The organism is Gilliamella sp. Choc5-1, assembly GCF_001690595.1.
Taxonomy (GTDB): Bacteria; Pseudomonadota; Gammaproteobacteria; order Enterobacterales; family Orbaceae; genus Gilliamella; species Gilliamella apicola_M.
This window is the reverse complement of record NZ_LZHH01000122.1, coordinates 57,672-105,096: the sequence shown is the minus strand read 5'-3', so window position 1 is coordinate 105,096 and position 47,425 is coordinate 57,672. Positions and strand designations below refer to the sequence as shown.

Genomic DNA, 47,425 nt, shown 5'->3' with positions numbered 1-47,425 from the left:
CTGATTGCTGCCGATATGCTCAATGATAAAGTGCTTCCTTTCTTTGACAGCGAACAAGTGCCGCTGTTACGCATTCTTACAGACCGAGGTACGGAATATAATGGCCATAAGGAGAGCCATGCTTATGAGCTTTATCTTAATCTAGAAGATATTGAACACACCAAGACCAAAGCCTACAGCCCACAAACTAACGGTATTTGTGAGCGATTCCATAAGACGATGAAAACAGAATGTTATGATATTTTATTTCGACGTAAGATTTACACGCAATTGAGTGAAATACAAAACGATATTGAGCAATGGCTTGAATTTTACAATCGAGAAAGAGCTCATTCAGGAAAATATTGTTATGGGAGGACACCATGGCAAACATGGAATGATGCAAAGGGGTTGGTTAAGGAAAAGCAATTGGAGAATTTATTTTGCTCATCGGACACGCATTTTGTTAAAATGCAGGCCGATGAGTAATACGTGTCTGTCAGATTAAGTTTGAGTTACTGCAGCAAAACTCAAGATACAGTCCAAAACCCAATTATATTAACTTTGTCCTGTTGCAAAACAGCACGAATAGGCATTTGATTAACATCATTATCTTTTTCGGCTTGTTCTAATACACGCAATTTGCTTTCACCAACTAAATGTAGGTAGATATTTTTGCTATTTAAAATAGCTGGCAATGTTAATGTAATACGATCTAGTGGTGCTGTTAATGGTGTCATACCAACAACTTTCCGCCCTGATTTCATATCTAAACCGTTAGCCAAATTAGCAGCGCCAGGGAATAACGAGGCAGTATGTCCATCTTCTCCCATACCTAAAATCACTACATCAAATGGCATCGGGACTTTATCTAAAAGTTTATCTGTAACTTTTGCACCATCAAATGGATTATTACAACTGTTTTTTAAACCAACAAAATTAGCCAATTTAGCATTATTTTGTAATAAATAAGTGTTCACTAACTTTTCGTTACTAGCATCATCTGTATCATCAACCCATCTATCATCCACCAACGTAATAAAAACTCTGCTCCATTCTATATTTTGTTGACTAAGTGAAACAAACAGTGGAATAGGTGTTTTTCCACCTGAAACAGCAATTGAAGCATGCCCCTTTTGTATAATTGCCTGTTTTAATTCATTGACAATATGTGAAGTTAAATCTTCGATCAATAATTGGCTATTTTGATATTTATTTAGCGTAAACATAGTTACTTTTCCTTTATTCAAATTCGTGCCATGAATGCCCATCTCTAGTGATTAAGGCAACGGATGCGACTGGTCCCCAAGTTCCAGCTTGGTAGGTTTTTGGGGCATCATTTTCTGATTCCCATGCACTAATAATTGAATCAACCCATTTCCATGCAGCCTCAACTTCATCACGATGAACAAATAATGCTTGGCGACCACGCATAACTTCAAGTAATAAACGCTCATAAGCATCAGCACTTTGTTGGTGAAAAGTTTCGCTGAAACTTAAGTCAAGTTTAGTGGTTTGTAAGTTATGATTACTATCCAATCCTGGTACTTTATTTAGAATTTCAATATCCATACCTTCATCAGGTTGTAAACGAATCGTCAATTTATTTTGAGGTAATTCTGGATAAAATTCACTAAATAAATTAAGTGGTAATGGTTTGAAATAAACTACAACTTCAGAACATTTACTTGGTAAGCGCTTACCTGTACGTAAATAAAAAGGAACACCTGCCCAGCGCCAGTTATCAATATCAACTCGAATTGCAACAAATGTTTCAGTATTACTTTTTTGATTTGCGCCATCTTCTTCTAAATATCCTGGCACATTAACACCATTAACAAAGCCTGCTGTATATTGTCCTCGAACTACTTTTTCTCGAATATTGGTTTTGTTAATTGGTCTAAGCGCATTAAGTACAGCTATCTTTTCACTACGCAAGCTATCATCTTCAAGATTAGCAGGCGGGGACATGGCAATCATTGTTAATATTTGTAATAAATGGTTTTGTACCATATCACGCATTTGACCAGCTTTATCAAAATATCCCCAACGCCCTTCAATACCTACTTGTTCAGCTACCGTAATTTCGACATGATCAATAGAATTACGATCCCAAAATGACGCAAAAACTGTATTAGCAAATCGTAAAGCTAATAGGTTTAATACTGATTCTTTACCTAAGTAATGATCAATACGATAAACTTGCGATTCACTAAAGAATTTAGCCACTGAATCATTGATTTCACGAGATGAATTGAGATCTGTTCCAAGCGGTTTTTCCATCACAATGCGGTTTTGCGATTGATTTAATCCTGCAGCAGCTAAACCTTGACAAATAGTTCCAAAAGCACCTGGGTGCATTGCAAAATAGAAAATAGCTGGATGATTCAAATCAAGTTTATTTTTCAATCTTTCAAAACCAGCACTATCATTAACATCTAATTTATGAAAGTCCAATCGTTGGCTAAATCGTTTCCAAATATTATCATCTAACGGTTCTGGCATAAACGAGATTAGCGCTTCTTTTGCTACCTCACAATAAGCAGCATGATCCCAATCAGCACGCCCTACGCCTAAAATTTTTATTTGTTCAGGTAGCTTTCCGTGCTTTTCTAATTGATATAAAGACGGTAATAATTTACGTCTTGTCAAATCCCCTTTAGCACCAAAAATAACTAAATCGCAAGCTGGGATATCAGACATGGTTTTCTCCTACGATGGTATAATGTAATTATTCTATTATGTTGAATGGTTGCTGTATACCCAATTAATAGGATAAATCATAGTAATAGGCATTATCCTTTATTTACTCTAAAACAAAAAGGCCACCTTTGGGTGACCTTTTGTTTGAAACAAGTTATTGGGTAATTTCCCAATAAGCAAATTATGCTCGTACAAAATCCATATGAACTAATTTTGGTTTAAATGCATGACGTTGTACTGCTTGCACTTTTACTTTAACTGCTTTTCCGTCAACTTCAATAGTTAACACTTCAGAATAAAATTCTGGTTTTTCTTGCATATTAAAAACTTGGTTGTGGTCAAGCACAACAGAGACTGCAGGTTCAGTTCCACCATAAATAATGGCTGGGAATTTACCAGCGTGACGCAGGCGGCGGCTCGCACCCTTACCATGCTCTTTTCTAACTTCAGCTTTAAATGTAAACATATTAATTTCTCTTAATTATTTAAAATAGAAACCAATTACAGGCGACCCAGTAATTGGCTATCAAACTAGTACTTTAAAAAGCGTTAGGGATTATAAAGTGTTATCCCTCTAAACGCAATCAATTAATCATATTACAAATCAGTAAAATATTGATTACGTATATGGAATATTATATGCACACTTAGATCAATTCTATTTTAAAACCATAAGTTGATTTTTTATTCGGTAATAACTTTAATGGTTTTGTGATACAGCCTGCTTCGACACAAACCATAGATTTATACTCATCATCACCAAAATCTCCCATTGATTTAGCTTTATTTATCCATGGATTCCAAGTAACAACATCACTTACATTAGTATTGGTTAATTGAATTGTTCGAGTGCCATCAGTAACAGTGATTTGATTACTTGCATTGGTATAAATACGATCGACTTCTTGATTGAATGTCAATTGCCCCACAGTCGCCGGTTTGTTTTCATCAGCAAGTCGTTCTTGATAAGCTTCACCTAAACCTTTGACTACAACACTACTAATATTATCAACTCCAAAATAGGTATGTAGAGCACTAGTTACATCAAAGTCTGCTAAGCAGCTTAAAGAAACTTCACAAGTTTTACCTAGATGAAGATTTAATGATACCGAGAAAGGTTTGCTACAATAAGATTCTGTCTGCGGATTATTAGTGAGCGATAAAACAAGGGTAACACCTTGCTCGTCCTCTTTACATGAATCTAATGTCCATTCGACAATGCGTGCAAAACCATGAGAAGGATTGCCTAACTGACCAAACCAAGGCCAACAAACAGGCACTCCACCTCGAATGGCTACTCCTTTTTTAAAATTTGTTTTGTTACTCAGCCAAACAACTGGTGTTTGTTCAGTAGATGGTTGCCAAAATAATAGGTGTGAACCTTGTAATGCAACAGCAGCACAACAAGTGCTATGATTAATAACTAAAATTGGTAGTTCACCATAAATTGACTGTTTTACTGATGGGCTTAAGGATGCACCTGATAAGCTACTATCTAAAATCTCTTTATATATACTCATATTTACTCCTAAATAATAAATTTAACAACTTATTGATAATTGTATACTTCTTAAGTGAATAATAAAAACATAATAGATGCAAAAGCATTTTTTAAAGAATTGGAGTAAAATAAAGCACTATAAATAGTGAAACAATGCTCTAATTGTTTTTGTCAAAAAGTTTCAGGTAACACTACGTTTATGTATAAAATCCCATTAAGTTTATATATTCATATGCCATGGTGCGTACAAAAATGTCCCTATTGCGATTTTAATTCACATACCATAAAAAAAACGCCAAATTATGAATCTTATATAGAGCATTTACTTAAAGATTTGCAAAAAGATACTATTTTCTGTTCAAATCGCTCAATTCATTCAATTTTTATCGGTGGAGGTACACCTAGTCTATTTTCAGCCGAGTTGATTGATAAATTATTATCAAATATAAATAAGATCATCCCTATACATAAGGATGCTGAAATCACTATCGAAGCTAACCCAAATTCGGTTGATATAGAAAGGTTTAATGGCTATCAGCAATCGGGTATAAACCGAATATCAATTGGTGTGCAAAGTTTTCAGATCGATAAACTTGTTAAATTAGGACGGGTACACGATCCCAAAGAAGCAATTACAGCCGGAAAAATTGCCAAAACATTAAATTTAAGAAGCTTTAATTTAGATTTAATGCATGGTTTGCCAAATCAAAGTATTGATGATGCTCTATATGACTTAAAACAAGCCATTGCCATTGCACCACCGCATTTATCTTGGTATCAATTAACTATTGAGCCAAATACGCTATTTGGTTCAAAACCACCAGTTTTACCTGATGATGATAAACTTTGGGAAATTTATCAACAAGGTCATCAATTATTAACTGAAAATGGTTACCAACAGTATGAAACCTCTGCTTATGCTAAAGAAGGATTACAATGCCAACATAATTTAAATTATTGGCGATTTGGAGACTATTTAGGCATTGGATGTGGCGCTCATGGTAAATTAACGCAACCTGATGGAAAAATTATTCGCACTATAAAAACTCGTCATCCAAAAGGATATTTAGAGGGGCGTTATTTAGATAAATATTATACAGTTCCAAAAGAGGAATTACCTTTTGAATTTTTTATGAATCGTTTTAGGCTTTTTGAACCAACACCTAAACATGAATTTGAACAACGGACTTATTTACCTTTACACTCAGTTGAAAAACAAATAACAACAGCCATTGAAAAAAATTATATAATTGAGGATAAACAAAACTGGTTGGTAACTGATCATGGCAAGTTATTTTTGAATTCGTTATTAGAGATGTTTTTATAGATAACATTTTGAAATATCTATATTTATCTAAAAACTTATCCTTTACGTTTATTTAACATGATAGATACGAACTATTTAATAAATTATTCACATATCTTTACAGACTTTCTTCAAAAAAAAGTACATACTATGTCTCGACAATGTATTATTTCATTGTTTTCCTATTCCTTATGTTTTCCCAATAACTTTTGTTATTGGGTTTTTTTTGCCTATAATTCCGATAATCACATTAATTTTAATAACTACTCAATTGAAGTATGAAAAAGGAAATGTTTTAGTTCAGCTAATGTAGAAGTTCCTTCCATAGGACCTTTTTTAGATACGGCTAAAGCGCCGCTAGCGTTAGCATATTGCAAGGCTTGTTCAACAGAGTAACCTGCTAACATTAAACTGACAAATGTTGCCCCGAAACAATCTCCCGCACCAGTTGGATCTATTGAGTTGACCTTGTATCCATCAACATGAAGTGTTTGTAAATGACCTTGTTCATCAAGTCCATAATATTTAGCTCCTTTAGCTCCCCCTTTTACCACAATATGTTTAATGCCTTTTTTAAGCAACTTAAACATAGTTTGTTGTTCATTTTCATTATTGTTAATGAAATAGCTAACTTCGCTTTCACTGGGTAAAAATATATCGGTATACTCCATAATATAATCGAAAGATTGTTCCATTTCTGGTATATCAAACATTTCTTTGCGCAGATTAGGATCAAATGAAATTGTACCGCCTTTACTTTTGATGATATCCAATGCTTTTCTCATAGCATCAATCACACGAAATGAATAAAGTGATGATCCCATTACATGCAAATGAGTACAATCTCTTAATAAGTTTTCATTAATATGGTTAAACGAAAGTAAACCACATGCACTATTTGGAATGTTAAAAATAAAATCTCTTTCATTAGAACCTTTATAAGTAACAAACGCACTACCTGTATTGGCCTTATTATGTGGAGTAATACCATCAATAATAACACCATCACTTTTAAGGCGATGGATGCACATTTTCCCAAAAATATCTTTTCCTACACAACTAAAAAAAACAACGGGAAAACCTAATTTTGCAACTTGATCTGCAAATATTGCAGGGGCGCCACTAACAAAAGGGCCGATAAACTCCCCAGCTTGATCGAAACGCTGATTTTGTTCTTTTGCTAAAAACTCAACTAGCAGTTCACCTATCGTGCAGATTTTAAAATGCATATTATGTCTCCAATTTATTTTGATAAGTTACACAATATTTATTTGAAATAAGCTGCTCAAAATTAGCATCTAATAATTGTTGATGATACTCGGTTACAGCAGATCTTGATAACATCACCATATCAATATCAACTAAAGTTCCAATACTATTATCATTATTATGAATAATACGTTGCGGTAATATGCCAATTGTATGTGCTGCTTTTTTCATTATTTGTTGATAAATTCTAACCTGTTCTAAACTTTCAATAATCAATTGATTATCAGTATTGATTGAACTTAATTCGGTAACAAAATGCGATATAGAAAATTGATTCAAAATAAAATTGATCATTTTGTTATCTAACAAAAGATTCCCTTCCAGTATGGCTCCACCAACAAGCACTACCTCAGCATCGGTAAACTCTTTCGCTAATTGTGCACTACTAATGTCATTCATAATAAGTATTAATGATTTTTTGCAATGTAAAAACGGAATCAATTTTCTTATCAAATTTCCATGGCTTAAAAACAATGTATCACCATCATTAATATAGCTTAAACAGGTTTTGACTAATTCAATATCACAACTATTACTTTGTATATAACTTGGTGTATTGACACTTAGCTGATTAAACACACCTTCAGGGGTAACATAAATTGCACCACCAAAAGAACGCTTTAAATATCCTTGCTGCTCTAAATAAGTTAAATCTTGACGAATAGTCACATTTGAGACCTGAAGCAATTCAGATAATTCATCAACTTTAACTTCACCTTGCTTACGAACAATTTCTGCAATTTGTAATCGTCGTTTTAATAAACCTGAAGATGCTCTAACCAATTTTATTTCCTACGCCATAGATAAAAATTAAGGATAGTGATAATAGAATTAATCATATATTAGGTCAACATCAAACTATTATTAGAATTTTATCTTATAAATCATACTATTAATAATTAACATTTTTTATCCCACAGCGTTTCACATACACATGTTAACTATCAAAACGAAAATTTATCAATCTTTTTTATTTCGTTTTAAAAGTAATGTTAATTTTTGTGATCTAACTCACGGTATTATTACTAGCATAACTTTCGTTTTGAAATCATAATTAAGTAAATTAATTTTCAAAACAAAAGTTATTAACATAATACAAAGTGAATTAGATTATTAAGGAGAAGTTATATGACTATTATTTCAAGTAATAACATGCTAAAAAAGGCTCAAACAGAACATTATGCTGTGCCTGCCTTTAATATCCATAACTTAGAAACTATGCAGGTCGTTGTTGAAACAGCAACAGAATTACAATCGCCTGTTATTTTGGCTGGTACACCTGGTACATACAGTTATGCAGAAACAGAAAATATACTTGCTATAGCAAATGCTTTATCAAAAAAGCATAACATTCCATTAGCTGTCCATTTAGATCATCACGAAGAATATAACGACATCGTCAATAAAATTAATGCAGGAGTAAGATCGGTCATGATTGATGGCTCCCATTTTCCATATGAAGAAAATATCGCCATTGTCAAACAAGTAGTTGAATATGCTCACCGTTACGATGTTAGTGTTGAAGCTGAATTAGGTCGCCTTGGTGGCGTTGAAGATGATTTAATCGTTAATGATAAAGATGCTTTATATACTAATCCAAAACAAGCTTTAGATTTTATTGAAAAAACAGGAATTGACTCCCTCGCTATCGCCATTGGTACAGCACATGGTCTTTATAAATCAGAGCCAAAACTGGATTTTGATCGTCTATCTGAAATTCGCTCTATGGTTGATATTCCTCTCGTATTACATGGCGCTTCGGGTGTTCCAGAGAAAGACGTGCGTGAGTGTATTAAGCGTGGAATTTGTAAAGTAAATGTTGCGACAGAATTAAAAATTGCATTTTCAGATGCATTAAAACAATACTTTATTGAACATCCCGATGCCAATGATCCCCGCCATTATATGAAACCTGCAAAAGCAGCAATGAAAGACATTGTCAAAAAAATTATTACAACATGTGGATGTGCAGGAAAATTATAGAGGCCAAGATGATGATCTATACATTAACACTTAACACTGCAATCGATATGAATATTCATTGTCAAGGGCTTACCCCTAATGCCGTTAATCGAACCTCTCATACTGAATATAGCCCGAATGGCAAAGGAGTCAATGTTTCAATCGTATTGCATAGATTTGATAGCCCTACTTGTGCATTAGGATTCTTTGGTGGATTTTCTGGTAAATATATTATTGATGAACTAACGAAAATACAGGTCAAGACAAAACCCTGTTTTATTGATGATATCACGCGTATTAATGTTTTTATCAGTGATAATGAAAACGAATATAAATTAGTCAGTAAAGGTCCGTTTATACCTAATGATAAAAAAACAGAAATGCTAACTATTATTGAATCACTGGTTAACAATAGTTATTTAGTCATCAGTGGTAGCTTGCCAAATAATATTGAATCTGAATATTACGAGGCTATTTTAAATTTATGCAACAAAAAAAATATTCAAGTTATCCTTGATATTAGTCACCCAAAATTAGGTGATTTACTCTCCTATAAACCACTATTAATTAAACCTAATGATGATGAAGTAAAAGAGATTTTTGGCTTTGAAACGAAAACAAAATCACAAGTCATTGCTGCACTAGAAAATATTCATGCACAAGGAGCGAGAAATATTTTATTAACCATGGGCGCTAAAGGGCTTTACTTTTCTAATGGGACTAATATTTGGTTTTGCAATGCTGTAAAAATCAAATTAATTAGCTCGGCTTGTGCTGGTGATGCGTCACTAGCCGCCTTTCTTAGTGAATGGCTACCTGAACAACAACATATTGAAAAAGCTATAAAAAAGGCATCAGCAACAGGTGCTAACGTTGCAGAATCAGACGGATTAGGTTTACTGAATAAAATCAATATCTATATGGATCAACTTGAAGTTACCCTAATCAAGTAAAGGAGATTGTTATGAAAAAAATATTAGCCGTTACAGGCTGCCCAACCGGTATCGCGCATACTTATATGGCTGAAGAGGCCTTAAAATCAGCGGCCCAAAAGGCTGGAGCCGAAATAAAAGTGGAAACCAATGGTGCTGGTGGTATTGATAACGCCATTACTGATGCTGATATTGTCAATGCAATTGGCGTTATTATTGCAGCAGATAAAGATGTCAATCCAGATCGCTTTAATGGTTTACCCGTGCTTGAAGTACCGGTTAAAGACGGTATACATAAGGCTGCAGCACTAATCGAAAAAATTATGTCAGGTACAGTTCCTGTTCGTAAAGGCGCACAAAATAGCACTAATAACACAGTTTCATCAAACCAAGTAAAAGAATCGATTGGACGCCAAATCTATAAACACTTAATGAGTGGTGTGTCAAACATGCTACCATTTGTTGTCGCTGGTGGAGTACTAATTGCTTTATCATTTTTATGGGGAATCTATTCAGCTGACCCTAATAATGCCCAATATAATGAATTTGCTGCATTGTTAATGAAAATAGGTGGGCAAGCATTTGGCATAATGGTACCAATTTTTACTGGGTTTATTGCCTATTCAATAGGTGGAAAACCTGGTATGGTGGCTGGTTTTGTTGGTGGCTTAATTGCCAACATTACCGGTGCAGGATTCTTAGGCGGAATTATAGCTGGCTTTGCAGCAGGCTATTTAATGCTTTATGTCAAAAAAATGTTAGATGGATTACCCCGTTCATTTGAAGGACTTAAATCGATTTTTATTATGCCATTAATTGGTGTATTTGTTATCGGTGCAGGTATGTTTTTACTTGGTGGTCCAATTGCAAGTATTAATAATGGAATGAAATCTTTCCTTGAATCATTACAATCTGCAAATCCTGTTTTACTCGGTATTGTTATTGGAGCAATGTGTTCGTTTGACTTTGGTGGTCCTGTTAATAAAGCAGCGTATGTTACTGGCACTATGTTGTTAGGTGAAGGAAATTTCTATTTCATGGCAGGTGTGTCTGCTGCTTGTATAGTACCACCCTTTGTTATTGCATTCTCTACCACTATTTTCCGCAGCAAAGCTTTCACAGAAGAAGAACGTGCTGCTGGACTTGTTAACTATGTTTTAGGTTCGACACATATTACAGAAGGTGCAATCCCATTTGCGGCTAAGGATCCTTTGCGAGTAATTCCAATTATGATGTTATCTTCTGCAATTGCATCAGTATTGACATTCATATGTCAAATTCAAGTTCCAGCGCCACATGGAGGATTTTTAGTTCTGCCATTGGTTAATAAACCATTTTTATGGGTAGGCTGTATCTTCGTAGGTGCACTAGTTGGCGCTATTTTATTAGGTTTAGTACGTATTCATCAAAATCGACAATTAGTTGCCAAAAAATCAGTTTAATCAATCAAGAAATATACCGATTTATTTCGGTATATTCATTTTAGTAAGGAATAGAAATGAGCACATTAAATTTGACAGTACATGATATTTCAATCGTAACTGGATCCTATTCTAAAAAAGAAGCAATTAAAGATGTATCAGAAAAGATGATCCAAGCTAAGTTAGTCAAAGATGACTATACCCAAGCAATGTTTGATCGTGATAAACAAATTTCGACTTTTTTAGGTAACGGAATCGCCATTCCACACGGTACAACGGAAAAACGTGATAGTGTTATCCAAACTGGAATCAAAATCATATATTATCCTGAAGGAGTCAATTGGGACGAAGATAATAATATAGCTTATGTTGTCATTGGTATTGCTGCAAAAGCCAATGAACATTTAGATATTTTACGTCAACTAACCCGAGCAGTGATTGCTGAAGATACGCTAACACGAATTCACGCAGTTAAAACTCCGGAGGATTTATTAGCAATTCTTCAAGGTAGTTAGTATTAATAATCCCATAAGTAACCTTGTTTATACTCATGGGATTTTACACGATCTCTTGAAAATGACTAACAGTGGCTAGCAACTTTATGTTTTAAGTAAAATTTAAAGACAATGCTAAGATCTAAAAATTTCAAGGCGATTATTGATAATACATTGATTGTTAACCATTTCAAATGAAACCAAAATCCCTTCCAAATTAATACCTAAAGTAATAAAAATGTTATCGAAAACATAATAATAACGCACGTGATCTTCATAGATATGATCTTTAAATCTATAATTATGATTAAACTGATTGGTTAACTTAAACGACTGACCAATTTTAAAGTCAAAACCAAGAAAACCTAAAATTTGATTTGCTTTATCACATAAGAAAGTGTTGTCTATAACTTCATCAATTGATAATGCCTCAACATTATCCGAAATATAAAAAAAGAGAATTTGATAACCACAGACTTTTCCTATTCCTGAAATATCACCATAACCGAAGTCTTCGATAATACGATACTCATCTAAATTAAAAAAAAGATCGATATCAAGTGTGGCGAATCTTGTTATTTGATACATACCGGCTAACTTACTATTAAATTTTTAGTTTTGAATGTTACTGAAAAAAGTTATTAACCCTTTACAAAGTTGCAAGTAATTTTCTTTTTAAAATAAGTCGAAGATCATCGCCCACCATAGCAACCGATTCAAATTGAAATTGTGGTGCTAATGAAAGCTTTTGCAGATTTGGCAATATACACATATCTAACGCATTATGACCAAGTAATTTTGGTGCATAATAAATAATTAATTCATCCACTAAATCTAGTTCTATTAGAGCTCCAGCTAGATGAGCACCAGCTTCAACCCAAACCGAATTGATTTGTTTTTCGGCTAATAATGCAAACAATTTAGATAAATCTATTTGTTTACAACTAGATGATTCTATAATTAATTTGGTATTTTGTTTTGCAATAAGGCTATCTTTTTTTCGTACTACCCATGTTTCACCTGGCTGATTGAAAATATTTTCAGTACCTATTAGCTGATCTTGACTGTCAATAATTACACGAATAGGTTGCCGAATTTTTTCCGGTAGGTAGATTTTTTTTATTTCATCAGGTAATTCGTTATATCTAACTGTTAAACTTGCATTATCAGCTTGCACAGTCGCACGAGTACTTAAAATACAGCTTGCTTGAGCTCGGAACTGTTGCACATCTTCTCTTGCCTTATTTGATGTTATCCATTTGCTTTCACCAGATGCCATGGCAATTTTACCATCTAATGAGGCGGCTAGTTTAAGTTGAATATAAGGCAAACCTGTTCTCATGAGTTTTAAAAAGCCTTTATTAATAGCTTCTGCTTGCTCAGTTAAAACGCCAATGGTGACATCTATTCCTGCTTCTTTTAAGCGTTTAATACCATTACCTGCAACATTAGGGTTAGGATCTTGCATCGCAATTACTACACGAATGATGCCAGCTTTAATAAGCGCATCAGCACAAGGAGGTGTTCGACCAAAATGACTACAAGGCTCTAATGTCACATAAGCTGTTGCGCCGATTGCCTCATCACCAGCCATTTTTAGTGCATGAACTTCGGCATGAGGCTCACCAGCTTTTTGGTGATAACCTTTGCCAATTATTTGATCATCTTTAACAATGACACAGCCAACATTAGGATTTGGTGTTGTTGTAAAACGACCAAGCTTAGCCAAATCAATGGCTTGTTGCATATAGAAGTGATCTTTATTGCAAATTGCAGTCATATTGTTGATTATTTTTGTTGTAACTTAGCAATTTCATTACTAAATTGTTCGATATCGTCAAAACTAAAATAAACCGAAGCAAAACGAATATAAGCAATTTTATCTAGATTTTTAAGTTCTTCAATCACATAGTCACCAATTAATTTTGCTGGGACTTCACGTTCACCTGTTGCTCTTAGTTTAGATTTTATACGTGTAATCGCATCTTCAATGGCATCAAAACTCACTGGGCGTTTTTCAAGAGCCCTTTTCATACCATTACGTAATTTATCTTCATTGAATGGTTCGCGAACTTTATTGCTTTTAATGACATTAGGCATAATTAATTCAGCAACTTCAAATGTAGTAAATCTTTCATTACATTCAACACATTGCCGTCTACGTCGGACTTGAAATCCTTCACCAACAAGACGTGAATCGATCACCTTTGTATCATCTGCATTACAAAACGGACAGTACATAATAATATCCTTATAATGACATAATTAGGGTTACAATAGCTGAAATTTTTAATTTAAACAAGATTGATTCGTATCTTAAATTTTTGCTTTTGATCTTTTGTATTTTGAAATATTTGTTTAAATTCGATACAGCATTTTAGTTTTGGATACCTCGCCTACTTTATTATTGTAGGCGTGATAAACAAAATGATAAATAAAATAGTTATTTTATTGAAAACTGATACATTAATTTTTAAATGAATGAATTGGCGCAGGAATTCGTCCACCACGATTAATAAAATCACATGAACTAAATTTATTTACTGGCATAACTGGCGCATGACCAAGTAGCCCTCCAAATTCAATATTGTCGCCAACGTTTAATCCTATAGCAGGAATTATGCGAACAGCAGTTGTTTTATGATTAATTACACCTATTGCTGCTTCGTCAGCGATGATCGCAGAAATAGTTTCAGCAGGTGTGTCACCTGGAATCGCTATCATATCAAGCCCAACCGAGCAAACACAGGTCATTGCCTCAAGTTTTTCAAGATTAAGTGCGCCATTATTTACTGCATCAATCATTCCTGTATCTTCAGAAACAGGAATAAATGCACCACTTAATCCACCAACATGACCGCAGGCCATTACGCCACCTTTTTTTACGGCATCATTGAGCATCGCTAGTGCAGCTGTAGTGCCATGGGTACCAACGGCTTGTAATCCCATTTCTTCGAGTATATGAGCAACCGAATCACCAATTGCAGGAGTTGGTGCTAATGATAAATCAACGATACCAAATTTAACGCCTAAACGTTCAGAAGCTTCTTTACCAACCAACTGTCCCATACGAGTGATTTTAAACGCTGTTTTTTTGATCGTTTCAGCAACAACATCAAATGGTTCCCCTTTAACTTTTTCAAGCGCACGTTTAACAACGCCAGGACCGCTTACGCCGACATTAATCACACAATCGGCTTCGCCTACTCCATGAAAAGCACCAGCCATAAAAGGATTATCTTCAACTGCGTTGGCAAATACCACTAATTTAGCACACGCCATACTGCTGTTATCTGCCGTTAACTTTGCGGCTTCTTTGATGATTTTTCCCATCTGTTTTACTGCATCCATGTTGATCCCAGTTTGTGTAGAACCAACATTGACCGATGAGCAAACACGTTCTGTTTGTGCAAGTGCTTGTGGAATTGATTTTATTAAAATCTCATCACCTTTATGGTAACCCTTTTGTACTAACGCCGAAAAACCACCAATAAAGTTGACACCAACCGCTTTGGCAGCTTCATCAAGTGTTTTGGCAAACTCAACATAATCTTTGTCATCACTTGCACCAGCGATTAACGAAATAGGGGTAACTGAAATACGTTTGTTAATAATTGGAATGCCAAATTCAGCTGCGATTTCATCACCAATTTTAACAAGGTTTTTGGCAAGATGAGTAATTTTGTTATAAATTTTTTGACGAGCTTTTTTTCCATCACTGTCAATGCAATCAAGCAATGAAATACCCATAGTTATTGTGCGAATATCGAGTTTTTCTTCCTCGATCATTGTAATGGTTTCGAGGATTTGCTTAGTTTCCATTGGTATTATCCTTATTAAAAAGTATAAAAATTAGATTATAAACGATGCATGGCTTCAAAAATTTCTTCTCGCTGTAGATTCACTTTTACTTTAAGGTTATCGCCTGTTTGAATAAGTGCTGTTTTTGCTTCATCAAATGAAATATTAACTTTGGATAAATCAAGTAACATAATCATTGTGAAATATTCATCCATGATAGTTTGGCTGACATCTAAAATATTAATGTCTAATTCATATAATTTCTGGCTAATACCTGCAATAATGCCGGTTTGATCCTTACCGATAACCGTTAGAATGGTTTTCATAACACCCCCTTGAATAAAAACTGGACAATTTAATAAGATTTATTGAGCTAACTATAATAGCATCTTCAAAAATTATCGAGTAAATTTTATCACTGCCAACATTAAAACAATTCTCTCTTTTTTTAAATGATTTTTTAGCTCTAGCCGTTTTACCGATTACACGAATTTTATATAAGCCTATCTTTGGATGTTAAAGCAGATGTAATGCGTGTTTCACCATTTTGCTTTTATTATTTGTTTTTATTTTAGTTGCCTAGTTTTGTAAAAAATATTCAGGACTCTATACCGTTTCAATTTTAAATTCAGTGGCTAAAAACTTATTTCATAAGTTAAAAACACAATGGATATCAGCATAAACTAAACATTATTGTTCAAGCATAAATTGATTATGCCTTTGATGGAATGATTAGGAACGTTTCAATTCTGCTGTAGTGTGCCGGTGCGCCAGTACATTTTTAATTGTGCAAAGGGATAGCTATTTAAAGACTGATTAAAATTAGTTTCTAAGTTAGTTAATGCCTACTTACTTAACTCAACGATAAAAAGCGAATAGTCAACTTTTACCTAACCACTCGTTTTCAAACTGGGCAACAAATTGAACTAAAAAGTGATGTCGTTGTTCAGCCATTTTTTTAGCCGCCGGTGTATTTATCATATCTTTAAGTAAAAAAAGTTTTTCGTAAAAGTGATTAATGACAGTATTAGGTTGTTTATAGCTCTGTTCTGTCATTGACGTTCTTGGTGGGATTGATGGATCGTGCATTACATTATGTTTATTTCCACCATAATAGAAAGTTCGCCCAATACCAATTGCCCCTAAGGCATCTAAACGGTCGGCGTCTTGCACAATTTGGCCTTCAAGCGATAACGTTTTCTTATTGGTAAGATTTTTTCGGTATGACATGTTTTCGATAATAGCAAAAATCAGCTCAATGTCGTTATCAGTCAAAGCTAGCGATATTAGATACTGACGTAGTTCAATCATAGCTTGGTTAACATCGTCAACCACTTTGTCATCAATAATATCATGTAAATAAGCACTTACAATCACAATAAAACAGTTAGCCTTGGGTTCATGTTGCAAAATTTGCTCAGCCAATCTCACCACTCGTTCAATATGCGCCATATCATGACCTGTAAAATCATCGGCAAGTTTTTGCTTTACAAAAGATTGGATATTCAAAACCATTTTTTGCTGTTGCTGAGTTAATTGCGTATTTGGTAATTTATTCATCTTATTTCGGTCCAAAAATAGTTAGTAAATACTTTACTAAACATAGTAACTCAATCCCCATTTAGGATGAATAACTCATCTTAGCTATTTGCATATCATTGTGATAGGGTTTTTATCGTTTTAATAGCATTTATTTATAGTTTCCTTTCTTGTCGTTTTAGGCTGATATCTCTATATTATATAAATAAACAAACTGTTAACTATTTATATTAAAAATGTCAAGAATCTGAAAACATAAATCAAAAGAAATTTAATGAGGCTATTTTTTATACATTCATGATTGTTTTAACGAGATTGGGCAGGTAAAATGCGCAGATAAAAATATTATTAAAGCAAATATTGGAGTTGATTAAGTGAAAATATCAGCGCGTAAAGTTTTGCCTTGGCAGTTCATAGAATACTTCACCCGCTATCGCCAATTTTTAGCTTTACTATTTGGCCTATCTATCTTTTTTATTGCGCTTGTTGTGTGTTGGCACTTACTTAAGGAAATCAACCTTAACGAGTTAAAATATGCTATAAATCACCTGCCAGCACATGCAATTGTATTTTCAAGCCTATGTGCGATAGGCAGCTACTTAATGTTAATTTGTTACGAATGGTCGGCTGCCCGTTATGCCGGTGTTAAATTAAAACCCTCAACAATTATTAGTGGTGGAATTTGTGCTTCGGCCATTGGTAATGCAATCGGGCTATCGGCATTATCTGGTGGTGCGGTGCGTTGTCGTCTTTACTTTAAACAAGGTTTAACCACCATCGACGTGGCTAGAATGTCGTTTTTTGTGACATTATCATTAGGCTTTTCATTACCATTATTTGCTGCAATCGCCGCTCTTATTCACCCCCATCAAACCATGTTAGCGCTTCATATAACAAAAAGTGGGGTATGGTTAACAGCAGGCAGCGTATTTAGCATCTATGCTTTATTACTCGCTTTTTTATATTGCCACCGATTGCCACAAGAGCCAAATAAAGACACCCGATTATTTAAATTATTTCGATGGACTATTCGTTTACCTAACATGCGTTTAGCAAGCTGCCAACTTGTTATTACATTATTTGATGCTATTTTAGCCGGCGCTATACTCTACTTTTTGTTGCCTATACAACCTAATTTTTTCACTTTTATTATGATTTATATCCTCGCATTAGTTGCAGGAGTATTAAGTCATGTGCCTGGTGGTGTAGGTGTATTTGAAGCCATTATGTTAGCGGTATTATCATCAGAAATTGGAACCGCATCATTAACAGTTGCCCTACTTATTTACCGTATTATTTATATTTTACTGCCTCTTATTCCTGCCACTATTTTATTACTCGCAAACGAAGGAAAAACATTTTTAGTAGCGCCACAAGCTAAACAAACCGAAACAGGCATTGCCGCTACTGTTATGGCTGTGACAGTATTTTTTGCGGGTGTTGTGATGATGTTTTCAAGTGTCTTACCTGGGTTTAATCATCAACTAGTCAGTACTTTTATACCCAAAAAAGTGATTAATATTGCACACCTAAGTGCTAGCTTAATTGGTATTTTATGTTTATTACTTGCAATGGGGCTTCGCCGTCGATTGTTTTCAGCTTGGGGCGTGTCAGTCATATTATTACTGATGGGGAGTGTGCTTTCATTACTACGAGGATTACACTGGATAGAAGCAGGCATATTATTATTGGTTACCCTCTTATTAATCCATTTTAGACATGCTTTTTATCGAAAAAGCCGCTTGATTATCATACCGTTTTCTTTTCATTTTTTTGCTATTTGTTTTTGCATGATTGCCCTTTTTGTCTGGGTAATATTATTCATCTATCAAGATGTTCCTTATAGCCACGCATTATGGTGGCAATTTGAGTTAGATAGCAAAGTTCCTCGTGCGCTACGAGCAGCGTTAGGGAGCTTTATTTTATTAAGTTGTGTGATGCTATTTTGGATTTTCCGCCCAGCATTACCTATTTTAAACACACCAAGCGACGAACAGCTTAACAAAGCCTACAAAATTATTTTAGGTTCAAAACAGCCTGAAGGTGGGCTTGCTATGAGTGGTGATAAATCATTACTTTTCAATGCCAACCAAAGCGCATTTATTATGTACGCAAGACGTAGACGAAGCATGGTCGCGCTTTATGATCCAATAGGTGATAACGCCGAAAAAGCCGATTTGATTTGGTCGTTTCGTGATTTATGTGACGAACATCACCTGCGCCCAGTGTTTTATCAAGTCAAAGCAGCCAATCTGCCTTTTTATATGGATATTGGTTTGCGCACAGTTAAACTTGGTGAAGAAGCATTAGTTAACTTAAAAATATTTGATTTAACATCAAAAATTTATAAAGATCTTCGCTATACATGGAATCGTGGTCAACGCGATGGCCTTTCTTTAAAATTCTACCCACCAAAAACGGCACCGCTTGATGAGTTAAAAGCGGTATCTGATGCTTGGCTTAAAAACAAAAATTCAAACGAAAAAGGCTTTTCGTTAGGGGCGTTTTCTAAACAATATTTAGATAATTTTACAATCGCAGCTATTGAATATGAAGGTCGAATTATTGCTTTTGTTAATTTGTTAGAAACAGAGCAAAACTATTCGGCCAGTATCGACTTAATGCGCGTTGTGCAAGATATACCCAAATTAACAATGGAATTTTTGATGGTCGGTTTGATTTTACACTATCAAGAAAAAGGCTTTAAATACTTTAGTTTAGGAATGGTGCCACTTGCCGGAATGCAACGTCGTCGTGGTGCACCAATGATTCAAAGACTTGGAGCATTAGTGTTTCGTCGAGGTGGGCGTTTTTATAATTTCCAAGGATTACGGCGCTTTAAAGAGAAGTTTGCAACACATTGGGAACCCCGTTATATGGCCGTTCCAGCAGGGCTTGATCCTTTAGTTGCGATCATTGACACAACCATGCTCATTTCAGGTGGAATAACAGGACTAAAAAAAGTAAGAAACCATAATATGAAAAAACTTTTACGCTATATTTTATTGCTAATAATCATAATACTCATAACATTACTGGCCTTTATTGGTTGGGATTGGGTAAAAAATCAAAGCAGCGCATCAGTAAAAACGATAACAATTAGCAATGATTTTTCACTAATATCAGCAACTCCTAAACAAACAGCTGAAGCCGCAGCGATAATTATTGCTACTAATGAAAATCATTTTACCGAACAAACACTTTTAGAGTTATCTAAAAAAATGGGAGCAAAACTAGTTCAATTTGAACTAAAACCACAAGCAAGTTGTGCCGAACAACAAAACCGATTTAACCAAGCAGTAAAAATATTGGGTGAGTCTGATTTTGCTGTTGCAGGAATGCGCGAGGGCGCTACTTTTGCTTATCGATGGTTGGCCGAGCAACAACGTGACGATGCAAAAGCGTTATCAATAGAATTTATATTAGATCATAAAGATTGCGATGATCCATTGCCAACTCAAGCAAACCATGGAACATGGCAAGTAATTTGGAATAATCCACCTGAAGAAGAAGTTGCAGTCTTTCCGCGGCAACAAAAGAAGATCGCTGTCACCACATCAATTGGCGAATATCAAGCATCACCAGTTGAACTATTAAGCCTGCATCTTGCATCAGTTCTATTTGGCAAACATGAGCAGCTACCTGTTATTGAATTACCTGCAACCACCAAAGAAGTTCATCCAAATACGGTGACGCTTTATTATTCAGGTGATGGTGGTTGGCGCGATTTAGATAAAGTATCAGCCGAATACATGGCTTCAAACGGTTATTCTGTTGTGGGTGTTGATGCATTAAAATTATTTTGGCAACACCGTTCAGTTGAGCGTAGCGCCAAAGATCTCAGCTATTTGATGCAACAATATCGTGAAAAGTGGGGAACAACTCGTTTTGTACTTACAGGCTATTCATTTGGAGGTGACATTTTACCGTCACTTTATAACCGGTTATCACCTACAGATCAAAATAGTGTTCAAGCCATTGTGATGATCGCCTTTTCAAAAGATGCTAATTTTGAAATCGAAATCAGTGGTTGGCTTGGTCAGTCAGGTACTGAAATAAAAACTGGTCCAGAAATCAGCAAAATCCCAGCTAGCAAACTATTTTGCATTTATGGCGAAGAAGAAAAAGACGAAACCGGATGTTTACAACCTGAAATGAAAGGTGAAGCATTCAAATTACCGGGGGGACATCATTTTGATGAAAATTACCAACACCTTGGGAAAATTATTATGGATGCAATTGACAAAAGGGCGCAATAATTAACTAACCATCTTAAATATAAAAACCGTTTTCAAACCCAAAGCTATCATGTGTCTTTGGGCTTTTTATAAGTATTAGTTTCTTTTTATGCGGATTTTTCCTTCTGACAATAATACACCGCAGAGTGTAAAGAATGTGCCTATAGTTGCAATCCAAGTAAAAGGCTCATTCAAAATAACTACAGCCGCAATAATGGTAAGAATCGGCACTAAATATAAATAGATACTAATCTTAACTGCACCCACTAATTTAACAGCATAATTCCAAGAAGCAAAACAAATTGCTGAAGCACCAATACCCAAAAATAGCATGTTGAGCAAATTGATAGGAGAAGTAAAACGAGATAAATTCCATTCAAAATCAAAGAAAGACAACACAGGAAACATCAATATCAAACCATAAAAAAAGAATCGTCTTGTTAACAAAATCGTATTGTAACCATAATTACTACTTTTTTTTGTTAAAATCGAATAGCACGCCCAAAACAAACAAGCCAACATAGTGAGCAAATCGCCAAGAGGATTGAGCGAAAGTACAAACTGCCCATTAAAACTAATTAGGCCAACACCTACAACGGCAAATAAACAACCAATATAAAAACGCTTAGGTGGTGTTTCGACTTTTAAAAAAAATATTGATAATATGGCAGTAAATATTGGCGCTAAAGTGGTAATGATGCCAACGTTAGACGCTGTTGTGTAGGTTAATGCAATATTTTCACATAAAAAGTAACAAGTGACACCACAAAGCCCTGCACATAAAAACATAAATTCTTGCTTAATACCCTGCCAAGAAAAAAAATGTGGTGATAAGATCCAAAGAACAATATAACCCAAACTAAATCGAAAAAATAAAATTTCAATTGGCTTAAAATCGGTTAATAAAATTTTAGTCGCAATAAAGGTTGTTCCCCAAATAAACACTGTCATCAGTGCAATAAGGTGCCCTTGTGTTCTTTTTGAAAATAACATGAAAATTCTCTCTGCTAGCTTATTAACTATTTGGTAACCAAAGCTTGATTGCTGCTTAATCGGTTGGAATTAAACGGGTTATTTATGTTTTAAATCGCAATACGATAATATGTATGTTTGTGATATCCACTGATATTATAGAACTTTCCGATATGATTAAAGCATTTAAAAAAACTACTTGTGTAGATGCTTATCAATGATAGCGTTTAATACTCAAATAATCATTAAAACACCGGATAATTTTAATTGATAATAGTTAGTACAGAAGTTTAAGTCAATAATAACTTAACTTATGGCAATTAAGATTAAGTTGCTTGTGATTTTTATACACCATGTTTGGTGTACTTTAAATAGATAATACCGCTTTTTTATGATCGAATTATTTTTTATTTTGGGGTTGTACTATTTTATAGGTAGTTACAATAATAAACTGTTGCTTGACAGCAACACTAAATCGGGTAAGGATCTTGTTCAGATTTCCTTAATTTTAATGTTATTGCTATGAATAAAAAGCGCTTATCTTACCTTATATCTCAGCTTGATTTTGATGATGATCAGATAAATATTACTTATCTAAAACAGCAGCTTGAAGCCTTTCAACAATGGTCTATGGTGCAATTTAAGCAACAGGTTGATATTGATGTGCTAGTGCATTTACGTAGTCAATTTATTGATCAGCTACTTGAGCGATTATGGCGCTTTTACCAAATTCCTAAACATGTTTCCTCTTTTTTTAAACGCAATCGCATTGCATTGGTAGCGGTTGGTGGTTATGGTCGGGCTGAATTGCATCCATTATCAGATATCGATATTTTGATTCTTAGCGATTATCCATTAACCAAAGAAATTGAAAAACAGATTGGCAATTTGGTTCGTTTGTTATGGGACTTGCATTTAGATATAGGGCATAGTGTTAGAACATTAAGACTTTGCTTACAAGAAGCAAAAAATGATATATCAATTATGACCAATTTGATTGAATCAAGACTTATTTCTGGCAATCAATTACTATTAGATGAACTACACAAGCAAATTTTTAGCGATAAAATCTGGCCATCTCGAGAATTTTATAAAGCTAAAATTCAAGAACAACAAGAGCGTCACAAGCAATATCATAGCACCTCTTATAATCTAGAGCCTGATTTAAAAAATAGCCCAGGTGGGTTGCGAGACATGCAGATCATTCAATGGATAGCAATCCGCCATTTTGGTGGCGAGTTTTTACAAAAAATAGCAGATTTCAACTATTTAACGCCTGAAGATATTGAAGACTTCAAAACGTGTCGTAAATTTTTATGGCGAATGCGTTTTGCGCTTCATTGTGTGATAACACGTTATGATAATCGTCTACTATTTGATCGTCAGTTAAGCATTGCCAATATGTTAGGCTATCAAGGCGAAGGTAATGCGCCTGTTGAGAAGATGATGCACGACTATTATCGCGTTGCTCACAATATTACCGAACTTAATCAAATGTTATTACAGCTATTTTATGAATCTATTCTTGAGCATAATTCAAAAAATAAACCTTATGATATTGATGAACATTTTCAAATTCGTGACAAACTCATTGATGTCAAAGATGATGAGATTTTTAAAAAAGATCCTGTTATGATTATGCAGCTTTTTTATACAATGTTGCTTAATCCGCAAATTACGGGGCTTTATTCAAATACTATTAGGCAGCTACGTTCTGCAAGAAAAAAATTGAATACTTTGCTATGCGAAGATCCTAAAGCTCGACAAATCTTTATGATGATCATCAAACATCCAGATGCAATAAAGAAAGCTATTTTACCAATGCACCAATATGGCATATTGGCCGTATATATTCCAGAATGGAAACATATTGCAGGAATGATGCAATTTGATCTTTTTCATGCCTATACGGTTGATGAACATACTATTCGATTGCTAATTGAATTAGATAATCTAAAAACAGATGATGGTAAACAAAAACATCCTAATAGTTCAACCGTATTTACTAAATTATCTAAACCAGAACTTCTAATTATCACAGGATTATTTCATGATATTGGTAAAGGTCGACATGGTGATCATTCCGAAATAGGCGCAAAGCTAGTTGAAAAATTTTGCCAATTACACCAGCTAGATGCCAAAGATACCGATTTAATTATTTGGTTAGTGCGTTATCACTTACTTATGTCTGTAACTGCGCAAAATCGCGATTTGCAAGATCCTGCCGTAATTCGAGAATTCATTCAACTAGTAAAAAGTAAGCGTCGTTTACAATATTTACTTTGTTTAACTATTGCCGATGTTTGTGCAACTAATGAAACACTTTGGAATAGTTGGAAGCAAAGCCTAATGCGTGAGCTTTATTTTACCGCAATGCGATCTTTTGATTCAGGTATTCACCAAATTCCAGAGCAACGAAATATCGCAAGACAACATAAGCAAGAAGCATTAGCCATGTTACTAAAGCAAAATTATGATGAATGGCAAATCAAGAATTTTTGGCAAAACTATCGCGTTGACTACTTTCTGCGTTATACAACCGAACAAATTGTTGTACATGCCCAAAATTTATTACACCATGATTTAACTCAAACCTTAGTGTTAATTAATCCAAACCCATATCATGGTGGTAGCGAAATTTTTATTTATTCACCAGACAGGCCCTATCTATTTGCAACTGTCTGTAATATATTAAGTATGCATAATTTAACTATTCACGATGCTCTTATCATCACTAATAAAAAAGGATTTGCTCTTGATACATTTATTGTACTTGAACCAAATGGGCAAACAGTGCAAGAAGATCGTCATCAAGACATTATAAAAGCGCTTGAAAAGGCACTGCAACGCCCAGTTTATCAAGGTGTATCAATCAAACCACCAAAGAAAAAGTTGCAATCTTTTTGTGTACCAACGCAAGTTAATTTTTTATCTTCTTTTAATGAAAGACAAACGTATATGGAACTTATTGCATTAGATAGACCCGGATTACTAGCTTGTGTCGGTGAGATATTTGCTAATTTAGATTTATCACTGCGTAGTGCTAAAATTGCCACAATTGGTGAACATATTGAAGATTTATTTATCCTAACTAGTAAATATAATAATGCATTAGATGATATGACCTGTAATCAATTACGAGAATCAATAATAAATGCCATCGACGCAATGAGCTAATTATGTATAGGTGTAGGAAATATCGAGTTGTTAAAATCACATTTTGTTAGGAGTACTAAACGTTAAAAAGCGGGTGTTGGCAAAGTTCATTATATGAATAAAAAAAGGACACAAACCGTGTCCTTTTTAGTATTGTTTGATATTGTTAAAACTAAAGTGTTTTTAACCAAGCTTTAACATCGTTACCCAAACTTTTGTGGCGCATTGCATATTGAACAAAAGTTTGTACATAACCTAATTTATTACCACAGTCATGACTACGGCCTTTTATGCAATAAGCATCGACAGGATCTTCTTCAAGTAACATAGCAATTGCGTCGGTCAATTGAATTTCACCACCTGCACCTAATGGAGTTTTGGCAAGTAGAGGCCAGATTTTTTCAGATAGAACATAACGTCCAACAACGGATTGGTTCGATGGTGCTTCTTCAACTGATGGTTTTTCAACTACGCTGTACATTTGTGCAACATTACCCGCAGATAGCTCTTGACCACGACAATCAACAATACCGTAAGAAGAAACTAATTCTTTTGGCACTGGCTCTACCATGATTTGGCTATGTTTGGTTTCATGGTAATTTTTGATCATTGCAGCTAAATTATCACTAGCAAGGTCACTTTCGTATTCATCGATAATCACATCAGGTAAAACAACAGCAAATGGTTCATCACCAACTAAAGGATAAGCACATAATACCGCATGACCAAGCCCTTTTGCCAAACCTTGGCGGACGCTAGTTATGGTAACATTTTTAGGTAAAATGCCCTGTACTTCTTGTAATAGTTGGCGTTTAACACGCGCCTCTAACATGGCTTCTAATTCAAAACTAGTATCGAAATGGTTTTCAATTGAGTTTTTTGATGAGTGCGTAACAAATATAATTTCAGTTATGCCTGCGGCAATACACTCTTTAACTACATATTGAATAAGTGGCTTGTCAACAACAGGGAGCATCTCTTTTGGAATAGCTTTAGTTGCTGGTAACATACGAGTACCCAAACCTGCAACAGGGATAACCGCTTTTGTTACTTTTCCATTTACTAAATTGTCTAAATTTGATGTCATTTTATTTCCTTAAAACAAATTAACTAATTATGTCGCTATGAGTAATTTCACTATGGCGACCATTAACAAATGTATTTTTGACTCGCACTGACTTTAACACATAAGCAATCCAAATACTGGTATAAATGATTGCTATCACAATATCTTTTATAAAAGAAAACTCAAATTTAACTTCAAATGGTAACACTATAAAAAGATACCAACATCTTTGAATTAGCTTAAAAACAATAAAACTGCTACTAAATATAATAAAAAAGTTAGGAAATTTATAACTTTTAGTAAAATATAAAAATATAATATAAGCGTTTAAAAGCAAAAATAGACAATTTAGCCCCATGTCACCTAAAATAAACAGACCCAAATGAATTGTGTGCATTTCCGAGTAGGGATCCAATAATTTTGTCCATACGTCGATAAAATCAATCGCATTTAGTCTAGAAAAAGTAACATATCCAATAAAAATAAAACAAAAAAATAATTCAATACCAACTAAAATTAGCCAACCGCCTAATCCTTTAAGTTCTTTTTCCTTGATCATTTTTGTACCTGTTTAATAATCGATAAATCGTTAGATTCAATTAGCAAAGGATTATCTCTGTCTTTAGCTAAAGAATCAATAGCGATATAAACAATTTGGCAATTTTGTAACACGGCTTGCCTTACTACAAATTTTGCTTTTCGATCACGTGCCTCTTTTTGTGCTTTGCTGATGTAAATGTCATCATATCCATCATCATATAAAGAGGCTCTTTCGAATAAATTTGGTGTTCGCCAAAATGTCTGTTTGGGATAATTGCGAATAAGAATTTGATCGGTTAATTTGCCTTTTATTCCTGCATAACTACTGGGCAAATGTTTGCCTTCTCGACTCTGGCTAATATAAACATGCTGATAGCTTGGTTTATTTGAAGGGAGTGGGTTTAATAAAAATTCAATACCTGACAGGTTTGAATATTGACAATTTTCCATAGTTAAAGGTGCAGTTCGAAAGTTTAACGAGCTGCACCCAACAAGTAAAAATAATGTAACTGTAAATAAAATACGTGACATTTAACCAAATATATTTAAGACATTAAAATATTTGTAGATAGTCTATAACCTTAGTTACATTTTATCACTCACTTTTTCGGCTGTGTGTGAAATGGCTTTTCCACCCGATTCGACATCTTGACCAACACCTTTTACGGTGTTACATCCAACAACTAGAGTCGTCATTGCTATACCTAATATTAGCATTAACATTTTATGGAACATAAAAATACACTCCTTTATTAACATGATTGTTTTAGTGCAGCAAATGATTCTGCCACACGTTCGATATTATGGTGATTTAAACCCGCTACACACATTCTTCCGCTACCCACCAAATAAATAGCAAAATTATCTTTTAATTGTGTAACTTGCTCTTTACTAAAACCGGTATAACTAAACATGCCCTGCTGTTTTACTAAATAATCAAAATGACAATCAGGTGCCGCTTTTTTTAATAATTCAACTAGAGTTGATCGCATGGTTACGATGCGAGTTCTCATAGAGTCGACTTCTTTTAACCATTGTGCTTTAAGTTCTGGATTATTTAAAACATAACTCACTAACTGCACGCCATATGCTGCTGGGGTTGAATAATTTTGGCGAACCGTTGCTTGTAACTGCCCTAACACGCGGTTAGCGATCTGGCTGTTATCACATAAAACAGATAATCCCCCCACTCGTTCACCATAAAGTGAAAATGTTTTCGAAAATGAGTTACTAACAAATCCACACAATCCTGCATCTGTCATTTTTCGAATCGCATAAACGTCTTGTTCAATACCTTTGCCAAAGCCTTGATAAGCAATATCCATAAATGGAATAAGATCTCGTGCTTGTAAAACAGCTATTACTTTATCCCACTGTGCTTGCGTTAGATCAGCGCCAGTTGGGTTATGGCAACAAGGGTGTAGTAAGACTATGCTTTTAGCAGGTAATTGATTTAATGTTTCAAGCATTGCTTCAAATTTTACGCCACATGTTTGTTCATCAAAGTAAGGATATTGGTTTACTTTAAAACCTGCACCATTAAAAATGGCGATGTGATTTTCCCAAGTTGGATCGCTGACCCATACTTGTGAATTTGAGAAATAGCGAAATAAAAAATCAGCACCTATTTTAAGAGCCCCCGATCCACCTAAGGTTTGTATCGTTGCGATACGTTTATCTTTAGAGGCCGAATGATCTTCACCAAATAATAAAGATTGGATCGCTTGGCAATAAGCTGGTAGGCCACTCATGGGTAAATACAATTGAGCATCTTGGTTGTGATGATAGATATAATCACGCGCCGTTTTAATACATTGTAATTGAGGCACTATGCTATTTTCATCATAATAATAACCAATACTTAAATTTATTTTGTTGTCTCGACTATCATTAATAAATTCAGTTACTAGTGATAAGATGGGGTCCCCTGCGTACGGCTCTACTTTTTCAAACATTTTTACAATCCAATTGGTACAAATAATAATAATAAATAATTGTAGATTATTGCACCAACTCTATTGGCGATCAATCATTAAATAATAGTTTAATAGCAAATAATTAAGTTGATTTTTGGTTGGAAAATTGCCGTTTTTAATAAGAGGAATTAAAGAACAAAATACCCCCAAAAATTATGTTTTTATATTAATTTTATACTGAAACACATAGTTACCTGAAACTTTTTGACAAAAATTAGCACCTATTGGTGCTAATCTGGTAAGCAAATTTATTTAGCAGCAATAACTTCGATTTCGACTTTGGCATCTTTGGGAATTCGAGCTACTTGTACGCAAGAACGTGCAGGGAAAGATGCATTATTTTCAATAAAAAAGGCTTCGTATACTGCATTTACCGTAGCAAAGTCATTGATATCAGCTAAGAAAATAGTCGTTTTAACGATATTACTTACTTGATAGCCTGCCGCAGTGATGATCGCTTTAACATTCGCTAAACTTTGTTTGGCTTGCTCTTTAACACAAGTTGGCATTTCACCCGTTGTTGGATCTAATGGAATTTGTCCTGAGGCAAATAACATATTACCTAAATCTACTGCTTGAACATAAGGCCCAATAGCTGCTGGCGCTTTATCAGTACTAATTACTTTTACCATGTCCGATTTTCTCCTTTTTAATCTAATCTAATCTATTCTGTTTTGTAATTATTAATAATCGTCTTTTTCTCTTTCTTCATTTCAACAGGAACATAATTTTGTGTCAAGTCAGTGCAAAATTATGATCGTGGGACTTATTGAAATTTTCTGATATGATAATGGCAATTTTTCATTTATTACGAGAGTTAATATGTTCGAGAATTTAACCGACCGTTTATCACAGACATTCCGCAATATTAGTGGTCGAGGAAGATTATCTGAAGATAATATCAAAGATGCATTGCGCGATGTTCGTATGGCACTACTTGAGGCCGATGTTGCACTACCCGTAGTTCGTGAATTTATTAATCAAGTTAAAGAAAAGGCTGTTGGATTAGATGTCAATAAGAGCTTAACCCCAGGTCAAGAATTTATCAAAATAGTTCAGGCAGAATTAACAACTGCTATGGGTGAGGTTAATAGTTCGCTCAATTTGGCAACTCAACCACCTGCAGTGATTTTAATGGCAGGTTTGCAAGGGGCAGGTAAAACAACGAGCGTTGCTAAGCTAGCTAAATTTTTAAAAGAAAAACATAAAAAGAAAGTGTTGGTTGTTTCTGCCGATGTTTATCGCCCTGCTGCGATTAAACAGCTCGAAACGTTAGCTAAAGCTATTGATGTTGAAGTTTTTCCATCTGATATTTCTGAAAAGCCAGTCAGTATCGTTAATAAAGCTATTTCGCATGCTAAATTGCAATTTTTTGATGTGTTAATTGTCGATACAGCAGGCCGTTTGCATGTTGATAGCGATATGATGGATGAAATCAAAGCGCTCCATCATGCTGTCAATCCAATTGAAACACTATTTGTGGTCGATGCTATGACAGGGCAAGATGCCGCTAATACCGCTAAAGCGTTTAATGATGCATTACCGCTTACTGGTGTAATTTTAACAAAAGTTGACGGGGATGCTCGTGGTGGTGCAGCGTTATCAATTCGCCACATTACCGGTAAGCCAATTAAATTTTTAGGAATGGGTGAAAAGACAGACGCTTTAGAGCCATTTTATCCTGATCGCATTGCTTCACGTATTTTAGGTATGGGCGATGTGCTATCTTTAATTGAAGAATTACAAAGTAACGTCGATCGCGAAAAAGCAGAAAAAATTGCCAAAAAGCTAAAAAAAGGTGATAAATTTGATTTTAACGATTTCCAAGATCAGTTAAAACAGATGCGTAATATGGGCGGAATGGGGGCTTTGTTAGCTAAATTACCCGGTGTTGGTCAACTTCCTGATCATATTAAAGCACAGATGGATGATAAAATTACCATCAAAATGGAAGCAATCATTGGTTCAATGACATTAAAAGAGCGTGCTAATCCTGAAATCATTAAAGGTTCTCGTAAACGTCGTATTGCCAACGGTTCGGGAACTCAGGTTCAAGATGTCAACAAGCTGTTAAAACAGTTCGAAGATATGCAAAAGATGATGAAAAAAATGAAAGGTGGCGGCATGATGAAGATGATGCGCCAAATGAAAGGATTAATGGGCGGTGGTATGGGATTACCTCCTCGTTAAGTCATTAATACTAAATTTTCAATTAAATGAGTTATATCTGAGTACTTAGTAACTGTTAACTATAGCTTGCCGTACAACCACTATCGCACTTATAAATAGTGCAATAGTGGTTTTAATTATTTAATTGTTTGGTTTACTCGATTTTATTTTTACTGGACGACTCATAGTTAGCACTGTACCTATTGATGAGGTAATAATAAAAATAATGGCTAAGCACTGGTAGTGGGTTAGTTGTTCATGCAAAACAATGAGCCCAGAAAGCGCGGCAAAAACAGGCGATAAGCTCATTAATGTACTAAATGTTTGTGCCGGTAATTTTGGTAGTGCAATCATGTCTAATCCATAAGGGATTGCTGATGCTAATAATGAGACCAGAAAAACCATTGGGAGCAATTCCAACGAAAACATGGTACTGCCACTTTGCCAAATTCCAATAGGAAATAAAAAGCACGAAGCAATGACTGATCCAATCGCTACGCTGGCTGAGCCATAAATAGTGCTGGCTTTGCGTCCAAATAAGATGTAACACGCCCAACCACTTCCAGCTAATAGCGCAAATAAAATACCCTTGGGATCTAAATTGCTTGAAGCTTGTTCAATGGGTAAAAGCATAGCCAAGCCAATAATAGCAACACCTAACCAAATAAAATCAAGTACTTTACGCGAGATGCACATCGCCACCATAATTGGCCCCGTGAGTTCAATGGCAACTGCAATACCTAGCGGAATTCTTGCGATTGCGTTGTAAAACGCTAAATTCATACAACCAATTGAAATACCGTATAAAAAAATGTATTTTAGTGCTTGTTTTGTCAGTGTTTTACGCCACGGCTTGAATATTAAAATTAGCATAATTGCTGAAAAAAATAATCGCCAAGCTGTCATCCCTTCAGGCCCTAATACAGGAAACAGATATTTGGCTATTGAGGCACTGCCTTGCACTGAAATCATCGAGATAAAAATTAACAAAACAGGCCAAAACCTTTTAAGCATAAATAATTACCTTAAATTTAATTTATTGTATATGAAACTATTGATAAAAAGTTTCCGATAACTATGTGTTTGAGTATAAAAATATACTATCAATTGATTTGTTGGCTAGTTAGTTTTCTCTTTTTACTGACAATAAGGCAAGATCTTGTAACGCTTGTTTATAAGGCGAATCAGGTAAAATTGCGATAACGTCAAACGCTTTTTGCGCTTCTTTTTGGGCTGTTTGTAACGTAAAATCTAGCGAACCACATTCGTCCATGATGTTTAAAATGCGATCTAATAATTGTCGACCATTACCTTGCTCTATTGCTTGGCGTATTAATGCCGCATCTTGGGCGTTTTTTGTGTGGTGCATAGCATGTAAAAGCGGTAGAGTGGGCTTGCCTTCGTTAAGATCGTCCCCTAAATTTTTACCTAATTTTTGGATGCTATCAGCGCTATAATCGAGTAGATCATCAATGATTTGAAAGGCTGTGCCTAAATATTTTCCATATTCTTGTAAGGCGAGTTCTTGCTTCTCACTAGCTCCAGCTAGGACAGCAGCAGAATGCGATGTTGCTTCAAATAGACGTGCCGTTTTTCGATAAATTACATCTAAATATTGTTCTTTTGTGATATCTGGATCGTTACAATTAATCAACTGTTGTACTTCACCTTCAGCTATTACATTGGTTGCAGCCGACATGATCGTCAATACTTTAAACGATTCTGTACGTACCATCATTTGAAAAGAGCGTGTGTAAATATAATCGCCAACTAATACGCTCGCGGCATTGCCAAAAAGTGCATTGGCGGTTGATTTGCCTCGGCGTAAATCGGATTCGTCAACAACATCATCATGCAATAAGGTGGCGGTATGAATAAATTCAATAAAAGCAGCAGTGATAATATGTTTATCGCCTTGGTAGTTGAGTGCTTTGGCTATTAATAATGCGATAACAGGACGTATACGTTTGCCACCACTACTAATGATGTAATTGCCTAATTGATTAATTAAAGCCACATCAGAAGTTAGTTCTGCCTGTATTGCCTCATTTACTTTGACTAAATCATTTTTAACAAGATCGAGTATTTGATTCATTGATGGAGTATTCATCAGCCTAACCACTACAAATAATAGATATTTATTTTCTATTATCTGATAAATATCTTTATGCAACAAGGTATCATCCATCTTATTTTAAAATAATACTACAAATGATAAGCATTTTCATTTAGAATAACTGTCATTAAGTTAAATATGATTATTATTATGAAGATTAACTTTGATATAGATCTCGATGATACTAAGACCCCTTTGAGTCCAATTAAAAAAAAACCTAAAAACACCTATGTATGTACATCAGTTTCTGTATTGTCGCATCTGATCTTATTTGCTCTGCTCTTTAGTTCTGTCTTGTTTGCTAAAAATGTTGCTGTTGATGAAGGCGATAATGCGATTAAAGCTATTATGGTCGATCTATCGCAATTTGCCGCCCCTGAACAATCATTAGTTGAAAATACCCCTGAAATTCAAGGTGCGGAAAATAGTGAACTGATCGATAACAAACAAATTGAAGAAAAACCAGTTGATCCTGTTGTTGAACCTGAAGTAGTTAAGGAAGAAAATCCTGAATCTATTCTCGAAAAAATATCCGATAAATCAACGGTTGAACCCCAAAAGGAAGTTGTAGTAAAAAAAGAGAAAAAGCCGAAAAAAAAGCGCAGGCCAGTCCAAAAAGCTTCTCATAAACAAGTTAGGCAAGAAGTGGTTAGTGATAATTTGGCAAATACCTCTGTTGCACCCAAACTTTCAGATAATCGCCAATATTCAGGTAATCCTTCTCCAATTAGACGGAATCAACCTGAGTATCCACGCCGAGCGCTTGATATGCGCTTAGAAGGCTACGTGGTAGCAATGTTTGATATTAACAGCGATGGGCGAGTTGAAAATATTCGCATTGTTGAAGCAAATCCTAATAATATATTTAATCGTTCGGTAATAAATGCCATGAAAACTTGGAAGTACAAACCAATTCCAGCAAAAGACCTAAAAATTAGAATTATTTTTAACCGTGATAAATCAATTAAGTTGGATTAATAATTAGGTAGATGAAAACAAAAAACCGTAATTTTTATTTTAAAAATTACGGTAACGACACAATTAATGAGTAAATTTATTTTCCATTAATTTTTCAATTTCGGCTGGATCTTTTGGAACATCACCTGTCAAAACTTCATTTCCTGTGTCAGTAATTAAAATGTTATCTTCGATCCGAATACCGATACCTTTATATTGTGCTGGTACATCTGATTCTTGATTAATATAAAGCCCTGGTTCAACGGTCAATACCATTCCTGGCTCTAAAATTCGATCTCGTCCACTACCAACATCATGCACATCAATACCTAACCAATGGCCTAAACCGTGCATGTAATATTGTGTATAAGCTTTATTAGCAATTAAGCTATCAACATCACCTTGCATAATCCCGAGTTTTACTAAACCTTCTACCATCGTTCTTACAACTTGATTATTGACTTCCATAATTGAAGTGCCCGGTTTAAATAATTTAATGGCTTGATATTGTGATGCTAAAACGATGTTATAAATTTCAAGTTGAGCGTGGTTAAATTTGCCATTGATAGGAAAAGTGCGAGTTATATCGCCTGCATAGTACTGATATTCACAACCCGCATCAATTAAAACTAAATCGCCATCTTTTAACTGCTGACTATTATTTTCATAATGCAGTATACATCCATTATTACCACTACCAACAATGGTGTTATAAGATGGTGCTCGTGCACCATGCCAAGCAAATTCGTGTAAAATTTCGGATTCTAGCTGGTATTCAAACATAGTTGGCTGACATTTTTGCATAGCGCGAACATGTGCTTTAGCACTAATTTGACAAGCTTGGCGTAAAATAGCCATTTCAAAGTCAGATTTAAACATGCGCATTTCATGAACTAGCGGTCGCCAATCAATCATGCAATTGGGTGCGGAAAGATTCAATTTATTACCTTTTCGCAACGTTTCCATCGCATTATCAACAATGTTATCAGCATAATCATATTGTTGATCAGCATGATAGATTGCTGTTTTACCATTCAATATATCAGGCAATATGGTAGCAATTTCATCAAATGCATAGGCTTCATCAACAAAAATAGCATCTAGCGCTGCTTGTTGTCCTAAGCGGTAACCAGTCCAAGTTTCGGCTAACGGATCTTTTTTGCGATTAAATAACACAAATTTAGTTGAATTATCTTGTTGTTTAACAATAATAAAAACTGCTTCTGGCTCAGCAAAAAGCGTAAAATACCAAAAATCACTATTTTGTCGATAGGGGTAATTTGTGTCATTACTGCGTGTCATTTCAGGGGCTGCAAAAAAAAGTGCAACGCTATTTGCCGTCATTTGGTCTAATAGTTTTTCCCGTCGTGTCAATAGTTCTGTTTTGATATTGCTGTTTATCATAGTTATGGCCTTATTTTATGGGATGTAATTATTAACATTAATTAATGAATCGTTGTAGCTATATCGGGCTCGTTAAACTCATCAAAACAGAGCATAGCAGTTATACGAACATACTCTTTAATTTCTTCAAATGCAAAACCAAGTTCTTGTTGATCTTCACTTTCATCATAACCCAATTTAACAATTTGGCGTAGATCATAGATTGCTTCACCAACATCACCTTTAAGGTGATTTATTTTTGGCTGTGCAATTCCAATACCAAGCAAAAAGTGATTCACCCAGCCAACCAAATCATCAATTTGCGTAAACAAGTCATGATGACTAAGCAACAGCTCAAATTCAAAATTTTCATTAAAAAATTGTTGTTTTGTTAATTGATAAAGCGTTTTTATTTGCTCATCTAATCGCTCATCAATCTCCTGTCCATTATTCAACATATCTTTAACTAAGGAACGCCAACTTTCGTCATGATTACCACCGGCTAAAATTCCAGAAAGAAAACCATGAAACTCAGCAGCGGTAATACCGAATTTATTTTGAATTAGTTGACGATTAAATTCGTCGTAATTAATAGCATCAGACATAAACTCCACCTTAATTTTGTAATATCACTAAAAATGCACTCTGCACTTTCTTTGATTATTAGTATATAATCCGTATCCAATTGCAAATAATAAACAGGTTACTGTGCTTTATAAAGGAATTATTTTGAACATTGTTAGGTTAATTGCCAAATTACCTCTGCAACGATTAAGTCTATTATGTTTTTCAGGATTAGTGTTTTTGCTAGCATCCTGTAGTTCATTTTTACCTAATAAAGGTGTCATTATCCTTGATGTACAGGATAAAATACAGACCAATGTAACCAGTCAAGATTTACCTAAATCATATAAAATGGGTAATGGTGAACAAGAATTACAGCGATTTGAAACTTTCTGTAAAGAGGAAATTCACGCCTCACAACTTGATGGTAGTGAAGAAATTGTGTTTGAAAACATCAAACATGGAATCCATGGACAGGTAGAATTTAAAAAATGTAGTGATAGAATCACTCGTATCTACCGATATTAATAAAATAGTATTAATAAAAGATAGCTATCTTTATAAATTAAAGCTAATAAGATTGAGTTAATATAAAAGATATATGAAAAATCTTACTAGCCTTTCAGACAGTTTTTATTTATATTGGTCGCTAGAATGAAAATATTTTTGGGAGTAACAATAATATGTACAAACAAGATGTAACCATTACTGCATCTAATGGTCTTCATACTCGCCCTGCTGCGCAATTTGTGAAAGAAGCCAAAAACTTTAATGCAGAAATTACTGTCACATCTAATGGTAAAAGTGCAAGTGCTAAAAGCCTATTTAAATTACAAACATTAGGTTTGACACAAGGCACAATTATTACCATCGCAGCCGAAGGTGAAGATGAAAAAGAAGCAGTTGATCATTTAGTAAAATTAATTCCTGAATTGGAATAATAACTCTCGATTAGCTATGAAAGGTTTTGAAATTGAATAAGGATTAAATGTTATGGTATCAGGTATACTTGTTTCCCCCGGGATCGCTTTTGCTAAAGCGTTATTACTAAAAGAAGAACCAATTGTTATTAATAATAGACAAATTGTTGATAATAAAATTGACTCTGAAATCGAACGTTTCAAGGCTGCTCGAGAAAAATCAAGTGAACAGTTACACGCAATTATGGAGCGCGCAAAATCAACATTAGGCGAAGATAAAGCTGCTATTTTTGAAGGGCATATCATGCTTCTTGAAGATGAAGATCTTGAACAAGAAGTGATTTCTCGTATTCAAAGCAAACATTCAAGTGCAGACGCTGCGGTCCAATCTGTTTTTGAAACTCAAGCTAAAGAATTAGAAAACTTAGATGATGAATATTTAAAAGAGCGTGCTGCCGATATTCGTGATATCGGTAAACGATTACTTAAAAATATTTTAGGTATCGAAATTGTTGACTTGAGTGCAATAAGCCAACCATGTGTTTTAGTTGCTACTGACTTAACACCATCAGAAACCGCGCAATTAAACTTAGACATGGTATTAGGTTTTATTACTGACGCAGGTGGCCGTACTTCACACACATCAATTATGGCTCGCTCTTTGGAAATCCCTGCTATTGTTGGTACATCTAATGCTACGCAAGAGATCAAACATGGTGATTTTATTATTTTAGATGCAATAAATAATGCTATTTATATTAATCCAGATCACAGCACTCAAGAAAAACTAAAACAAGTTCAGACAAAATACATTGCCGATAAAGAAGAATTGGCAAAATTAAAAGATTTACCTGCTGTCACACTTGATGGTCATCAAGTAGAAATTTGTAGTAACATCGGTACTGTTCGTGATATTGCTGGAGCTGAGCGTAATGGCTACGAGGGGGTTGGGCTTTATCGTACTGAATTTTTATTCATGGATCGTGAAGCATATCCAAACGAAGAGGAACAATTTAAGGCCTACAAAGAAGTTGCTGAAGCAGCTAATGGCCTATCAATTATTGTTCGAACCATGGATATTGGTGGTGATAAAGATGTACCTTATATGCATTTACCAAAAGAAGAAAATCCATTCTTAGGTTGGCGAGCAATTCGAATCTGTTTAGATCGTAAAGAAGTACTTCATGCACAATTACGCGCAATTTTGCGTGCATCAGCATTTGGTAAATTACGCATTATGTTCCCTATGATTATTTCTGTTGAAGAAATCCGAACATTAAAATCCGAAATCAATACTCTTAAAGAACAATTGACTGCTGAAGGAAAATCATTTGATAAAAATATTGAAATCGGTGTAATGATTGAAACTCCAGCTGCAGCTGTGATTGCACATCACTTAGCCAAGGAAGTAGACTTTTTTAGTATCGGTACCAATGACTTAACACAATATACGCTTGCCGTTGACCGTGGTAATGAATTAATTTCTCATCTTTATAATCCGTTTTCGCCTTCAGTGTTAACGCTGATTAAAAATGTTATCGATGCTTCTCATAAAGAAGGTAAATGGACAGGTATGTGTGGAGAGCTTGCCGGTGATGAAAGAGCCACAATCTTATTGCTCGGCATGGGACTTGATGAATTTAGTATGAGTGCAGTATCAATTCCTAAAATCAAAAAATTAATTCGCAATACTAACTATGAAGAAGCGAAAAAATTTGCTGATACTGTATTAGAAAAAGCAACTTCTAAAGAAATTATTGATTTAATTGAAAATTACACTGCTGAAAAGCAAATTTGTTAGGAGGCAATAATGGGTCTATTCGATAAAATTAAGCAATTCGTATCCGATGATAATAAAAACAGCATCGAGATTATTGCTCCCTTAAGTGGCGAAATTGTCAAAATCGAAGATGTACCAGATGTGGTTTTTGCTGAAAAAATCGTTGGTGATGGGGTAGCAATTAAACCTTCTGGTAATAAAATTGTCGCTCCATTAAGTGGAAAAATAGGCAAAATTTTCGAAACCAACCACGCTTTTGCTATAGAATCGGATGAAGGCATTGAGCTTTTTGTTCACTTTGGTATTGATACAGTAGAACTAAAAGGTGAAGGCTTCAAACGAGTTGCTGAAGAAGGTCAGCAGGTAAAAGTAGGTGATACCATTATTGAAATTGATTTACCTCTACTTGAAAGCAAAGCTAAATCCGTATTAACTCCGGTAGTTATTTCTAATATGGAAACCATAATAGAATTAAATAAATTATCTGGCTCTGTCGAAGCAGGTAAAACTCCAATAATGCGTGTGAAAAAATAATTTTTTCACTATTATAAAAAACCTTCAGTTTTAGCTGAAGGTTTTTTTATATTATAACTTATCTTATTTTAATAATACTTAACGCCATTTTTTGTATTGGTTGATTAAGCTATTGGTTGAATCATCGTGAGAGCTAACTGGTTTATCATCTGCTAATTCAGGTAAAATACGTCCAGCAAGTTGTTTACCAAGTTCAACACCCCATTGATCAAAACTAAATATATTAAGAATAACTCCTTGAGTAAAGATTTTATGCTCATACATCGCAACTAAGGCACCAAGAGCATAAGGTGTAATTTTTTTCACTAATATTGAATTAGTTGGTTTATTACCTTCAAATACTTTAAATGGTACAACAGACTTCACTTCATCAAGATTTTTCCCTGCAGCTATGAACTCTTGCTCGACCTGCTCTTTTGTTTTACCAAAAGCTAAAGCTTCAGTTTGAGCAAAAAAGTTAGATAATAATTTTGGGTGATGATCTCCAACTGGATTATGGCTTATTGCTGGTGCAATAAAATCACAAGGGATGAGTTTAGTACCTTGGTGAATTAATTGATAAAATGCATGTTGACCATTGGTTCCTGGTTCGCCCCAAATAATTGGACCTGTTGTGTAAGGTGTTTTATTACCGTTGCGATCGACACTTTTACCATTTGACTCCATATTTCCTTGTTGGAAATAAGCCGCAAAACGGTGCATGTACTGATCATATGGTAAAATAGCTTCGGTTTCGGCACCACAAAAATTGTTGTACCAAATACCAATTAATGCCAGTAACGTTGGGATATTTTTATCAATTGGTGCGCTTTGGAAGTGCTTATCCATCGCATGACCACCGGCTAAAAATTGTTTGAAGTTATCAAAACCAATTGATAAAACAATCGATAAGCCAATTGCCGACCAAGATGAATAACGTCCACCAACCCAATCCCAAAATTCAAACATATTAGCTGTATCAATACCAAATTTTTCAACTTCTTTAGCATTAGTTGAAAGAGCAACAAAGTGCAAAGCAACTGCTTTATCATCTTTAGCAGTATCAAGTAACCATGCTCGTGCTGTTTGTGCATTTGTCATAGTTTCTTGAGTGGTGAAAGTTTTGGATGCAACCAAAAATAAGGTGGTTTCAGGATTTAAGCCTTTTAACGCTTCAACGATATGTGTGCCATCTACATTTGATACGAAATGCATGTTCAAGTGGTTTTTGTAAGGTCGTAGCGCTTCGGTAATCATTACTGGCCCTAGATCTGAACCACCAATACCAATATTGACCACATCAGTAATGGCTTTACCAGTGTATCCTTTCCATTCACCATTAATGATTTTTTTACTGAATGACTCCATCTTAGCTAAGACAGCGTTAACATCATCCATCACATTTTTACCATCAACATAAATTGGTGTATTTGATACATTACGTAATGCAACATGCAATACAGCCCGATTTTCTGTACGATTAATCTTTTCACCGCTATACATGGCTTTAGTAGCACCAATTAGATCGCATTCATCAGCTAGCTTATAAAGCAATTCTAGCGTCTCTTGTGTCACTCTATTTTTAGATAAATCAACCAAAAACTCTTCTTCAAAAGGAATAGTAAGTTTTTCAACGCGTTTCGGTTCTTCTTTCAAAATTTGTGCAATGGTTTTATTGTAGTGTTTTTCGTAACTAGCTTGAAGGGATTTCCAAGATTGGGTTGTTGTTGGATCAATTGATTTTAACATAATTTATTCCTTAAATAACATTATATTCCTTTCATAATATAACTAAGCCTAAAATGATGCAAGTTAATGATCTTATCAGTAAAAATAAGTTTAATAGGAAATAATAGATACTATGTTCTTTAATCAAAGTACATAAAATACAGCATTAAATTAAAATAGAACTTACCCTAAATTTTGTATCTATCAATTAAAGTTTAGCTACAACTAAAAACTATTACCGTTATTAAAATATCTTTCTTATCGGCAATATCATATTTTATGATCTGAAAATAATGGATTAGCTGTAATAGATAATACCTTAACTAGGTAAATTATTTTTACATCGTTATTTCATCTAATGACAAACTAAAACTAGGTAGAAAAGCATCTAAAAAATAGTCCATTTCAGGGCTGCTGCGTTCAGATAAAGTTTTCTTTAAACGTTGTTCTGCTAATTTAAATTCATTATTACCAGCACTCAATTCTTCAATCGTTTTAAGATAGGCACATAATGCATCAGCCTGTTTTACAATACTTTTTTCTGCTTCGTTATAAAAATCATCATCAATGAGTGTTTTAAAATCTTCCTGTAGATATTTTGGAAGCATATTGATAAGTTTATGCTGTGCTATTTTTTCAATCTTTTTATATTCAATCGTTATTTGTGGATTGTAATACTTTGTTGGTGTTGGTAGATCGCCTGTTATTACTTCTGAAACGTCGTGGTACATTGCCAGCAATGCAATTCTTTCTGGATTAACATTTCCATTAAATTTCTTGTTTTTAATTATTGCTAAAGCATGTGCAACAAAAGCAACCTGTAAACTATGCTCTGATACATTTTCAGTTCTTACATTACGCATTAAAGGCCAACGATTAATTAATTTTAATCGTGATAAATGAGCAAAAAAATGACTGTTATTCATATTACTATCTCTTTAATATAAAATAAAAACGCTCCTATTAAAAACAGGAGCGTCTATAATATAAAATGTTACTTATTATTTTACGCGAGAATAAGCTGTTGGGTACCCAATGCAAGTGGTACAGTTTGCTCTTCTGTAAATGTGATATATTCCCATGCATTTTGTTTTGCTAGCAATGCTTGCAATAATTGATTATTCAATGCATGACCTGATTTATAACAAACAACTTCACCAATTATATTGTGACCGCTCATATATAAATCACCGATAGTATCAAGCATTTTGTGACGCACAAACTCATCTTCAAAACGCAAACCATCTTCATTAAGCACTTTATAATCATCAACAACAATTGCACAATCTAAACTACCACCTAGGCATAAACCTTTAGATTGTAATGCTTCAATATCACGCATAAAACCAAATGTTCTAGCACGGCTGATTTGACGAATAAACGATTCAGACGAAAAATCTAGTTGATAACGTTGTGAACTACTGTCGATAGCCGGATGTTGAAAATCAATAGTGAAATCCAGTTTAAAGCCACTATAAGGCCTTACTTCAGCCCATTTATCACCATTTTCAACTCGAACTGTTTCTTTTACACACAAAAACTTTTTAAGTGCGTTTTGTTCAGCAATACCAGCATCAAGCAATAAATAAACAAATGGACTTGCACTACCATCCATAATTGGTATTTCAGGGGCATTAACTTCAATAATAATATTATCAATGCCTAGCCCTGCTAGTGCAGCATTAATATGCTCAACAGTAGAAATACGAACATTATCTTCATTTATCAAACAAGTACAAAGCATTGTATCACGCACAGATTTTGCATCCACGGGAAAATCCACATATGGATTTAAATCAGTACGACGGTAAATTATACCTGTATTTTCAGGCGCAGGACGTAATGTCAAAGTAACTTTTTTGCCGGTATGTAAACCAACACCAGTTGCTTGAATAGTCTTTTTTAATGTTCTTTGTTTCACTTTGCACCTACTTTTTTATTTGTTCCTATTGATTTTGACAATAAAAAATCAAATAAGTTCAACTTTACTTTAATTTGCTTGCTTCCGTATGAAAGCAGGAATATCTAAAATCTCACGATTATCAAGAGGAGAAACCGTTGGCTCATTAACAACTTTAGCTAATTTCTCTTCTGATTGTCCTAACTCATTATTTTGGCCAAATAATCCATTATGTGGTGGAATCGTTTTAGGCATTTTAACTTCTGGACGTTTATCTATACCAATGCCAGTTGCAACCACTGTTACTCGAATTTCATCAGACATATCAGGATCAAAAGTTGTACCAACAACAACTGTCGCATTGTCAGAAGCAAATGCACGAACCGTACTACCAACAGTTTCAAACTCTTCTAAACCAAGATCTAATCCTGCAGTTACATTTACCAATACGCCTCGAGCACCAGATAAATCAATATCTTCAAGTAATGGACTAGAAATTGCCATTTCAGCGGCTTCTTCAGCTCGATTATCACCACTAGCTCGGCCAGAGCCCATCATTGCATATCCCATTTCAGACATTACTGTTCTTACGTCAGCAAAGTCAACATTGATATGACCAGGTTTAGTGATAAGCTCAGCTATACCTTGTACCGCACCTTTTAAAACACCATTAGCTGCCGCAAAAGCGTCAAGTAATTTCACTCCACGACCTAATACTTTTAATAATTTGTCATTTGGAATAGTTATCAGTGAATCAACATGTTTCGCTAATTCAGCAATACCCTGCTCAGCAAAGGCCATACGCTTTTTGCCTTCGAAGCCAAAAGGCTTAGTAACAACAGCGACAGTTAGTATACCTAACTCTTTTGCTATTTCAGCAACTACCGGTGCAGCACCTGTTCCTGTGCCCCCACCCATACCAGCTGCGATGAAAACCATATCAGCTCCTTCAATAGCACTACGGATGACCTCGCGATCTTCCTCAGCTGAGTTCCTACCAACTTCTGGATTAGCACCAGCACCAAGTCCTTTAGTTACATTAGTACCAATTTGGATAGTTTGACCTACCTTAATTCTTTTTAATGCCTGCGCATCTGTATTTGCCGCAAAAAATTCAACACCTTCAATATGCTCGGCAATCATATGCTCGACGGCATTACCACCGCCACCACCGACACCAATAACTTTAATGACTGCTGCTGGTTCATCATCTGCAACCATAGGCTCAAACATAACTTATCTCCAAATTTACGATCTTGAAACATTGTACAGATAATCATCTACAATGTCCACGAAGTTCTTGAAATATATTAGCTAAAATTCTTTTTTAAACCAACCGGTCAATCGTTTAGCTATCCCTTTTAATGATGATTTATTACTATCTTTAGCATCATCATTTAATAAACTCTGTTTTCCATAATGTAATAACCCTATAGTTGTTGAACAATATGGTTTTTGTACATAATCAGTTAACCCTGATATATTTAGTGGTTGCCCAATACGAACTTGATTTTGAAAAACTTTTTCAGCACACTCAACCATTCCTTTTATTTGAGCAGCTCCACCTGTTAATACAATACCTGCTGCTAATTGGTATTTAATATTTTGTTTTTTAAGTTCATCTTGTAGTGTAAGTAATTCTTTTTTTACCAATAAAAGAAGCTCGGAATAGCGAGGCTCAATTACATCAACAAGGGTTTGGCGTTGCAATGAACGAGAAGGCCTACCGCCAACACTTGGTACATCAATAACTTCATCTTTACCAATCAGTGAACCAACAGCGCATCCATAACGAATTTTAATATTTTCAGCATCCATCGGTGGTGCACCAAATGCATAGGCAATATCACTAGTAACAACATTACCAGCATATGGAATTACAACAGAATGACGTAAAGCACCTCCAGTATAAACTGTCACATCCATTGTGCCCCCCCCCATATCAATAACACAAACCCCTAATTCTTTTTCATCATCGGTTAAAACAGCATAACTAGAAGCTAACCCTGAAAAAATAAGTTGATCGACTTTCAATCCGCAACGTTCAACAGCTTTAACAATATTTCTAGCCATATCATTATGACAAGTGACTAAATGAACTTTAGCTTTCATTCTTACGCCAGATAGGCCGATAGGGTTTTTAATACCTTCTTGTAAATCAATAGAATATTCTTGTGCAATAACGTGCAATATACGATGCTCATCTAGAATTCTGACCGATTTTGCAGTATGAACAACATTGTCGACGTCTTCTGCTGTTACTTCTTCATCCGCTATTGGCACCATGCCTATTTCATTTTGACAACGAATGTGTTTACCTGAAAGGCTTAGATATACTGAAGATATTTGGCAATCCGCCATTAGTTCAGCTTGTTCAACTGCTCGTTGGATTGATTTTACGACGGCCTCTAGATCGTTAACCCCTCCTTTATCAACCCCTTTTGATGGACAGTGTCCTACTCCAATAATATTAATAATACCATCGGGAAGAACCTCGCCAACAAGAGCAAGTACTTTAGAGGTACCAACTTCTAGTCCAACAACCAATTTTTTTTCTGTTGCTTTCATACTTCAGCCTTAATTTATTCCTTTCTGCACCATTTTTTCTTTTTGCACTGAAATACCATTTTCGTAACGTAAATCAGCGACCATTATTCTTTCATTTTCTGGCAACCGTGATTGAATTTCAGGAAATAATTTAATAAATTGTTGATATCGCTGTTCAATATTTTCATTGCCTAACAATAGCTTTATTTCCTGATTTTCAAGGCAAAAACCCGATACACACGGTTCCACCATTAATTGCCATGCATTTCTTTCATCAGTTATAGCCACTTTAATTTGTAATGCTAACTGATTATTCACTAGTTTTTTGGAAAGACTCTCTAATTTATAATAAGTTTCTAAAGCCGATTTGGCCTTACCTTCAGGGCCATATAGCCTTGGCAATTGTAGTTTAGTAATACGGTCAAGTGGTACACTAAAAATATTGCCATTTTCATCAAGTAAAAATAGATCATTCCAATAAAGCGCAGGTCTATACTCCTCCACATAGACAATTAACCTATTAGGCCACTGTTTACGCACACTTGTTTTTTTAACCCATGGAAATCGCATCACTTCTTGTTGGATATCATTCACGTCTTGTCCAATATAAGTGTTAGGTAATCCTAATCCAAGAATGGCCTCACGAAGATCATTCTCAGTTGTATAAGTATATTCACCACTTAATGTTAATTGTGATAATACCATTTGTTCGGGATCATCCATCCAATTTTTGAAGCTTTGAACAACCCAAATACAAATAAAAATAATTATAATAAAGAACAAAAATCCAATTAATTGTTCAGTATTACGAAAGATAAGCAATCGCCTTCTATTTTTATCTTCTCGTCTATGCGCTGCCTGCCTAACTTGCTTCATAAAATAAGGTCAATTATAGTGTTGCCAAATTTAAAATTCTGGCCACAAGTTCATTAAATGACCAACCATATTGTTTGGCTGCCATTGGCACTAAACTATGATCTGTCATACCTGGCGCTGTATTAACTTCAAGCAAATACGGATTTTGATTAGCATCAAATATAATATCTACTCGTCCCCAACCTCTACAACCCACAGCTTTATAAGCCTCTAATGCTAATTTACTAATCTCTTGTTCTTTATTATCTGGCAATCCACTAGGACAAAAATATTGCGTTGAGTTCGATAAATACTTTGCATCATAATCATAAAATTCAGTAGTGGGTTGGATGCGAATTGTAGGTAAAACATCTTCGCCTACAATTGCAACTGTAAATTCTGGACCTGCTAAAAATGACTCAACCATTACAATGCTATCATATTTGAAAGCTACATTAATAGCAGACTGTAATTCAGATGCTTCATTAACTCTGGTCATTCCCACACTTGAACCTTCATGGCTTGGTTTTACAAACAATGGTAAACCAAGTTGTTTAACAATAGCATCTGTATCAATTGATTGTGATTTTTCTATTATAACATAATCAGCAACAGGTAAATTAAGTGATTTCCACACTAATTTAGTTTTTAACTTATCCATTGTTAATGCAGATGATAAAACATCACTACCTGTATAAGGAATATTTTGATAAGTCAAAATCGCTTGAATAATACCATCTTCCCCACCACGTCCGTGTAAAATAATAAAAGCTTTTGTATAACCTTCTTCTTTTAAATTGGTAATAGGATGATATTGGGGATCAATAAGATGCGCATCAATATCATTTGCCAACAATCCTGCATGCACAGCTTTACCTGACTTAAGTGATACTTCTCGTTCAGCAGAGGTACCACCATATAATACAGCAACTTTATCAACCATTTTTATAAAACCTGTTTTGAGAATAATTGAGTTTGGGTTAATTGGCGCGCAATACGGCCAACACTACCAGCCCCTTGTGTAATTAATAAATCACCACCTTGTAATACTTCTTGCATAATTTCAGGTAGCAAATCTAAATCCGAAACATAAATTGGGTCAACTTTGCCTCGATTACGTATTGAACGACATAAAGAT

At 34.7% G+C, this 47,425-nt stretch carries 45 protein-coding genes (1 of these 45 running past the window's edge); 14 read left to right on the top strand and 31 right to left on the bottom strand.

Going from position 1 to position 47,425, the window contains the following annotated elements; all coding sequences use genetic code 11:
• Positions 1 to 468: integrase core domain-containing protein (locus tag A9G35_RS12005; protein ID WP_176701432.1), on the top strand; the 468-nt coding region annotated here is incomplete at its 5' end.
• Positions 469 to 509: 41 nt separating this feature from the next.
• Here the strand turns inward: A9G35_RS12005 and pgl are convergent.
• The 4 genes from pgl to A9G35_RS11985 all read right to left on the bottom strand — a co-directional run bounded on the left by pgl (position 510) and on the right by A9G35_RS11985 (position 4,202).
• The gene (pgl, locus tag A9G35_RS12000) at positions 510 to 1,208 is read right to left on the bottom strand and encodes a 6-phosphogluconolactonase (RefSeq protein ID WP_065637062.1); all 699 of its coding nucleotides are present in this window, start codon (positions 1,206 to 1,208) and stop codon (positions 510 to 512) included.
• Positions 1,209 to 1,221: 13 nt separating this feature from the next.
• The gene (gene zwf / locus A9G35_RS11995; RefSeq protein WP_065637061.1) at positions 1,222 to 2,682 is read right to left on the bottom strand and encodes a glucose-6-phosphate dehydrogenase; all 1,461 of its coding nucleotides are present in this window, start codon (positions 2,680 to 2,682) and stop codon (positions 1,222 to 1,224) included.
• Between the two features lie 181 nt (positions 2,683 to 2,863).
• Positions 2,864 to 3,148 carry a 50S ribosomal protein L25 gene (gene rplY / locus A9G35_RS11990; protein WP_034910200.1) on the bottom strand — a complete coding sequence of 95 codons (285 nt, stop codon included), beginning with the start codon at positions 3,146 to 3,148 and terminating at the stop codon, positions 2,864 to 2,866.
• Between the two features lie 181 nt (positions 3,149 to 3,329).
• Complete coding sequence (locus A9G35_RS11985; protein WP_065637060.1) at positions 3,330 to 4,202, bottom strand: D-hexose-6-phosphate mutarotase; 873 nt, start codon at positions 4,200 to 4,202, stop codon at positions 3,330 to 3,332.
• 180 nt (positions 4,203 to 4,382) lie between these two features.
• On the opposite strand from A9G35_RS11985, the gene hemW reads away from it, so the two are divergent.
• Entirely contained in the window at positions 4,383 to 5,510 is a 1,128-nt protein-coding gene (hemW, locus tag A9G35_RS11980; protein WP_065637059.1) for a radical SAM family heme chaperone HemW, read from the top strand.
• A gap of 242 nt (positions 5,511 to 5,752) precedes the next feature.
• Here the strand turns inward: hemW and A9G35_RS11975 are convergent, their stop codons facing one another.
• Together A9G35_RS11975 and A9G35_RS11970 are read right to left on the bottom strand one after the other, a co-directional pair.
• Complete coding sequence (locus A9G35_RS11975; RefSeq protein WP_065626683.1) at positions 5,753 to 6,718, bottom strand: sugar kinase; 966 nt, start codon at positions 6,716 to 6,718, stop codon at positions 5,753 to 5,755.
• Position 6,719: 1 nt separating this feature from the next.
• On the bottom strand, positions 6,720 to 7,541 hold the full coding sequence (locus A9G35_RS11970; RefSeq protein WP_065637058.1) for a DeoR/GlpR family DNA-binding transcription regulator: 822 nt from the start codon (positions 7,539 to 7,541) through the stop codon (positions 6,720 to 6,722).
• 345 nt (positions 7,542 to 7,886) lie between these two features.
• On the opposite strand from A9G35_RS11970, the gene A9G35_RS11965 reads away from it, so the two are divergent.
• Genes A9G35_RS11965 through A9G35_RS11950 form a run of 4 tightly spaced genes read left to right on the top strand, consistent with a single transcriptional unit; the run spans position 7,887 to position 11,588 of the window.
• Positions 7,887 to 8,741, top strand: a complete 855-nt coding sequence (locus A9G35_RS11965; protein WP_065637057.1) for a tagatose bisphosphate family class II aldolase — start codon at positions 7,887 to 7,889, stop codon at positions 8,739 to 8,741.
• An 11-nt stretch (positions 8,742 to 8,752) separates the two neighbouring features.
• Positions 8,753 to 9,673, top strand: a complete 921-nt coding sequence (gene pfkB / locus A9G35_RS11960) for a 1-phosphofructokinase (RefSeq protein ID WP_065560425.1) — start codon at positions 8,753 to 8,755, stop codon at positions 9,671 to 9,673.
• 11 nt (positions 9,674 to 9,684) lie between these two features.
• Positions 9,685 to 11,094, top strand: a complete 1,410-nt coding sequence (locus tag A9G35_RS11955) for a PTS fructose transporter subunit IIC (RefSeq protein WP_065637056.1) — start codon at positions 9,685 to 9,687, stop codon at positions 11,092 to 11,094.
• A gap of 56 nt (positions 11,095 to 11,150) precedes the next feature.
• Positions 11,151 to 11,588, top strand: a complete 438-nt coding sequence (locus A9G35_RS11950) for a PTS sugar transporter subunit IIA (protein WP_065637055.1) — start codon at positions 11,151 to 11,153, stop codon at positions 11,586 to 11,588.
• A gap of 114 nt (positions 11,589 to 11,702) precedes the next feature.
• Here A9G35_RS11950 and A9G35_RS11945 read toward each other — a convergent pair whose 3' ends face one another.
• The 6 genes from A9G35_RS11945 to A9G35_RS11920 all read right to left on the bottom strand — a co-directional run bounded on the left by A9G35_RS11945 (position 11,703) and on the right by A9G35_RS11920 (position 16,928).
• On the bottom strand, positions 11,703 to 12,155 hold the full coding sequence (locus A9G35_RS11945; RefSeq protein WP_065560391.1) for a hypothetical protein: 453 nt from the start codon (positions 12,153 to 12,155) through the stop codon (positions 11,703 to 11,705).
• Positions 12,156 to 12,216: 61 nt separating this feature from the next.
• Positions 12,217 to 13,347 carry a bifunctional diaminohydroxyphosphoribosylaminopyrimidine deaminase/5-amino-6-(5-phosphoribosylamino)uracil reductase RibD gene (gene ribD, locus A9G35_RS11940; protein ID WP_065575009.1) on the bottom strand — a complete coding sequence of 377 codons (1,131 nt, stop codon included), beginning with the start codon at positions 13,345 to 13,347 and terminating at the stop codon, positions 12,217 to 12,219.
• Between the two features lie 8 nt (positions 13,348 to 13,355).
• Entirely contained in the window at positions 13,356 to 13,808 is a 453-nt protein-coding gene (gene nrdR / locus A9G35_RS11935; RefSeq protein ID WP_065637054.1) for a transcriptional regulator NrdR, read from the bottom strand.
• A gap of 225 nt (positions 13,809 to 14,033) precedes the next feature.
• Positions 14,034 to 15,389 (bottom strand): PFL family protein, encoded by a 1,356-nt coding sequence (locus tag A9G35_RS11930; RefSeq protein WP_065637053.1) that lies wholly within the window; start codon positions 15,387 to 15,389, stop codon positions 14,034 to 14,036.
• Between the two features lie 35 nt (positions 15,390 to 15,424).
• Entirely contained in the window at positions 15,425 to 15,694 is a 270-nt protein-coding gene (locus tag A9G35_RS11925; protein WP_065637052.1) for an ACT domain-containing protein, read from the bottom strand.
• A gap of 553 nt (positions 15,695 to 16,247) precedes the next feature.
• A complete protein-coding gene (locus A9G35_RS11920; RefSeq protein ID WP_065637051.1) occupies positions 16,248 to 16,928 on the bottom strand; it encodes an HD domain-containing protein in 681 nt (226 codons plus the stop codon).
• Between the two features lie 353 nt (positions 16,929 to 17,281).
• Between A9G35_RS11920 and mprF the strand changes: the two genes are divergently transcribed.
• Positions 17,282 to 21,166, top strand: a complete 3,885-nt coding sequence (mprF, locus tag A9G35_RS11915) for a bifunctional lysylphosphatidylglycerol flippase/synthetase MprF (RefSeq protein ID WP_065637050.1) — start codon at positions 17,282 to 17,284, stop codon at positions 21,164 to 21,166.
• Between the two features lie 75 nt (positions 21,167 to 21,241).
• Here the strand turns inward: mprF and A9G35_RS11910 are convergent, their stop codons facing one another.
• Positions 21,242 to 22,138 carry a DMT family transporter gene (locus tag A9G35_RS11910; RefSeq protein ID WP_065637049.1) on the bottom strand — a complete coding sequence of 299 codons (897 nt, stop codon included), beginning with the start codon at positions 22,136 to 22,138 and terminating at the stop codon, positions 21,242 to 21,244.
• A 501-nt stretch (positions 22,139 to 22,639) separates the two neighbouring features.
• Here A9G35_RS11910 and glnD point away from each other — a divergent pair.
• Positions 22,640 to 25,294: a bifunctional uridylyltransferase/uridylyl-removing protein GlnD gene (gene glnD, locus A9G35_RS11905; protein ID WP_065637048.1), complete on the top strand. Its 2,655-nt coding sequence runs from the start codon at positions 22,640 to 22,642 to the stop codon at positions 25,292 to 25,294.
• 151 nt (positions 25,295 to 25,445) lie between these two features.
• On the opposite strand, the gene galU is transcribed toward glnD, so the two are convergent.
• The 6 genes from galU to A9G35_RS11875 all read right to left on the bottom strand — a co-directional run bounded on the left by galU (position 25,446) and on the right by A9G35_RS11875 (position 29,487).
• Positions 25,446 to 26,360, bottom strand: a complete 915-nt coding sequence (gene galU, locus A9G35_RS11900) for a UTP--glucose-1-phosphate uridylyltransferase GalU (protein WP_065637047.1) — start codon at positions 26,358 to 26,360, stop codon at positions 25,446 to 25,448.
• A 19-nt stretch (positions 26,361 to 26,379) separates the two neighbouring features.
• Entirely contained in the window at positions 26,380 to 26,898 is a 519-nt protein-coding gene (locus A9G35_RS11895; protein ID WP_065637046.1) for a DUF2569 domain-containing protein, read from the bottom strand.
• Positions 26,895 to 27,410, bottom strand: coding sequence for a hypothetical protein (locus A9G35_RS11890; RefSeq protein WP_065609934.1), 516 nt, complete (start codon positions 27,408 to 27,410; stop codon positions 26,895 to 26,897). The genes A9G35_RS11895 and A9G35_RS11890 overlap by 4 nt, the downstream gene beginning before the upstream one ends.
• 54 nt (positions 27,411 to 27,464) lie before the next feature.
• Positions 27,465 to 27,596: an entericidin A/B family lipoprotein gene (locus tag A9G35_RS11885; RefSeq protein ID WP_202112501.1), complete on the bottom strand. Its 132-nt coding sequence runs from the start codon at positions 27,594 to 27,596 to the stop codon at positions 27,465 to 27,467.
• A 35-nt stretch (positions 27,597 to 27,631) separates the two neighbouring features.
• Positions 27,632 to 28,834 (bottom strand): amino acid aminotransferase, encoded by a 1,203-nt coding sequence (locus A9G35_RS11880; RefSeq protein ID WP_065637045.1) that lies wholly within the window; start codon positions 28,832 to 28,834, stop codon positions 27,632 to 27,634.
• A gap of 269 nt (positions 28,835 to 29,103) precedes the next feature.
• On the bottom strand, positions 29,104 to 29,487 hold the full coding sequence (locus A9G35_RS11875; RefSeq protein WP_065561047.1) for a RidA family protein: 384 nt from the start codon (positions 29,485 to 29,487) through the stop codon (positions 29,104 to 29,106).
• A gap of 190 nt (positions 29,488 to 29,677) precedes the next feature.
• Here A9G35_RS11875 and ffh point away from each other — a divergent pair, with 190 nt between their 5' ends.
• The gene (ffh, locus tag A9G35_RS11870) at positions 29,678 to 31,045 is read left to right on the top strand and encodes a signal recognition particle protein (RefSeq protein ID WP_065561048.1); all 1,368 of its coding nucleotides are present in this window, start codon (positions 29,678 to 29,680) and stop codon (positions 31,043 to 31,045) included.
• Between the two features lie 120 nt (positions 31,046 to 31,165).
• Here ffh and A9G35_RS11865 read toward each other — a convergent pair whose 3' ends face one another.
• Both A9G35_RS11865 and ispB read right to left on the bottom strand, forming a co-directional pair.
• A complete protein-coding gene (locus tag A9G35_RS11865) occupies positions 31,166 to 32,038 on the bottom strand; it encodes an EamA family transporter (protein WP_065637044.1) in 873 nt (290 codons plus the stop codon).
• Between the two features lie 109 nt (positions 32,039 to 32,147).
• Positions 32,148 to 33,134, bottom strand: a complete 987-nt coding sequence (ispB, locus tag A9G35_RS11860; RefSeq protein ID WP_065561050.1) for an octaprenyl diphosphate synthase — start codon at positions 33,132 to 33,134, stop codon at positions 32,148 to 32,150.
• A gap of 156 nt (positions 33,135 to 33,290) precedes the next feature.
• Here ispB and A9G35_RS11855 point away from each other — a divergent pair, with 156 nt between their 5' ends.
• On the top strand, positions 33,291 to 34,118 hold the full coding sequence (locus A9G35_RS11855) for a TonB family protein (RefSeq protein WP_176700369.1): 828 nt from the start codon (positions 33,291 to 33,293) through the stop codon (positions 34,116 to 34,118).
• 63 nt (positions 34,119 to 34,181) lie between these two features.
• Here A9G35_RS11855 and pepP read toward each other — a convergent pair whose 3' ends face one another.
• Positions 34,182 to 35,498, bottom strand: coding sequence for a Xaa-Pro aminopeptidase (gene pepP / locus A9G35_RS11850; protein ID WP_442903182.1), 1,317 nt, complete (start codon positions 35,496 to 35,498; stop codon positions 34,182 to 34,184).
• Between the two features lie 44 nt (positions 35,499 to 35,542).
• Entirely contained in the window at positions 35,543 to 36,085 is a 543-nt protein-coding gene (locus A9G35_RS11845; RefSeq protein WP_065637042.1) for a UPF0149 family protein, read from the bottom strand.
• 124 nt (positions 36,086 to 36,209) lie between these two features.
• On the opposite strand from A9G35_RS11845, the gene A9G35_RS11840 reads away from it, so the two are divergent.
• From A9G35_RS11840 to crr, 4 genes are all read left to right on the top strand, one after another.
• A complete protein-coding gene (locus tag A9G35_RS11840) occupies positions 36,210 to 36,572 on the top strand; it encodes a hypothetical protein (protein ID WP_065637041.1) in 363 nt (120 codons plus the stop codon).
• A gap of 155 nt (positions 36,573 to 36,727) precedes the next feature.
• Entirely contained in the window at positions 36,728 to 36,985 is a 258-nt protein-coding gene (ptsH, locus tag A9G35_RS11835) for a phosphocarrier protein Hpr (RefSeq protein WP_065637040.1), read from the top strand.
• A gap of 52 nt (positions 36,986 to 37,037) precedes the next feature.
• Positions 37,038 to 38,765: a phosphoenolpyruvate-protein phosphotransferase PtsI gene (ptsI, locus tag A9G35_RS11830; protein ID WP_065637039.1), complete on the top strand. Its 1,728-nt coding sequence runs from the start codon at positions 37,038 to 37,040 to the stop codon at positions 38,763 to 38,765.
• A 9-nt stretch (positions 38,766 to 38,774) separates the two neighbouring features.
• Entirely contained in the window at positions 38,775 to 39,278 is a 504-nt protein-coding gene (gene crr, locus A9G35_RS11825; protein WP_034911117.1) for a PTS glucose transporter subunit IIA, read from the top strand.
• A gap of 78 nt (positions 39,279 to 39,356) precedes the next feature.
• Here the strand turns inward: crr and pgi are convergent, their stop codons facing one another.
• The 8 genes from pgi to murC form a co-directional block, all read right to left on the bottom strand.
• Entirely contained in the window at positions 39,357 to 41,006 is a 1,650-nt protein-coding gene (gene pgi / locus A9G35_RS11820; RefSeq protein WP_065637038.1) for a glucose-6-phosphate isomerase, read from the bottom strand.
• A gap of 317 nt (positions 41,007 to 41,323) precedes the next feature.
• Positions 41,324 to 41,911, bottom strand: coding sequence for a 5'-deoxynucleotidase (gene yfbR / locus A9G35_RS11815; RefSeq protein WP_065637037.1), 588 nt, complete (start codon positions 41,909 to 41,911; stop codon positions 41,324 to 41,326).
• An 80-nt stretch (positions 41,912 to 41,991) separates the two neighbouring features.
• On the bottom strand, positions 41,992 to 42,906 hold the full coding sequence (gene lpxC, locus A9G35_RS11810; RefSeq protein WP_065637036.1) for a UDP-3-O-acyl-N-acetylglucosamine deacetylase: 915 nt from the start codon (positions 42,904 to 42,906) through the stop codon (positions 41,992 to 41,994).
• 69 nt (positions 42,907 to 42,975) lie between these two features.
• Positions 42,976 to 44,106, bottom strand: a complete 1,131-nt coding sequence (ftsZ, locus tag A9G35_RS11805; protein ID WP_442903181.1) for a cell division protein FtsZ — start codon at positions 44,104 to 44,106, stop codon at positions 42,976 to 42,978.
• A 93-nt stretch (positions 44,107 to 44,199) separates the two neighbouring features.
• A complete protein-coding gene (ftsA, locus tag A9G35_RS11800) occupies positions 44,200 to 45,453 on the bottom strand; it encodes a cell division protein FtsA (RefSeq protein WP_065637034.1) in 1,254 nt (417 codons plus the stop codon).
• A gap of 9 nt (positions 45,454 to 45,462) precedes the next feature.
• Complete coding sequence (locus A9G35_RS11795) at positions 45,463 to 46,308, bottom strand: FtsQ-type POTRA domain-containing protein (RefSeq protein WP_065637033.1); 846 nt, start codon at positions 46,306 to 46,308, stop codon at positions 45,463 to 45,465.
• A gap of 13 nt (positions 46,309 to 46,321) precedes the next feature.
• A complete protein-coding gene (locus tag A9G35_RS11790) occupies positions 46,322 to 47,230 on the bottom strand; it encodes a D-alanine--D-alanine ligase (RefSeq protein ID WP_065637032.1) in 909 nt (302 codons plus the stop codon).
• A gap of 2 nt (positions 47,231 to 47,232) precedes the next feature.
• Positions 47,233 to 47,425, bottom strand: partial view of a UDP-N-acetylmuramate--L-alanine ligase gene (gene murC / locus A9G35_RS11785; protein ID WP_065637031.1) — the 3' portion only. Its footprint extends 1,256 nt past the window's final position; only the last 193 of its 1,449 coding nucleotides appear in the window; its start codon lies off the right edge, out of view; it ends in the stop codon at positions 47,233 to 47,235.

Excerpts from the sequence above, each read along its gene's own strand:
- pgl (WP_065637062.1), bottom strand. The coding sequence starts at position 1,208 with ATGTTTACGCTAAATAAATATCAAAATAGCCAATTATTGATCGAAGAT.
- zwf (WP_065637061.1), bottom strand. The coding sequence starts at position 2,682 with ATGTCTGATATCCCAGCTTGCGATTTAGTTATTTTTGGTGCTAAAGGG.
- rplY (WP_034910200.1), bottom strand. The coding sequence starts at position 3,148 with ATGTTTACATTTAAAGCTGAAGTTAGAAAAGAGCATGGTAAGGGTGCG.
- A9G35_RS11985 (WP_065637060.1), bottom strand. The coding sequence starts at position 4,202 with ATGAGTATATATAAAGAGATTTTAGATAGTAGCTTATCAGGTGCATCC.
- hemW (WP_065637059.1), top strand. The coding sequence starts at position 4,383 with ATGTATAAAATCCCATTAAGTTTATATATTCATATGCCATGGTGCGTA.
- A9G35_RS11975 (WP_065626683.1), bottom strand. The coding sequence starts at position 6,718 with ATGCATTTTAAAATCTGCACGATAGGTGAACTGCTAGTTGAGTTTTTA.
- A9G35_RS11965 (WP_065637057.1), top strand. The coding sequence starts at position 7,887 with ATGACTATTATTTCAAGTAATAACATGCTAAAAAAGGCTCAAACAGAA.
- pfkB (WP_065560425.1), top strand. The coding sequence starts at position 8,753 with ATGATCTATACATTAACACTTAACACTGCAATCGATATGAATATTCAT.
- A9G35_RS11955 (WP_065637056.1), top strand. The coding sequence starts at position 9,685 with ATGAAAAAAATATTAGCCGTTACAGGCTGCCCAACCGGTATCGCGCAT.
- A9G35_RS11950 (WP_065637055.1), top strand. The coding sequence starts at position 11,151 with ATGAGCACATTAAATTTGACAGTACATGATATTTCAATCGTAACTGGA.
- A9G35_RS11945 (WP_065560391.1), bottom strand. The coding sequence starts at position 12,155 with ATGTATCAAATAACAAGATTCGCCACACTTGATATCGATCTTTTTTTT.
- ribD (WP_065575009.1), bottom strand. The coding sequence starts at position 13,347 with ATGACTGCAATTTGCAATAAAGATCACTTCTATATGCAACAAGCCATT.
- nrdR (WP_065637054.1), bottom strand. The coding sequence starts at position 13,808 with ATGTACTGTCCGTTTTGTAATGCAGATGATACAAAGGTGATCGATTCA.
- A9G35_RS11930 (WP_065637053.1), bottom strand. The coding sequence starts at position 15,389 with ATGGAAACTAAGCAAATCCTCGAAACCATTACAATGATCGAGGAAGAA.
- A9G35_RS11925 (WP_065637052.1), bottom strand. The coding sequence starts at position 15,694 with ATGAAAACCATTCTAACGGTTATCGGTAAGGATCAAACCGGCATTATT.
- A9G35_RS11920 (WP_065637051.1), bottom strand. The coding sequence starts at position 16,928 with ATGAATAAATTACCAAATACGCAATTAACTCAGCAACAGCAAAAAATG.
- A9G35_RS11910 (WP_065637049.1), bottom strand. The coding sequence starts at position 22,138 with ATGTTATTTTCAAAAAGAACACAAGGGCACCTTATTGCACTGATGACA.
- glnD (WP_065637048.1), top strand. The coding sequence starts at position 22,640 with ATGAATAAAAAGCGCTTATCTTACCTTATATCTCAGCTTGATTTTGAT.
- galU (WP_065637047.1), bottom strand. The coding sequence starts at position 26,360 with ATGACATCAAATTTAGACAATTTAGTAAATGGAAAAGTAACAAAAGCG.
- A9G35_RS11895 (WP_065637046.1), bottom strand. The coding sequence starts at position 26,898 with ATGATCAAGGAAAAAGAACTTAAAGGATTAGGCGGTTGGCTAATTTTA.
- A9G35_RS11890 (WP_065609934.1), bottom strand. The coding sequence starts at position 27,410 with ATGTCACGTATTTTATTTACAGTTACATTATTTTTACTTGTTGGGTGC.
- A9G35_RS11885 (WP_202112501.1), bottom strand. The coding sequence starts at position 27,596 with ATGCTAATATTAGGTATAGCAATGACGACTCTAGTTGTTGGATGTAAC.
- A9G35_RS11880 (WP_065637045.1), bottom strand. The coding sequence starts at position 28,834 with ATGTTTGAAAAAGTAGAGCCGTACGCAGGGGACCCCATCTTATCACTA.
- A9G35_RS11875 (WP_065561047.1), bottom strand. The coding sequence starts at position 29,487 with ATGGTAAAAGTAATTAGTACTGATAAAGCGCCAGCAGCTATTGGGCCT.
- ffh (WP_065561048.1), top strand. The coding sequence starts at position 29,678 with ATGTTCGAGAATTTAACCGACCGTTTATCACAGACATTCCGCAATATT.
- A9G35_RS11865 (WP_065637044.1), bottom strand. The coding sequence starts at position 32,038 with ATGCTTAAAAGGTTTTGGCCTGTTTTGTTAATTTTTATCTCGATGATT.
- ispB (WP_065561050.1), bottom strand. The coding sequence starts at position 33,134 with ATGAATACTCCATCAATGAATCAAATACTCGATCTTGTTAAAAATGAT.
- A9G35_RS11855 (WP_176700369.1), top strand. The coding sequence starts at position 33,291 with ATGAAGATTAACTTTGATATAGATCTCGATGATACTAAGACCCCTTTG.
- A9G35_RS11845 (WP_065637042.1), bottom strand. The coding sequence starts at position 36,085 with ATGTCTGATGCTATTAATTACGACGAATTTAATCGTCAACTAATTCAA.
- ptsH (WP_065637040.1), top strand. The coding sequence starts at position 36,728 with ATGTACAAACAAGATGTAACCATTACTGCATCTAATGGTCTTCATACT.
- ptsI (WP_065637039.1), top strand. The coding sequence starts at position 37,038 with ATGGTATCAGGTATACTTGTTTCCCCCGGGATCGCTTTTGCTAAAGCG.
- crr (WP_034911117.1), top strand. The coding sequence starts at position 38,775 with ATGGGTCTATTCGATAAAATTAAGCAATTCGTATCCGATGATAATAAA.
- pgi (WP_065637038.1), bottom strand. The coding sequence starts at position 41,006 with ATGTTAAAATCAATTGATCCAACAACAACCCAATCTTGGAAATCCCTT.
- yfbR (WP_065637037.1), bottom strand. The coding sequence starts at position 41,911 with ATGAATAACAGTCATTTTTTTGCTCATTTATCACGATTAAAATTAATT.
- ftsZ (WP_442903181.1), bottom strand. The coding sequence starts at position 44,106 with ATGGTTGCAGATGATGAACCAGCAGCAGTCATTAAAGTTATTGGTGTC.
- ftsA (WP_065637034.1), bottom strand. The coding sequence starts at position 45,453 with ATGAAAGCAACAGAAAAAAAATTGGTTGTTGGACTAGAAGTTGGTACC.
- A9G35_RS11795 (WP_065637033.1), bottom strand. The coding sequence starts at position 46,308 with ATGAAGCAAGTTAGGCAGGCAGCGCATAGACGAGAAGATAAAAATAGA.
- A9G35_RS11790 (WP_065637032.1), bottom strand. The coding sequence starts at position 47,230 with ATGGTTGATAAAGTTGCTGTATTATATGGTGGTACCTCTGCTGAACGA.